This is a genomic window from Atlantibacter hermannii (assembly GCF_009907385.1).
In the GTDB taxonomy this organism is placed as follows: domain Bacteria; phylum Pseudomonadota; class Gammaproteobacteria; order Enterobacterales; family Enterobacteriaceae; genus Atlantibacter; species Atlantibacter hermannii_A.
The window spans coordinates 115,344-173,014 of record NZ_JAAATR010000042.1 but is presented as its reverse complement, the minus strand read 5'-3'; the positions used below and the strand labels follow the sequence as shown (position 1 = coordinate 173,014).

Here is a 57,671-nt window from a genome sequence, read left to right as displayed (position 1 = left end):
GCCACAGCCCGTGGCGCGGGCGGGCAAAATCCAACAGCTGCTGGATCACCCGGTTAATCGAGTCGATCTCTTTTAAGATCACCGCCAGATACTGCTGATGCGCTGGCTGTAAGTCATGCTGTTTCAGGATCTGCGCGTAGCCTTTAATCGCCGTCAGCGGATTGCGCACCTCATGGGCGACGCCGGCCATCAGTTCGCCCAGGGTGGCGAGGCGTTCCGTTTGGGCCAGCCGTCGTTGGGTCTCTTTCCGCGCGGTTAAGTCAGAAAATATCACCAGCGCGCCGATCAACGCCCCCCGCGCATTATGGATTTGGCTGGTGGTCACGCTGATTTCGATGGTGCGCTCGCGCGCCGGGAAGCTGATTTCCAGCGCCACATGGCCGGTGCCCTGTTGCAGGGTTTCCAGCACCGGGCTGTCAAAGCCGGTATCAATAAAAATGCTGGAGTAGGGTTTGCCGAGCAGTTCATGGAGGGAATAGCCGGTAATCTGCTCGGCCGCCGGATTCATGGTGGTGACCCGGCCCTGTTTATCCACCGCGATCACCCCGTCGGCGGCGTTTTCAATAATCAGATCGTTCAGGGTTTGGGTTTCACGCAGCGTCTGGGCCAGCATATTGACGCTGTGGCTGATTTTACCCATCTCGCCAGGCAGTTCCGGCAGACGGGTATGGTGATCCTGGGCAAGGTTGTCCAGGCCATGAGTAATGACGTCAATACTGGCGCTGAAGCGCCGCGAAGCCAGCACGATCAAGAGCAGGCTGAGCAGCAGTCCGATCGACAGCACCATCACGATATTCCAGTCCAGACGCTCCGCCTGAAGGCTGATATCTTCCGACAGCTCGTTGGCCCAGATATAGCCCTGTACCTCGCCGTGGCGGACGATGGGGATCATGGCGTTGAGGATATGGCCGCGTACCTGCTTGCCCGAATAGACGCGCGGTTCACGGCTGGCCATAACCGCCCGGCCCGGATGCTCCGGCGCAATGGTTACGCCAACATTACTTTTATACTGTGCCTGCGGAGCATAGGTAATAATGGCATCCAGCTTACGATGGTAATATCCCGCGCCGATGCCGGGAAACGCCTGGGCGATATGTTCGGTTGTTTCGCTGAGCTGCTGATTTAATGCGGTTATTTGCCGGGCGCGGGGCAACGTCATCGGCTGGCTAAAGGTGTCGCCCAACGCCTCGTCGAGCAGGCGCGTTACCGCCATTAGCTTCTTTTCTTTTTCGGCAATCAGCGCTGCCCGCCCTTCGTTATCCACCACGTATCCCATGGTCAGCACGGGGATGGAAACCATACAAACGGCCATCACGATAAGCTGATTACGGAGTTTACGGGGGATAAGCGGCTTGAGAATCTTCCGTAAGTGTGAAAAGCGCACGGCTAAAAATCCCTGTCCCTGAGAAGCAAAAAACGATTATCGCCGGAATTCTCCGTTGTTTCCCGGCTGGCGTTCAAAATACAGACAAACACTGAAGATTGCGGCTCTGGCGTTTTACGGCTACCTTAACGGCATTATTTCTTTTACTACCTGCCACAGCGACCGGAACCACTTTGAAATACTTCGTCTCCTTTCGCACCACGCTGAAAGTTTCTCGCTATCTGTTTCGCGCCCTGGCGTTATTGCTATGGCTCCTGATCATGCTGTTTTCCGTGTTTTATATTGTCAGCGCTCTGCATGACAAAGAGTCGGAAATCCGCCAGGAGTTTAACCTGAGCTTCGATCAGGCCCAGCGCTATATTCAGCGCACCTCGGATGTGATGAAGGAGCTGAAGTATATTGCCGAAAACCGGCTCAACACCCCGGACGGCGCGCTGTTAAGCGCGGGCAAGCGCGATGCCAGCGTGGAAATCCCGGCTTTTATGCCGCTGTGGTCGGATTCCGATTGCAACGCGATGAGCAACGCGTGGCGCGGATCGCTGCAATCCATGTCCTGGTTTTTACGCTACTGGCGGGATAACTTTTCGGCGGCTTACGATTTAAATCGCGTGTTTCTGATCGGGACCGAGGACATGTGTATGGCGAATTTCGGCCTGCGCGACCGCCCGGTGGAGCGCGACAGCATTCTGAAATCGTTCCACGATCGAATAGTCAAATACCGCAACCAGCCGCAGGAAGAGCGCATCAACGGGTTGTACTGGATAGGGCAGGGGCCGCGCCCCGGCGTAGGGAATTTTTACGCCATCACGCCGGTCTATCTCGCCAACCGCCTGCAGGCGCTGTTAGGCACCGAGCAGACCATCCGCGTGGAGAACTTTTTCACCCCCGGCAGCCTGCCGATGGGCGTGACCATTCTTGATGAAAACAGTCATCCGCTGATTTCGCTAACCGGTCCGGAAACCCGCATTGTCCCCGATGCGCGCTGGGTGCAGGATCGCGCCTGGTTTGGCTATACCGCGGGCTTTAAAGAACTAATCCTCAAAAAGAACCTGCCGCCGTCTTCCCTGAGCATCGTCTATTCGGTGCCGGTGGATATGGTGCTGGAGCGCATCCGGATGCTGATTCTGAACGCCGTGCTGCTCAACGTGCTGGTGGGGATTGTGCTGTTTACCCTGGCGCGCATGTATGAACGGCGGATTTTTATTCCGGCGGAAGTGGATGCCCAGCGCCTGGAAGAGCATGAGCAGTTTAACCGCAAAATCGTCGCCTCCGCGCCGGTGGGGATCTGCATTCTGCGCACCCAGGACGGCTCGAATATCCTCAGTAACGAGCTGGCGCATAACTATCTCAATATGCTGACCCACGAGGACCGACAGCGGTTGACGCAGATTATCTGCGGCCAGCAGGTTAACTTTGTCGACGTGTTGACCAGTAACAATACCAATCTGCAAATTAGCTTTGTCCATTCCCGTTATCGCAATGAAAACGTGGCGATTTGTGTGCTGGTGGACGTGTCGGCCCGCGTCAAAATGGAAGAGTCTCTGCAGGATATGGCGCAGGCGGCAGAGCAGGCCAGCCAGTCGAAATCGATGTTCCTCGCCACTGTCAGCCATGAGTTGCGCACGCCGTTGTACGGGATTATCGGCAACCTTGATTTGCTGCAGACCAAAGCGCTGCCGAAAGGGGTGGACCGCCTGGTTACCGCGATGAATAACTCCTCCAGCCTGCTGCTGAAGATCATCAGCGATATTCTCGACTTCTCGAAAATTGAATCCGAGCAGCTGAAAATTGAGCCGCGTGAATTCTCGCCGCGCGAGCTGATGAGCCATGTTACCGCCAACTATTTACCGCTGGTGGTGCGCAAGCAGCTCGGCCTGTACTGCTTTATCGAGCCGGATGTGCCGCTGACGCTACAGGGCGACCCGATCCGCATCCAGCAGGTGATTTCCAATTTGCTGAGCAACGCCATCAAATTTACCGACGTCGGCTGCATTGTGTTGCATGTCGATCGGGCCGATGGTTATCTGCGCTTCCGGGTGCGGGACACCGGCGTCGGCATTCCGGCGAAAGAGGTGGTGAAGCTTTTCGATCCGTTCTTCCAGGTGGGAACCGGCGTGCAGCGTAACTTCCAGGGCACCGGGCTGGGCCTCGCGATTTGTGAAAAGCTCACCACCATGATGGACGGCGATATCGCCATTGATACCGAACCGGGCCTCGGAAGCCAGTTCACGGTGCGTATCCCGCTGTATCAGGCGCAGGCCGCGCCGGGTGACGGCGTTGAAGGCCTGAGCGATAAGCGCTGCTTACTGGCGGTGCGCAATGCCTCTCTGCACAGCTATCTGGAGTCGCTGCTTGAACATAGCGGCATCCGTGCCCAGCGTTACGAAGGGCAGCGCGCCGATGTTGATGACGTGCTGATTACCGACGATGTGCTTGACGGCGAATGGGAAGGGCGGGCAACCATTGTCTTCAGCCGTCGCCATATTGGCGTACCCTTTGAACAACGCCCCGGCGTATGGCTGCAAAGCGTGGCGGCACCGCACGATCTGATTGCCCTGCTGGGCCGCATTTACAGTATTGATGTCGGCGCGACGGGGATGAACGGCGCGCTGCCCGCCCCGACCGGGACCAGCGAGCAGAACGATGACATGATGATTCTGGTGGTGGACGATCATCCAATCAACCGCCGCCTGCTGGCCGATCAACTGGGCTCGCTGGGCTACCAGTGTAAAACCGCCAATGACGGCGTCGACGCGCTAAGCGTGCTGGCGAAAAATCACATCGACATCGTGCTCAGCGACGTCAACATGCCGAATATGGACGGTTATCGCCTGACACAGCGTATTCGTCAGCTTGGGTTGACACTGCCGGTGGTGGGCGTGACGGCGAATGCGTTAGCGGAAGAGAAGCAGCGCTGTATTGAATCGGGGATGGACAGCTGTCTGTCGAAACCGGTGACGCTGGACGTGCTGAAACAGACACTGGCGCTGTATGCGGAAAGGGTGCGTGAAGCGCGCAGATAAAAATGCCCTCCATCGGAGGGCATTGTCAAAGGCCTTACTCTTTATCGGATGGCGCGAGCGTCACCGAGGAGAGGTAATTGAGCAGGGCGATGTCGTTATCTACGCCCAGTTTCATCATCGCCGACTTCTTCTGGCTGCTGATGGTTTTAATACTACGGTTAAGCTTTTTAGCAATCTCGGTCACCAGGAAGCCTTCAGCAAACAGACGCAGCACTTCGCTCTCTTTCGGTGACAGGCGTTTGTCGCCGTAGCCGCTGGCGCTGATTTTCTCCAGCAGGCGGGACACGCTTTCCGGGGTGAATTTCTTGCCTTTTTGCAGCGCGGCCAGCGCTTTCGGCAGATCCGTCGGCGCGCCTTGCTTCAGAACAATCCCTTCGATATCCAGCTCCAACACCGCGCTTAAAATGGCCGGGTTGTTATTCATCGTTAATACGATGATAGACAGATTCGGGAAATGGCGTTTGATGTACTTAATCAGCGTAATGCCGTCACCGTATTTATCGCCCGGCATAGAGAGATCGGTGATCAACACGTGCGCGTCAAGCTTCGGCAAATTGTTAATCAGTGCTGTGGAATCTTCAAACTCGCCGACAACATTCACCCATTCGATCTGTTCCAGAGACTTGCGAATACCGAACAGTACAATCGGATGATCATCGGCAATAATTACGTTCATATTGTTCATGTAATAGGCTACCTTGCTACAGCAAGCGATTGACGTAGGCGTCAATGTCACTGATATCTTTTTCAATACCTGGAGCATCCTTCTTGCGAATATTATGCTCCAGCGTTTCACATAACTGCTTGCCGGGGACAAGATTGAGCATGGCGAACACCCCTTTCAGGCGGTGCGCCGTCTGAGCCAGCGCAGCAAAATCGCTTGTCGCTGCCTCAGTATACAATCTCTTCACATCGTCCGGTACTGTGTCGACAAACAGAGAATAATAGCCGCTGGCGTGAAGTTGCGCGTTTTCATCGCCGCCCAGAGGCGATTCCGGGCAAGCTTCCTGCGCCAGTTGCTCTTCTATAAGTTGTAGCACTGCTTCCTGCAACGCAGCGCTGATATTAAAATTAACCCGCAGTTTTCCCGGCGCTAATTGGTGTACGCGGTCCTCATCATCGCTTAAAAGCAGGCCGGTTGCTGTAAGATTTGACGGATTATCAGTTAAGAAAATATCAAACTCTTGACTTATCAGCCGTTCGTCGGGGGTAATGCAGCTCGCCCCCCAGCTCTCCAGCAGACGGACCACTACCGCACGCACTTCATTTGAGGTGACGTCAACCATTGCGACGACCTCATCCAGCAAGCGTTCCTCGTCCTCTTCTTCCTTTGATTCCACCGCCATATTGAGATGCAGCGAATAACGCGTGCCAAGTTCATTACGGGATTTAATATTCAGATAACCGCCCAGCTGTTTCGCCAGTTGGTTACACAGATAAAAGGTGAGCCCATTGGCTTTACCGAAGCGATCGGCAGAGGTGTCGTTAAGGAACGGGAAATGCAGATTGTCGATTTCCTGCGCGGTCAGCCCCTGTCCGGTATTCAGAATGCGCAGGGTCAGGCGTTCGCTCGCCGACTCTTCCTGGCTGACTTCCAGCGTGATCTTGCCGATGTCGGTGGTCGTGACCGCGTACTGCAACAGCATCAGCAGGATTTTTTTCAGCGCGGCGCGATCGCCGTAGCGACTTTCATTCGCAGCCAGCTGATTTTTAACCAGCAGTTGCAGGCCCTTGCGCTTGGCGGCAGGCAGCACCTGCGGCACGACCTCATCAATCACTTCCTGGATGGAAAACTCGCTCGGCATGGTTTTCCAGCTTTCGGTTTCCAGCAGATTGAGCAGTTGGATTTCATCCACCAGCCGCACGATCTCGTCAGCCTGGTTAATCAGCGCGCGGTTGTCGGTGCCGGCTACCAGCCCGGCCTGTTCCGCCAGCTTGATCACCGGCGTTTTCAGGGCTTCGCCAATATGCTGCATAAAGGCCGCGCGGCCCTGCTGGTTTTTCTCATACAGGCGCTGCGCCTGTTTCAACTTCTTATTCACCAGAATTTCCCGATCCTGCTCGCGGATCACGAAGATCTGAGTACGAGGAACCACCTGGCTACGGAACTGGCGAATTTCATACAGCTCATTATTAATGGTCGCCTGAATCACCCCCTGGTGCTGATCGGCCATCGCGGTAATGTTTTGCAGGTTTAAATGCGGCAGCAGATGATCGGCGATGCCGTTGCTGATCAGCGTGCGGTTCGAGTCGAGATCGTGCACCAGCAGGCCAAGCGGGAGCAGCGAGACAATCTCTTCATTCAGCGCGCGCAGCTTTTTCATCTCTCCCTGCCAGGAGTTGGGCGCGCTGTTTTCCACCTGGCGGGTCGGCTGGTTGCGGAACGTGGTAAAGCCGAAGAGCGCCAGCGCCAGCAGGCCAATATTCAGCAGCAGCGGCAATAAGATATTTTGCAGCGTTTCCATCAGCAGCGTACCGAACGGCACTTCCCAGACCAGCTTCAGGTGGGTGGAGTTAAGCGGCGAGGTGATCTCGATACGCGAGCTGTTGAAGTTAATGGTCACGCTGTCCGGATCTTCACGGTCATTGCCGGTCTGGACGCTTTGGGTGTTGTCCTGGTCGAGACGGAAGCTGTCCAGCGCCATGCCAGGCGGGATCAGATCGTTAATCGGTAAATCAAACGCCACTACCGTCGCCAGATGGCCTGGCTGGTTAAAGGTGGTGCGCAGCGTAAAGTAGTGGCCGTTTTGCCAGGCGAGACGGCGCAGGGCGGAGAAACTTTCACGCTCGTCCAGCGCGTTCGCCTGTTGCAGCATCTCCGCGCGGCGCGAATCGACGACATTGCTGATCGACCCTTCTTTAAAGCCGGTTGAGAGATCTTTCAGCGGCAGCGTCGATACCAGGATCATGCTGTTATCCTGGCCGTTGAGATAATACATTGACCAGGGCACGTTCTCGGCGCCCCATAACGTATCCAGATAACTGGAAATCCGCTGGGACATCTCCAGCGTTGAGCTGTCGTGCGAGCCAAAAATCAGCGCTTCGGTTTTCCGGCGCGGTTTCTCAAGGTAGTAAACGTCCTGACGCAGGCGGGTCTCCTGCAACCCTTCGTTCGCAGGCGAGGTGGAAGGGGCGATGTTGTCGTAGATCTGCCAGGTGGCGTAGCGGTAGGTATCAATACGCTTGTGCAGCGCATGGGTGATATCCACAATCTGGTAGCTTTTATCTTTAAGCCAGGTGTTCACGGCGCTCTGAGTAATCACCCCCATAGTGACCAGCAGGACCACGATAAGCAGAAGAAAAAAGCGCGTGATACTGCCCGGCATCAAAGAAAACTTGTTGGGGATCATTGTGTCTGACTGACTCATTATCGTGTGTTGTCCGCTGGCTAAAGGCGCAATAAAAAAAGCACAGAGCGTCGATTCCGTGACGCGTTCGCAGTACCCGGCTGCAGGCGCGCAGAGATACCGACACCGCAGTATAAAGCGAACAGCGTGATTTTCCAGACCAGACAAGCGAAAGCTGGTTCGGTGAGCGGACCCGCAGTGGACAATTTCAGCGCCCCGTTAAAAAAATAACGCACTGGAATGAATACGAAAAAAAGAAGTGAAGCGAAGCGGTAATAGCACAAATAAGCAAATCGAAGCGGTGAATTTAATTATGTTGCTTTGTTCCCGCGTCGCTGGATAGAGCGTCAAGGAATAATGCCGTAGCACAAATTCATACAGGTAACGTAAAGAAGCGTAAAAAAAACCGGATGCAAGCATCCGGTTGAAATAGGGGTAAAACTGACATTCGGGATCGAATGACGGTAATAAATAAAGTTAATGATGATAGCGATATCTATTTTAGTGATGAAAAGAGAAAAGGTTTTATCATTCAGTGCGGTAAAGTAGGCTTTTCTTTAAATCATTGTTATTAATGAAGTATTGGTATTTTTTGATTATCAGTGCGATTATTTTTAGCTATTCGTGCTAAAAAAAGTTCCCTCATTTTTACATGTTGTTACACCTATAATGCAAAATGAAACACCTTAAAAGTTTTAGTATCATATTCGCATTGGATTAATCTGTATTTGTTTTGGACAATGGGGTCGCCGACTGATTAGAGGATTAATCAGTAAGCAGTGGTAATAAGAAAAAGGCATATATAAAGGCATATAACAGAGGGTTAATAACATGAAAGTTAAAGTCCTGTCCTTATTGGTACCCGCGCTGTTGATCGCAGGTACTGCAAATGCGGCTGAAGTTTATAACAAAGACGGCAACAAATTAGACCTGTACGGTAAAGTAGACGGTCTGCACTATTTCTCTGATGACGATGGTTCTGACGGCGATCAGACTTACATTCGTCTCGGCTTCAAAGGCGAAACCCAGGTTAACGACCAGATCACCGGTTACGGCCAGTGGGAATACCAGGTTCAGGGCAACACGACTGAAAGCGAAAACGACGCCTGGACTCGTCTGGCGTTCGCAGGCCTTAAAGTGGGCGACGCCGGTTCTTTCGACTACGGTCGTAACTACGGCGTTGTGTATGACGTAACTTCCTGGACTGACGTGCTGCCGGAATTCGGCGGCGACACTTACGGTTCTGATAACTTCCTGCAATCCCGTGCAAACGGTGTTGCTACCTATCGTAACACCGACTTCTTCGGTCTGGTTGACGGCCTGAACTTTGCTCTGCAATACCAGGGTAAAAATGGCAGCGTTAGCGGCGAAGACTTCGGCGGTCGTGGCGTGCTGAAACAGAACGGTGACGCGTACGGCGCATCTGTGACCTACGATCTGGGCGCTGGCTTCGGTATCGGCGGTGCGATGTCCTCTTCCAAACGTACTGCTGACCAGAACAACCTGGCGGGCATCTACGGCAACGGCGACCACGCAGAAACCTACTCTGGCGGCCTGAAATACGACGCCAACAACCTGTACCTGGCTGCACAGTACACCCAGACTTACAACGCGACCCGTTTCGGCGGCGACTCCAGCGCGGCTGCTTACGGTTTTGCTGACAAAGCGCAGAACTTCGAAGTGGTTGCTCAGTACCAGTTCGACTTCGGCCTGCGTCCGTCCGTGGCTTACCTGCAGTCCAAAGGTAAAGACATCTCCAACGGCGTGAACAACTACGGCGACCAGGATCTGCTGAAATATGTTGATGTAGGCGCGACTTACTACTTCAACAAAAACATGTCCACCTACGTTGATTACAAAATCAACCTGCTGGACGAAAACCAGTTCACCCGTGACGCGCGTATCGCTACCGATGATATCGTTGCGCTGGGCCTGGTTTACCAGTTCTAATTCCGTACTATTTGCATCAAGGGAGCCTGCGGGCTCCCTTTTTTTATCCCGCTTCCCGACAATGTTCGATTTTTGTTGTACCCTGCGGGCCTCAACAGAGGGGGAGTAATGAGACGTTTATCAGGACTTTGCATCGGAATGGTGGCCGCCGTTCTGCTGCTTTCAGGATGCGATAATTCGCAGCAACCGGTTGAACCTTCCCGGCGGGCCGTGGTGCTGGAAGGCAAAACCATGGGGACGTTCTGGCGGGTGAGTCTCGCGGGTGTTGAACCGTCTCGCGAAGCGGCGCTGCGCGATAAAATTCAGGCCCAGCTGGATGGCGACGATCGGCTGCTTTCCACCTGGAAAAACGATTCGGCGCTGATGCAGTTCAACCATTCCGCCAGCACCGATCCCTGGCCGGTGAGCGAGGCCATGAGCGATATCGTGACGCTGGCGCTGCGTATCGGCCATAAAACCCAGGGCGCAATGGACATCACTGTCGGGCCGCTGGTGAATTTATGGGGTTTCGGCCCGGAAAAACAGCCGGTAAAAACGCCGTCAGACGCCGATATCCAGCAGGCGAAGCACCGCTTGGGAATCGGGCATCTGAAGGTGATCCAGTCGGCGGGCGCGCAGTATCTGCAAAAAGCGATCCCCGATCTGTTTGTCGATCTCTCCACCGTAGGCGAAGGTTACGCCGCCGATCACCTGGCGCGCCTGATGGAGCAGGAGGGCATTAGCCGCTATTTAGTCTCCGTAGGCGGCGCGCTGGTCAGCCGGGGCACCAGTCCCGAAGGCCGCGCCTGGCGGGTGGCTATCCAGCAGCCCACGGATCGGGAAAACGCCGTGGCGGCGGTGGTGGATATTAACGGCCACGGCATCAGCACTGCCGGGAGCTATCGCAACTACTACGAGCTGGACGGCAAGCGCCTGTCGCACGTGATCGATCCGGCCACCGGGCGTCCGATTCAGCATACGCTGGTCTCTGCCACGGTGATCGCCCCCACGGCGCTGGAAGCCGACGGCTGGGACACCGGGCTGATGGTGCTGGGGCCGGAAAAAGCGAAAGCGCTGGCGCTGGAGCAAAAGCTGGCGGTGTATCTGATCGTCAAAGAGCCTAACGGCTTCTCGACCTGGATGTCGCCGCAGTTTGCCACCTTCCTGCAGTCGCAGAAAAATTAAAAAGCAAGAAACGGAGTTTTTTGGCGCAGCCCCGCTGGCAAAGTGGGGCTACCTTTAAAGAGGAGCGAGCCATGAAACAGTCTATCTATCACACCGAAGACGCACGCTGGCTGGCGGTGGAAACCCGCGATGCGAATGCCGATGAGCAGTTCGTGTTCGGGGTTATCACCACCGGCATTTTCTGCCGCCCGTCGTGCCGGGCGCGCCATCCTCTGCGCCAGAATGTCCGCTTTTACCAGAGCGCTGATGCGGCCCAGGCGGCGGGCTTTCGGCCCTGCAAGCGCTGCCAGCCTGATAAAGCGCCGCTGCATCAGCAGCGTGTCGAGCGTATCCGCAAAGCCTGCGCATTGCTGGACGCCAGCGAACAAACCCTTACGCTCGACGCGCTGGCGCAGGAAATGGCCCTCAGCACGTATCATTTTCATCGCCTGTTTAAATCGGTCACCGGGATGACGCCCAAAGCCTGGCAAACTGCCCGGCGCAATCAGCGGCTGCGCAGTGCCTTAACCCACGGCGAAGCGGTCACGCCTGCGCTGTATCAGGCGGGGTTTGGCTCGGGCAGCAGCTTTTATCGCGACGCCGACGCCGCGCTGGGCATGACGGCCAAACAGTTTCGCAGCGGCGGTAAACAGCTCAGCCTGCGCTATGCCATGGTGGATTGCCACGTTGGGCGCTGCCTGGTGGCGCAAAGCCCGCGCGGGATCTGCGCGGTGCTGTTAGGGGATGGCGACGCAGAGCTCGAAACCCAGCTGGCCGCGCTGTTTCCGCTGGCTGAACGCCGTCTGGCGCAGGACGATTTTAGCGATATCCTTGAAAAGGTGGTGGCCTGCATTCGCGCGCCGGATACCCGCCTCGATCTGCCGTTAGATTTTCAGGGAACCCTGTTCCAGCAGCAGGTGTGGGAAGCGCTGCGGACTATTCCGTCCGGTGAGACTGTCAGTTACCAGGCGCTGGCGGCGAAAGTGGGCAAACCTAACGCGGTGCGCGCCGTGGCCAGCGCCTGCGGGGCCAACCGGCTGGCGATTATTGTGCCCTGTCACCGGGTGATCCGCCGGGACGGGCAGCTTTCCGGCTACCGCTGGGGCGTGGCGCGCAAAGCCGCGCTGTTGCAACATGAAGCCAAAAAGGAGACCTGATGCTCGATCTGTTTGCCGAAGACGAACCCTGGCAGGAGCCCCTGGCACCGGGCGCGGTGATCCTGCGCCGCTTTGCCCGGCAGGACAGCCCGCAGCTGATGGCGGCGATCCACGCCGTCGCCGCCCAATCGCCGTTTCGCCATATGGTGACCCCCGGCGGCTACACCATGTCGGTGGCGATGACTAACTGCGGCGCGTTAGGCTGGACCACCGACCGGCGCGGCTATCTGTATGCGCTTGTCGATCCGCAAACCGGTAACCCATGGCCCGCCATGCCGGAAAGCTTTCAACGCCTGTGCGATGCGGCGTCTCACGCGGCGGGCTACCCCGATTTCGAGCCCGACGCCTGCCTGATTAACCGCTATCAGCCGGGGGCCAAACTGTCGCTGCATCAGGATAAAGACGAACCCAACCTGGCCGCGCCGATCGTTTCGGTTTCGCTGGGCTTGCCGGCGGTATTCCAGTTCGGCGGCCTGACCCGCAGCGCGCCGCTACAGCGGATAATGCTGGAGCACGGCGACGTGGTGGTGTGGGGCGGCCCGTCGCGTTTGTTTTACCACGGCATTCAGCCGCTCAAAGCCGGGGAACATCCTCTGACCGGCGGCTATCGCTACAACGTCACCTTCCGCGCCGCCGGGCATTACGAATAAAAATAAGAATTATTCTTGCCGTCGTCCGCCAGCCGTTTACACTGCATGCCTGATTGATTTTCTGCTGTGGATTGCTGCTATTTATGGAACTTCTGCTGGTCGTCTGGCGTCAGTATCGCTGGCCTTTTTTGTCGGTTATGGCGCTGAGCCTTGCCAGTGCTGCCCTGGGCATTGGCCTGATCGCCTTTATTAACCAACGCTTAATCGAAAACGTCGATATCTCCCTGGCGGTATTGCCTGAGTTTCTTGGCCTGCTGTTGCTGTTGATGGCGGTGACGCTGGCATCGCAGCTGGCGCTGACCACTCTCGGCCACCATTTTGTCTATCGCCTGCGCGGTGAATTTATCAAACGTATTCTTGATACCCCGGTGGAGCGGGTAGAGCAGCTCGGCAGCGCATCATTGCTGGCGGGGCTGACCAGCGATATCCGTAATATCACCATCGCCTTTGTGCGTTTGCCGGAACTGGTGCAGGGCATCATTCTGGCGATTGGCTGCGCCTGGTATCTGGCGGTGCTGTCGCCGAAAATGCTGGTCGTCACCACCGTCTGGGTGGCGATCACCATCTGGGGCGGCTTTGTGCTGGTGGCGCGGGTTTACCGCCATCTGGCGATCCTGCGTGAAACCGAAGATAAACTGTACAACAACTACCAGACCGTACTGGAAGGGCGCAAAGAGCTGGCCCTCAACCGCGAGCGGGCGGAGCACATCTTCGATAAGGTCTACCAGCCGGATGCCAAAGCGTATCGCCACCACATCGTGCGTGCCGATACTTTCCACCTGAGTGCGGTGAACTGGTCGAACATTATGATGCTGGGCGCGATTGGCCTGGTATTCTGGATGGCGAACAGCCTGGGTTGGGCGGATACCAACGTGGCGGCGACCTTCTCCCTGACGCTGCTGTTCTTGCGTACCCCGCTGCTGTCGGCGGTGGGCGCGCTGCCCACGTTACTCACCGCGCAGGTGGCGTTTAATAAACTTAATAAATTCCATCTCGCGCCATACCAGCCGGAATTTGCCCATCCGCAACCGCGCGCGCCGTGGCAGACCCTGGAACTGCGCAATGTGGCATTCCGCTACGGCGATAATTCGTTTGGCGTGGGGCCGATTAACCTGACGATTCATCGCGGCGAACTGCTGTTCCTGATCGGCGGCAACGGCAGCGGCAAATCCACCCTGGCGATGCTGCTTACCGGGCTGTATCAGCCGGTGTCCGGCGAGATTTTACTGGATGGCCAGGTCATCAGCGCCAACAACATGGACGAATACCGCAAGCACTTCTCGGCGGTGTTTACCGATGTGTGGCTGTTCGACCAGCTGCTCGGCCCGCAGGGCCAGGCGGCCAGGCCTGAACTGGTAGAGCAGTGGCTGGAGCGCCTGAAAATGTCCTCTAAGCTTGAGCTGGATAACGGCAAAATCCTTAACCTCAAGCTCTCCAAAGGCCAGAAAAAGCGCGTGGCGCTGCTACTGGCGCTGGCCGAAGAGCGTGACATTATCCTGCTGGACGAGTGGGCCGCCGACCAGGATCCGCACTTTCGCCGCGAATTTTACCAGGTGCTGCTGCCGCTGATGCAGCAAATGGGCAAAACCATTTTCGCCATCAGCCATGACGATCACTACTTTATCCACGCCGATCGGCTGCTGGAAATGCGCAACGGGCAGTTGAGCGAACTGACCGGCGACGAGCGCGACAGCGCCAGCCGCGACGCGGTCGCCCGTACCGGCAGCTAAGCCGCGCGCCTCGTTAAAAACCAGCATGGGTATCCGATGCTGGTTTTTTTTTATCCGCTTGCCCGCCTCGTTGAGTAAAATTTACAAAGCGCCCGCTATGCTTAACAGAACTTAAACAGACGAAGGGCGGGATAGCCCTGTTGAATTTTCTTTTCATGGAATGCGCGACTTATGGTTACCGTAACCCCCTATAACGTAAAACAGCGCGCCGAAGACCGGCTGCAAATCCTCAACCTGCTGGCGACGGACAAAGCGGTCACCCAGGGCATTCTCGGCAAACTCGCTCCGGGTCATCATGATGCCGAGCAGGTGCTCGAAGCCATTGATGATATCGCCCTGCGCGTGCAGCGCCTGCCCGCACCGGATCTCGCTGATACCCTGGAATCGCTGCCCCCGGAAGAGCGCCACGCCATCTGGCGGCTGGTGGGCGATGAAAAGCGCGGCCACGTGCTGCTTGAGGCCTCGGACAACGTCTGGGACGATCTCATTGACGAGATGAGCGACCAGGCGCTGATCGCCGCCATCAGCAAGCTGGATGTCGATGAACAGATTTATATCGCCCAACACCTGCCGCGTAATCTGACGGGCCGCCTGCTGGCCTCGCTCCCGGCGCGCGAACGCGCCCGGGCGCGGCAGATGCTGATGTACGAGAAAAACAGCGTCGGCGCGATCATGGAATTTGAGGTGATCACCGTGCGTCCCGAAATTACCCTGGCGACGGTGCAGCGCTACCTGCGTCGCCTGGGCAAAATGCCGCACAACACCGACAAGCTGTTTGTGGTGAATCGCGATAACACCCTGATGGGCGAACTGGAGCTGACCACCATTTTGCTTAACCCACAGCAGGCGGTGGTATGCGATGTGATGGACGCCAACCCGGTGATCCTGACGCCGGAATTTCACGACGAAGAGGCGGCGCGCATCTTCGAACGCGACAACCTGGTCAGCGCCGCCGTGGTGAACGAGCGGGGCAGGCTGATTGGCCGTCTGACCATCGATGAGATCGTCGATGTGGTGTACGAAGAGACCGATAACGATCTGCGCCGGATGGGTGGCCTAAGCACCGAAGAAGACGTGTTTGCGCCGGTGGCGAAGGCGGTAAAAAACCGCTGGGCGTGGCTGGCGATTAACCTGTGTACCGCGTTTATCGCCTCGCGGGTGATCGACGGGTTCGAACAGACCATCGCGCAACTGGTGGCGCTGGCGTCGCTGATGCCGATTGTGGCGGGCATCGGCGGCAACACCGGTAACCAGACCATCACCATGATTGTGCGCGCCCTGGCGCTGGGGCAAATCCAGCCGGGCAATATTCATTTCCTGATGCTGCGTGAAATCGGCGTGGCGCTGATAAACGGCCTGGTATGGGGCGGCATTATGGGCGGCGTGACCTGGTGGCTGTATGACGACCGGGCGCTGGGCGGGGTCATGACCCTGGCGATGATGCTCAATCTGCTGGTGGCGGCGATCATGGGCGTGCTGATCCCCATGCTCATGACCCGCTTAGGGCGCGATCCGGCAATTGGTTCCAGCGTGATGATCACCGCGATCACCGATACCGGCGGGTTTTTTATTTTCCTCGGGCTGGCGACGCTGTTTTTGCTGTAAAAAAAGGGCCGCATCGGCGGCCCTGGGCTTTATTCCGTTAACGACGGAACCGCCTGCTGCGCCAGCTTCGCGGCCAGCATGGCCTCCAGTTTTTCCTGATCCTCCGCGAACAGGCGAATGCCTTCCGCCAGTTTATCCACCGCCATGGCATCCTGATGATGCTGCCAGTAGAACTCGGACTCGCTTATCGGCGAAGGGCGGTTTTCTGCCGGCACATCGGCGCTCAGCTTCACGTCCACACTGCCTTCCCGCGACGCCAGTTCGCTTAACAGGGCAGGAGAGATAGTCAGGCGATCGCATCCGGCTAACGCCAGCACCTGCCCGGTTTTACGGAAGCTGGCACCCATGATCACCGTCGGGTAACGGTGGGCTTTGTAGTAATGGTAGATATCCCGCACCGACACCACGCCCGGATCGCTTTCCGCCTGATAATTTTCCTGCGGCTGATGCTGCTGATACCAGTCGTAAATGCGCCCGACGAACGGCGAAATCAAATACACCCCCGCTTCGGCGCAGGCGCGGGCCTGGGCGAAAGAGAACAGCAGCGTCAGGTTGCAGTTGATCCCTTCGCTTTCCAGCTCTTCGGCGGCGCGAATGCCCTGCCAGGTGGCGGCGAGCTTGATCAGAATCCGCGATTTATCCACGCCCTGCTGTTGATACAGGCGGATCAGCTTGCGCGCTTTGGCGACGCACAGCCCGCGATCGAACGAGAGGCGCGCATCCACTTCGGTCGAAACGCGCCCCGGCACGTGCTTAAGCAGCTCCAGACCGATATTCACCGCCAGTTTGTCGCTGGCGTTGATGATCTGCGTGTCACGGCTGCCGCCCTGTGCAACGGCGTATTGAATCGCCTCATCGATAAGCGACTGATAGTGAGGAATCGCCGCCGCTTTGAGGATCAGCGACGGATTGGTGGTAGCGTCCTGCGGTTTAAAACGGCGAACGGCTTCGATGTCGCCGCTGTCCGCCACCACGGTAGTGATGCGTTTGAGTTCATCTAACTGACTCATGATCTTGATCCTTTCAGAACACAGAGGTTAAGCGGCAGCCGGTGATCACGCAGACTTGCCCTGATTCTCGTAATACGTGATTTTGTCGACTTTCGGCGCGGAGCGCCCGCCTTCGAATTCCGAGGCCAGCCACACGTCAACAATGTTCTTCGCCAGCTCCGGGCCGATCACGCGTGCGCCAAGGGTCATCACCTGCGCATCGTTGCTCTTACGCGCGCGCTCGGCGGAATAGGTGTCATGGCACTGGGCGGCGCGCACGCCGGGGACTTTATTAGCGACAATCGCCATCCCGATGCCGGTGCCGCACAGCAGAATACCGCGCGGATAGGTGCCGTCGCCGATAGCGCTGGCCAGGTTAAAGGCGATATCCGGGTAGATTAACGGGTTGTCGCCGACGTCATGACTGAAGTCGACAACTTCAATGCCTTTCGACTGCAAATGGGACTTCACCAGATTCTTCAGCTCCGTCGCTGCATCATCAGCACCAATCGCAATAGTTAACATAGTGGTTTCCTCACATCAGGGTACAGGGGAAGTTTTGTTGTTCATCTGAACAGATTCTATTCATGTGAACAAATTCTGGCTGACTAAAAAGTAGCTTTTAATAAACATAAGTTCAATACATTTTCATATGAACAGTCAAAATTAACCTTTGCTACCTCTTTTTAGGGTGAAAAGGCCCGCGTATCGCTGATTAAAGACATTTTGAGGGCGATCACAATTTCACTGGATGCTCATATGCACAAATCTTATGAGCTGTTAATGTTCATTTGTCATGTAGCGAAAATGTGAATAGGAAACGACATTAGATATGGAACGGGGCTTATCCATAATCGCGGTTTATAGACAACACCCTTATTCCTCTGATCCCACCGGTAACCCGATTTGCCCGGAAGGAGAGACACTGTGACCAGCACTCATCAAAACGTCGCGACTGATGTAGAAAAGTCAGCCATTCGTAAGATCTCGATTCGTCTTGTGCCATTTGTTGCTCTGATGTTCTTTATTAACTTCCTCGACAGGACGGCCATCTCCTTTGCAGGCCCCAACGGCATGATGGACGACCTGGGCATCCAGGTCGCGCAGTTCGGCCTGGCTTCAGGGATCTTCTTTATTGGCTATATCCTGCTGGAAGTGCCCAGCAACCTGGCGCTGCACCGCTACGGCGCGCGTCGCTGGCTGGCGCGTATCATGGTTTCCTGGGGTATCGTTTCGCTGTTATTCACCTGGGTGAGTAATGTCGAAGGGCTGTATATCCTGCGCCTGCTGCTCGGCGTGGCGGAAGCGGGCTTCTTCCCCGGCGCGATCTTCTTCTTAAGCGCCTGGGTTCCGGCGCGTCATCGCAGCAAAATTCTGGCGCTGTTCTATCTGGCGCAGCCGCTGACCGTGGTATTCGGCGCGCCGCTGGCGGCCTGGTTTATCAATCAGCACGGCTTATTCGGGCTGGAAGGCTGGCGCGTGATGTTCCTCGGCGTGTCGGTGCCGGCTATCGTGGTGGGTATCATTGCCTGGTTCTATCTGATCGATAAGCCGAACGACGCCAAATGGCTGACGTCGCAGGAGAAAGAGTGGCTTAACAGCGAGCTGGCGCGTGAAGACGCCCAGAAATCCAGCGCCGCTAACCACAGCCTGCGCTCGGCGATGTCCAACGCCCGCGTCTGGGTGCTGTGCCTGATTTACTTCGGCTTTGTGTACGGCCTGTATGCCCTGGCGTTCTTCCTGCCGACCATCATCGGCGGCTTCCAGAGCCAGTTCAACGTCACCTTCGGCGTGATGCAGAAAGGGCTGATCACCGGCGCGCCGTACCTGGTCGCGGCCATTGTGATGTACTTCTGGTCGCGGGATGTCTCCCGCCGCGGCTGCAAAACCTGGCATATCGCCATTCCCGCCCTGGTCGGCGCGATCTCCGTGCCTACCGCGCTGTATATGGAAACGCCGTTTGCCACCATGGTGGTGATCTCATTAACCGCCAGCGCCATTTTTGCCGCACTGCCGAACTTCTGGACCTTACCGACCCAGTTCCTGTCGGGTGCCTCTGCGGCAGCGGCGGTGGCGTTAATCAATACCCTCGGCAACGTGGCCGGGTTCTCGGCGGGCTACATTACCGGCGCGCTGCATGATGCCACGCACAGTTACCTGGTGCCGATGATGGTGGTGGGCGGATTTATGCTGCTGTCGGCCATTATGATGCTGGTGTTAAGCCGCATTCCCCACACCAAACCCGCCGCTGATGTGAAGATGAAACGAGCAGGAGAGCACTGATATGACATGGCTATTTAATAATCCCTCCGAATTCGCCAAAGAGATGGTGGCTGGCTTTGTCAGCGCCAACGCTGAAATCGTGCGGCAGGTGCCGGGCGGGGTTATTCGTAATACCCAAAGTCAGCCAGGGACGGTGGCGATTGTCATCGGCGGCGGCTCGGGCCACTACCCGGCGTTCGCCGGGCTGGTGGGGCAGGGGCTGGCGCACGGCGCGGCGATGGGCAACCTGTTCGCCTCGCCCTCGGCCCAGCAGATTTGTTCGGTGGCGAAGGCCGCCAATAACGGCGCGGGCGTGCTGTTAGCGTTCGGCAACTATGCGGGCGACGTGCTGCACTTTGGCCTGGCCCGTGAACGGCTGATTGCCGAAGGCATTCCGTGCGAGCTGATTGCCGTAACCGATGACATCACCAGCGCAGCGCCAAACGAAAGTGAAAAACGCCGCGGCGTGGCGGGGGATTTGGTGGTGTTCAAAGCCGCCGCCGCCGCCGCTGAACAGGGCGCATCGTTGCAGGAGGTACTTGCCGTCGCCAGACGCGCTAACGATCGCACCCGCACCATCGGCGTGGCGTTTTCCGGCTGTACCTTGCCGGGGGCTGAACATCCGCTGTTTACCGTGCCGGAAGGGCAGATGGGCTTCGGGATGGGCATCCACGGCGAACCGGGCATCCGCGAAATGGCGGTGCCGGGGGCCAGCGAGCTGGCGGATATGCTGGTGGAGCAGTTGCTCAACGATTTACCGCCAGGCGTGAGCGTGAAGGGCGCGCGCGTCGGGGCGATCCTCAACGGTCTCGGCTCGGTGAAATATGAAGAGCTGTTCGTGGTGTGGCATGGCGTTCAGCAGCGCCTGATCGAGCAGGGCGTGGTGCTGGCCGATGTCCAGGTGGGCGAATTCGTCACCAGCTTCGATATGGCCGGGCTGTCGCTGACCCTCGCCTGGTTTACCGACGAGCTGGAAGCGCTGTGGCTGGCTCCGGCCTATAGCCCGGCCTTTAAACGCGGCTCGGTGCTGACCGCGCAGCCGCTCCAGACCAGCGACGGCGGCGAATGCCAGCAGGACACGGTGCCGGAAGCCTCTGACGCCTCGCGTGCCGCCGCCGTGCGCGTGGTCGCGATGGTGGATGCGCTGGCCGACGTGGTGATCCAGAACGTGGACGAGTTAGGCCGTATCGACGCCATCGCGGGCGATGGCGATCACGGCATCGGGATGGAGCGCGGCGTACGCGCGGCACGGGACAGCGCCCATCGCTGCCTGGCGCTGGGCGCTGGCGCAGGTACGGTATTGCAGCAGGCTGCCGACGCCTGGGCCGACCAGGCTGGCGGCACCTCCGGGGCAATCTGGGGCGTGATTTTAAACACCATCGGCACCGGCATTGGCAATCAACAGCGCCCGGATGCCAGAGTCGTAGCCCAGGCGGTCAGCGACGCCGCTCACGGCGTGATGCATTTCGGCAAAGCCAAACCCGGCGATAAAACCCTGGTGGATGTGCTGCTGCCGTTTAGCGAAGCGCTGCTTGAAGAAGTGAACAAAGGTTTACCGCTGGCCCAGGCCTGGCATAACGCCGCCCGCCACGCCGGGCAGTGCGCCGAACAGACCGCGCAGCTGCTGCCGAAAATGGGCCGCGCCCGCCCGCTGGCGGAACGCAGTCTGGGCACGCCCGACGCCGGTGCGGTTTCGCTGGCGATGATCGTCACGGCGGTGGGCAACTGCTTTACCGCCGTTCCGGACAACGCGAAAGAGGGGGCGGTATGTCAGTAAAACTGACGCTCGGCGTGAGCCTGAAGATGTATTTCGGGTATCAGCAAACCCTCGACTGGAGCCGCCAGGTGGCGGAAATCGTGCGCCAGCATCCGCTGCTGAGCGTCTGCCCGGATGCCACGCTGTTTACCTTCCCGTCAGCCCCGGCGCTTGAAGGCGCGCTGCGCGCGTTCAACGGCACCGCCATGCAGGTTGGGGCGCAAAATATCGCGCCTGCCGAACCCGGCGCGTGGACCGGCGAAACCAGCGCGGCCATGGTCAGCGAGATGGGCGGGAAGTTTGTTGAAATCGGTCATGCCGAACGTCGCCGTCATTTTCATGAGGACGAGGCGGTGATTTGCCGCAAAGTCCAGCTTGCGCTGGAGAATGGCTTAACGCCGGTGATCTGCATTGGCGAGCCGGAAAAAATGGCCATCGACAGCGCCACCGCGTTCGCGATTCAGGAAGCGGGCCAGATTATTCATTTTCTGCAACAACACGCCCTCACCGGGGATTTGATTTTTGCCTGGGAGCCGCAGTGGGCCATCGGCGCGCCGCAACCGGCTTCCCCCGAATATATTCAGACCGTGTGCGCAGGGCTGCGGGCGCATCTCCTGGCGCTGCCGGGCGACCACCGCGTCATCTACGGCGGCAGCGCCGGACCCGGGCTGCTGACCCAGCTGTGGCCGCACGTCGACGGGCTGTTTCTGGGCCGCTTTGCCCATCAGCCCGCCGCGATGCAGGCGATCCTTGATGAAGCCCACACCCTGTTAACCCACGCCGAAAATCAGGAGCGCGCATGAAACTCGGACTCAGTACTTACGCTTATTTCTGGCAGCTGTCAGAGAAAGCGCCCAAACCGATGAGCCTGTTTGAGGCCATCGACGACAGCGCGCGGCTTGGCGCGACGGTGTTCCAGATTTGCGATTACGCGCCAATCACCGACTGGCCATCCAGCGAACTGGCGCGCCTGGCCCAACATGCCGCGCGGGCGGGCGTCACGCTCGAACTGGGCACCAAAGGCGTGATGCCCGCGCATCTGCAACGCTACCTGGCGATTGCCGGCGAGCTGGAGTGCGCCCTGTTGCGCACCATGATCAACAGCCCGGAACATCGCCCGACGCTCAGCGAAGCCCAGCGCAGCGTGGAAAGCGTGCTGCCGGCCTTTGAAAATCAGGGCGTGGCGATTTGCCTGGAAACCTACGAACAGGTGCCTACTGACGACAACGTCGCGCTGGTAAAAGCGATTAACTCGGGGCTGGTGGGCATCTGCCTCGACCCGGCCAACTGCGTCGCCAGCCTGGAGTCGCCGATGGAGGTGGTGGCGAAAACCGCGCCATACGTCCTGAACTGGCACGTCAAAGATTTTGCCTTCTCGCGCCGCGACGGCTGGGTGGGCTTTACCCTTGCGGGCGCGAAGCTCGGCGAAGGCCTGCTGCGCTACGACGAGATTTATCAGCAAATCGAGCCGCAAACCCGCGGTATTAACCAGATTATTGAGCACTGGTTGCCCTGGCAGGGCGACGGTGAACGTTCCTGCCGCGTCGAAGCGGCCTGGACAGAACACAACATGAAGTATCTGCTTGATAAACAAACCTCTAATCATTCCTCAACGATATCCAGGGAGTCACATCATGTCTGCTGAATTGAAAACTATTACTGTCATCGGTGCGGGCGGCAAAATGGGGATGCGTATTTCGGCGAATTTCCAGAACAGCGATTATCAGGTGTTCTACTGTGAAAACTCACCGGCCGCGCAGCAACAGGTTACTGATAAGGGCCGTGAGCTTTCCGACGCGCAGTCCGTGGTGCCGGTGAGCGATGTGGTGATTCTGGCGGTGCCGGATATCGTGCTGGGCAAAGTGTCTGAAGCCGTGGTGCCGCAGATGAAACCCGGCGCGGTACTGCTGACCCTCGACCCGGCTGCGGCCTACGCCAATCTGATCGCCCAGCGCGACGGCATTGAGTACGCGGTGGCGCATCCGTGCCATCCGTCGGTGTTCCTCCAGCGTTACACCAAAGAAGAACACGCGGATGCCTTCGGCGGCGTGGCGGCGGTGCAGCATGTTGCGGCTTCTTATGAAACCGGCAGCGACGCGCAAAAAGCCGAGCTGAGCAAGGTAATCAGCTGCATGTACGGCCCGGTCGAGCAGTTGCACTGGGTAACGGTGAAACAGCTGGCCTACCTGGAGCCGACGCTGGTGGAAACCGTGGCCTGCATGGTCGGCGCGTTTATGAAAGAAGCGCTGGATGAAACCGTCAAGCACAGCGGCGTACCGGAAGAAGCGGCGAAAGCGATGCTGTATGGACATATCCAGATTGCCCTGGCCGTGGCGTTCCGCGCCACTAACCCGTTCTCCGATGCCTGTATGATCGCCATGGAGTATGGCCGCGAGAAAATCGTGAAGCCGGACTGGAAAGTGATTTTTGAAGAGCAGGAACTGGATAAAGTGATTGCCCGGATGCTGAAAATCGATAGCATCAAGCGTTAATCAACAGGCTCTGCCGCGACTTACGCGGCAGAGCATCGTTTTCGGCATAATGTTTAAAATTTGGTACAATTTGCGGCTATCGTAATAGAATTAATCACTTCCCCCTCAATGGAGAACGCGCCTCGCATGGACAAATCCAGCCAGAGCCAGGATTTTGAACTACTCACCGAGATCGCTATTGCGTACTACTGCGATGAGGTGACTCAGGAAGAGATCGCGAATCGTTTTGGTTTTTCCCGCATTAAAGTTGGACGCCTGCTTAAGCGCGCCAAAGAAGAGGGCATTGTTGAAATCAATGTTCGCTACCACCCGGTGTTCAGCACCCAGCTTGAAAAGCAAATGCAGGAGCGCTTCCCGATAAGCCGCGCGTTGATTGCCCTCGACCATAATGATGAAGACGAACAGCGTCGCCAGGTGGCTGCCCTGGTATCCGGCTATCTCGCGAATAATCTGCGCGACAATATGGTGGTGACCGTCGGTCAGGGCCGCAACGTGGCGGCGGTGGCGGAATACACCAGCCCGATTCAGGCCAAAGATTGCCGCTTTATCTGCGGGATCGGCGGCACGCACCGCACCGGCGACGTGATCAACGCCGACCACATCAGCCGCCTGCTGGCGAAAAAATACGGCGGCAGCAGCGAGTCGCTGTACGCGCCCGCCTATGTGGAAAACCCGGAACTGAAAGCCGCGCTGATGCGCAACGGCACCATCAAAGAGACCCTCGATCGCGCCCGCAAAGCGGACATCGCGCTGGTGGGTATCGGCGATATGAACGAGAACAGCTATATGGTGAAGCTGGGCTGGTTCACCCCGCAGGAAATTAACGACGCCAGTCTGCACCAGGGCGTGACCGGGGATATCGCGGGGTATGACTTCTTCAACGCCCAGGGCAAACACGTTAATACCGTCATGGACGACCGGGTTATTGGACTGAGCGTGGAAGAACTGCGCCAGATCCCCTGTGTGATAGCTATTGCCTCGGAGAACACCAAAGCGATGTCGATTATGGGCGCGTTACGCACCGGGGCGATTGATATTATCGCCACCAGCGCGCGCAATATCCGCACGATTTTGAGTATGACGCAGTAAGCGTTGCGGATAGCAAAAGGGAGCCTTCGCGGCTCCCTTTTGTTTTAGAACAGTACCGAGTAGTTCACGCCAAAGGTCCGTCCACGGCCTTTATAGGTATACAGATCGGCGGCACCGTATGTCGGGCTATACAGCCCCGGCGCGCGCTGCCCCCAGGTGGTGGTGTAGTCTTCATCCAGCAGGTTCTCGACGCTGAAGCTTACTTTACCCACCGGCAGGTTATAGCTGCTCAGCACATCAATGGTGTTATAACCCTCGATTTTCTTCCCGGTACTGTCGGTCAGGTCAAAGGTTTGCTGGGTCTGCACGCGCAGGCTCCAGTCGCCCGGCGCCCAGCCCACATACGCGGTGGCTTTCGACGGGCTGGCGGCGTCAACGGTGAGTTTTTCCCACTTGCCGTCCTGTTTGGTTTCCGACTTGATCACGTTAAAGGTCGCGCCGGTGCTCCAGTCGCTGTCGGCAAAGAAGTAATCCACCGCGCCTTCAAGACCGTAAATGCGACGTTTGTCATCGTCGAGATTGATGGTCATATCGGTTTTGTTGATGGAAATCGTTTTGTCGGACAGGGAATAGTAGGCCGCCAGTTGGGTACGCAGATTGTCTCCGGTATAACGCCAGCCGAGCTCATAGGCATTCACTTTGATGCCGTCCAGCGTCGAGTCGTTTACGTTAACGCTGTTCAGCAGCTGGTAATGACCGTTATTGAGACGGTAAGTGCCGGAACCGTAATATTTGGCCAGATCCGGGATTTCAAAACCCTGGGAGAAGTTAAACCAGGTTTGCTGGCGTTCGGTCAGGTGCGCCAGCAGACCGGCGTTAAACAGGAAGTTGTTATAGTCGGTTTTGCCGCCCGGCACCGCGTCTGCGGACGTGGCCGCGCCGGTGGCGATCGCCTGCTGCTGGGCGTAGCCGACAAAATCATCCACTTTGTTTTCCGTGTGCTGGTAGCGCACGCCGCCGCTCAGGGTGAAGATGTCGTTGATGTCATAGCTGGTTTGCAGGAACGGCGCGAGGTTGGTGATGCTGTAGCCCGGATAACGCCCCACGTTGTAGCTGTTATCCAGCGTCATCCCGCCGGACTGCTGGGCTTTCGCCAGGTCGAAGAACTGCTGGTTGGCGTCGAAAGTTTCATGCTCGGCATCCACGCCGTAGGTCAGGTTCAGGCTATCGAACAGCGTGCTGTTAAGCGTCAGCTTGCCGCCGTAAAAATCGGTTTTCTGCTGGGAAGCGCCAATGCTGGTGACGCCGGTACGGCCCAGCGTCGGGAACGGATAAAAGGTCAGCGATTCGTCACGATAATAAATCTGCGCCACCAAATCCTGGCCCCAGAAATCAGTATTGGAATATTGCAGATTGATTAAGTGACGTTCGGTGGCCGGGATTCGATCGGAATCGAGATTGCTGGCGTTATACGCGTTGCCCTGGCCGGTAACGGCGGAGAAGTTGCGGCCCAGATACAGACCGTGATCGCCATCCGCCTGGCTTTTGTAGTACTGGGTGGTGAGCTGGAGCTGCTGGGTGTCATTGATATTGATCGTCCCGGTGCCCATCACGTCCAGACGGTCGGAATACTGTAAGCCGGTCTGGGTATTATCGATAATGACTTCATCGCCGTTACCGTCATACCAGCCGCCAAAACGCTGGTACGAAACGGACATGCGGCCCGATGCGTTATCGTTACCGCCGCTCACCGCCGCCGCAACGTTTTCATCATGATCGTTATGGCTGTTAAAGCCGCTTTTGCCGCCCAGCTGTAGCTCGACTTCCTGCTCCGGCTGGCCTTTTTTGGTGACGATATTAATCAATCCGCCGGTACTGCCGCCGCCGTAGAGTGACGTCGCGCCGGAAATGACCTCGATGCGATCGATATTAAACGGATCGATGGCATCCAGCTGGCGGCTGTCGGTACGCGATGAATTGAGACGCACGCCGTCCACCATCACCATCATCGAACGTCCGCGCATATTCATGCCGTAGTTGGTGCGGCCCTGGCTGCTGACGTCCATCCCCGGAATGAGCTGGGCGAGGATCTCTTTGATCTCTTTGCCGCCCTGCAACTGTTGTTCGATTTCCTGCTTTTCAATGACCCAGGTGGTTTGCGCCATATCGGTGGCGCTGCGATGCGCGCGGTTGGCGGACACCACCAGGGTATCGTCTGTGGTCTCAGCAGCGAAAGCAGGAGTAGAAAGCAGGGCAAGCAGCACGGGGTTCAGCACCCAGCGGTTACGGCGGTTGGCTATCATCAGTTGTTATTCCATTACGTTACGTGCCTTGCCCCGATAAAAGACGCAGCACAAGCAGTTGCAGATTTTTTGTATTGGTAATTATTCTCATAATGATATTTATTACATTTACAAAGACAAGCGTTTTTGCAATATTTGCTTGCAAATATTTATCAGTATCTCCTTATTTATTGAGGGGTTATCAGCCCACTCATCCATTCTGCAAGGATCCATCGCTATGGCCGCCAGCTATCGACTCTTTGACCTCACGCTGAAATCTCGTCATCAGATCACGCCATCGCTGCTGCGCTGCGTGTTTACCGGCGAGCAGGTCACGCAGATGAAGCACGAAGCGCCGGACCAGCGCATCAAACTGCTGTTCAGCGAGAATGGCGTGTTTCCGCAGGGATTAGGGGAGGGGGATAACGGGTATCAGGATTATCTGGCTCTGCCGAAAGAAATCCGGCCAGTAATGCGCACCTATACGCTGCGGGCGTTGCGCCGCGACGCGCGGGAAATGGACGTTGAATTTGTTTTGCACGGGGAAAACGGTCCGGCATCTCGCTGGGCCACTCACGCCTGCCCTGGCGAGCGGCTGCTGGTGGTTGCGCCTGATGCGGCGTTTGACGGCGACAGCGGCGGCTACGAGTGGGTGCCGCCTGACAATATCAATCAGGTGTTGCTGATCGCCGACGAAACCGCGCTGCCTGCCGCCCTGGGCATTCTTGAACAACTGGCGAAATCCGCGCATCCGCCTGCGGTGCAGGCGTTTATCGAAGTGCCGCATAAAGAAGACATTCACGATGTCAGCGCGTTTGGTTTTGCTCGCGTACACTGGATTGCGCGCGAGTCCGATCGCTATGGCGACGCACTGCTGGACGAGGTAAAAGCGACAGTAGATATTCCGGCATGGGCGCAGTGTCAGTCGCAGTCGCTGGCCTCGAGCAGTCTGCTGGAGGACGAAATCTGGGAGCGTGCCGAAGGTAAAAAACCGTTCTACGCCTGGGTTGCCGGGGAGTCGTCCACCGTAAAAAATCTGCGCCGCTATCTCACCGGCGAACGTCATCTCGACCGGGCCTGCGTGAACTTTATGGCGTACTGGAGCCATAAATAGCGCTATTCCTCCAGCGGCGCGATCAACTCCGCTCCCTGATTTCTGATATTCCCGACGCTGCGCGTCACCGGATGCCAGCTAAAATCGCCGGCCGGAACCGCGCCGTCTTTGGCAATCTCCCCGGCTTCTTTGCCGCCGATATCCTGGCTCATCCAGGCCAGCGCCGCGTCGGGCGTCAGCACCAGCGGGCGTCGGTCGTGAATATCAATCAGGCCCTTGTCCGCGGCGGCGGTAACGATGAGAAAACCTTCGTTTTCATCGCCGCGCTCAAACGGGGTACTGCCAATGGCGGCGAAAAACAGCGGTTTCCCGTCCTGGCGATAAATAAAATACGGCTGCTTTTTATCGCCTGCTTTTTTCCATTCAAACCAGCCGTCGGCAAAAACAATCGCCCGACCATGCTGCCACAGCGGTTTGAACATGCGGCTGGAGGCGGCAGTTTCCACGCGCGCATTGATCAGCGGCGCTTTATTCCACCAGCCCGGCGCGTAGCCCCAGTGGACGGGATCAAGATGCAGTTGCGCCTCGCGCTCGTTAAGCAGCAGCACTTTAGTGCCGGGCGCGACGTTGTAGCGGCCTATGGGTTCAGGATCGTAAGGAATATCGCGTTCTAACGCTTCAGCAAGCTGGCTGAGATAAGCTTCACGCGTTTGTGCCTGGGCGAAACGTCCACACATCGTCACCTCCCGTGTTTAAGGGAAGTATAATTGCCAAATCGCAGGCAAAAAAAAACCAACCGCAATGGGTTGGTTTTTTAGGGAATTTTGGTCGGCACGAGAGGATTTGAACCTCCGACCCCTGACACCCCATGACAGTGCGCTACCAGGCTGCGCTACGTGCCGATTTGTGGTCGCTAATACTACCTGTTTCCACGCTGATTGCAAGGGCAGGTTTACCGAGTGATTTATAATTAATCAATCAGTTAGCGATAAACCGTTTTTCGTCGGTCAATACCTGCAGCAGCAGCCCTAACTGCGGTTTGGTTTCCTTCACTTTTTCGCCGGCTGGATTATAAATCTGATACTTACCGCTGTTTTCCAGCACCACCGTCTGTTCTGGCGTAGTAATCGCCAGCGTCAGGGGATCCGCGCTGACCACCCAGTTATTTTTACGCGCTGGCGCAAACAGATCCTCCCCCTGAGAATACTCATTGGCGCTGGTGCGTACATGCAGCAGACGCTGCATCAGGGTCGTCATCACGTCCTGATGATCGGTGAGCTTGCCGACGCGCTGGGCAGGCGTACCCGGCCAGTGAACCACCAGCGGCACCTGCAGATGCGAACGCGACCAGTCAAAGCTGTCGCGTTCTTCATCCAGCGGCACACCGTGTCCTGCTGTGACGATCACGACGGTATTTTCCAGCTTGCCCTTGCTTTGCAGCGAGGCCAGGATCCGCTGAATTTGCGTATCCACGCCGCCAGCAGCGCGGCTATATCGACGCGCGAAATCGTTTTGCTGCGTCTCTGCAGGCAGGTTTGTGCCGTTCAGCGCCACCCAGGAGAACCAGCGGTTATCCTCGGAAGCATATTGATTCAGCCAGTTGATCCAGCGCGAGGCGGTTTGTTCATCTGTCTGGTTCTGCGCCGCGGGCAGCGAGAAATCAGACAGCAGCGCCTGGCGGTACAGCGAGCTATTGAACCCGTCAGAGGCGAACAGGCCCAACTGGTAGCCTTGCTGGTTCAGCGCCGTGATCAGCGCCGCAGGAATACGTGCTGACAAGACCCCATCCATATACGCCGGCGAGATGCCGTAGAACAGGCCAAAAATGCCGTTGTCGGTGGCGTTGCCGGAACTCATATGCTGGGTAAAGTTAATGTTCTGCGCGGCGAACTGCGCCAGCGCAGGCATCTGCTGCTCAAAGCGCGAATAATTCAGGCCATCGACGGTGATCAACAGAACGTTGTGGCCCGCGCCTAAATCGCGGTAACGCAGTTCGCTAAGCGGATACTGCACCGACACCGCTTCCGGATTGCCTTGCTCCACCAGGCGGCGCTGATATTCCGCCGCATCCAGCAGGCCATGCTTCTCAAGAAAGCGTCGTGCGGTCATCGGATACGAGAGCGGCAGGTTGGCACGCTGCATGGTGATCGGACGGTAGAAATTGGCATCGGCCCAGATGTACGCCACGTGGGTGACGATAAACGACACGAAGAAGAAAATCGCCACCGGACGCGCATAATGCCGACGACGCGAGAGGCTGCGCAATTTCTGCCAGCTCCAGGTCGCAAACAGCATTTCAATCAGTAAAATCACCGGCACGCTGATAAACATCAGTTGCCAGTCGCGGGCCATTTCGCTCTGGTCAGGGTTGATCACCAGCTCCCACACCACCGGATTGAGGTGCAGGTGGAAGCGCGTAAACACTTCGCTGTCGATCAGCAGTAGCGTCAGGCCGGTGGTCGCCAGAATGGCGGAGATAAAGCGCATTAGCCGCTGCGACATCACAATGAAGGTCAGCGGGAACAGGATCAGCAGGTAGCTGGCGAACACCAGAAAACTAAAGTGTCCGACCAGGCTGACATAGGAGTAAACGCGTCCCACCAGAGTGGTGGGCCAGTCGGCGACAAACAGATAGCGGCTACCGACGACCATGGCCATCAGAATATTAAACAGGGCAAACCAGTGTCCCCAGCTGATCATCTGGGAGACTTTTTCACGGTAGCGCTGACGGTTAGTCACCATAACGTATTAACTGTGTTCCTTAGTGCGCGTCGTCTTCACGAACCGAAGACTTTAGCGCCTCGGCAAACGAGTGAGCAAGCGCCTGGCGCTGGGACGGGCTGATGCTGGTATTGATAAGGTTGGTCACCATATTGCCGAGCACCATCAAAGACAGGTCGGTCGGCGCCTTATGCTTTTCCAGCACGTTCACCATTTCTGTAAGCAGCGCTTCTACGCGTTCATCACTATAGCGGGAGAGTTGTGGCATAAATCTACGTCAGTTAAGTTCGAGAAAGTCCGATATATTACCGTAGCAACGGCAATATTTCCCCATTTTTATCAGAGTTGCAGCGGACGTCGGTCAGTGGTTGAATACCGCCCGGTCTAAAAGGAGAGTTTATCATGAGTCTGGATATCGACCAGATTGCAATACACCAGTTAATTAAGCGCGATGAGCAGAACCTGGAGCTGGTGCTTCGGGATTCGCTACTGGAGCCGAACGCTGCCGTGGAAGAGATGATGGCGGAGCTGCATCGCGTATACAGCGCGAAAAACAAAGCCTACGGTTTGTTTACCGAAGAGAGCGAGCTGGCGCAGTCGCTGCGCCTGTGCCGTCAGGGCGAAGAGGATTTCCTGGGCTTTAGCCGCGCCGCTACCGGGCGTCTGCGCGATGAACTGGCGAAATACCCGTTTGCCGACGGCGGTATTGTACTGTTTTGCCACTACCGCTACCTGGCGGTGGAATATCTGCTGGTGGCGGTGCTGAACAATCTCAGCAGCATGCGGGTTAATGAAAATCTGGATATCAGCTCAACCCACTATCTGGATATCAATCACGCCGACATCGTGGCGCGCATCGATCTGACCGAGTGGGAAACCAACCCGGAATCGACCCGCTACCTGACGTTTCTGAAAGGGCGGGTAGGGCGCAAGGTTGCCGATTTCTTTATGGATTTCCTTGGCGCCAGCGAAGGTCTCAACGCCAAAGCGCAAAACCGCGGGCTATTGCAGGCGGTGGATGACTATACGGCAGAGGCGCAGCTGGATAAAGCCGAGCGCCAGAACGTGCGTCAGCAGGTTTACAGCTACTGTAACGAGCAGCTACAGGCGGGGGAAGAAATTGAGCTGGCCTCGCTGTCGAAAGAGCTGTCCGGCGTCAGCGAAGTGAGCTTCGAGGCCTTTACCGCCGAACAGGGCTACGAGCTGGAAGAGAGTTTTCCGGCGGATCGCAGTACGCTGCGCCAGTTAACCAAATATGCCGGTAGCGGCGGTGGGCTGACGATTAATTTCGACGCCATGCTGCTGGGCGAGCGTATTTTCTGGGATCCGGCCACCGACACGCTGACCATCAAGGGCACTCCGCCAAATCTGCGCGACCAGCTTCAGCGCCGTACGTCCGGTAAATAAGGCGTTATTAAAGCCAAAAAAAACGCCGCATTACGCGGCGTTTTTTCAGACCAGGTCGGCAATTACGCGCGAACGAAGTCGATGTGTTGCAGTTTCGGCTTGTAAGCGTGACGCTGTACAGCCTGCACTTTAACTTTTACTTCTTTACCGTCAACAGCGATAGTCAGCACTTCGCTGTAGAACTCAGGCTTAGCCTGCATGTTCATAACCTGGTCGTGATCCAGTTCGACGGAAATAGCAGCTTCATTACCGCCATAAATGATGGCCGGGAATTTGTTAGCTGTGCGCAGGCGGCGGCTCGCACCCTTACCCTGCTCTTTACGTACTTCTGCGTTGATAGTAAACATTAACTTTTCTCTTCTTTAAATCCTGTCGCAGGCGACCCAGCGACAGGCAGATTATCTGCTTTGCGGATGCAAAAGCGGGCGGGATTATAGCCATAACCGCCCCCGGCTTCAATGAAAACCGCCGTTAACCCCGTAATTCGTTGGCGCGGCGGTAGCGCCCCTGATAGTCGAATACCTTCTCCCGCACCTGCCAGAAGCGATCTTTCATCCGCGCGACCACAAAATCCGGATGGCGCAGCAGCGCGTGCTGGGCCGCGATATCCGCCGCGGTGATCCAGCGCAGCGGTACGCCGGGAGTACGAGTATGGGGGCGTAAAAACAGATGCTCAAAGGCGGTGCGCTGGGCGGGCGTATGCAGTCTGAAGCGCTCACTCACGTCCGCACCGTCTTCATCGTAATAGGTAACCCTGAGCCATTCGCCCTTCGCGTCGCTGCCGCTTTGCAACTGCATTCCGCTACAGCGCAGCACCAGCGCGTCTTTCAGCTTCAACGCCGCTTTCAGCATATCGTCCGGGTCGACCAGCACGGTATCGCATTCATGGCAGCGGCGGGCGGCGATATCATTTTCCGCATTGCACTGCGGGCAGTTTTTAAAGCGGAATCGATAATCGCACTGCTCGCGATTGCCCTCGTCATCCTCCAGCACGCCCTGGCAGCGGCGACCAAAATGTTCGACCAGCGTGCCGTCAGCGGTGGTTTTCCCCCAGAAGGTGTTGGCGAAGCCGCAGGCCGGGCAGAACACCTGCACCGGCACGTTATCCGAGCCTTTTTTTGCCGCGCCCACTTCCGGAGTAAACAGATCGTGAGGGTTCCCGGCGTAATCGAGAATTAAGCAGTCGGTTTTGCCCTCGTACAGCCGTAGCCCGCGTCCGACGATCTGCTGATACAAACTCACCGACTCGGTAGGGCGCAGAATGGCGATCGCGTCCACATGAGGCGCATCGAAACCGGTAGTAAGTACCGACACATTCACCAGATAGCGAAAGCGGCGCGCTTTGAAATCATTAATCAGCGCATCGCGCTCCGGGCCGGGCGTTTCGCCGGTGATCAGCGCCGCCTCGCCAGCAGGCAGCAGGCCGGTGATTTCTCTGGCATGTTCAACCGTGGCGGCGAAAATCATTACCCCCATGCGGGCGGCGGCGAAATCGACAATCTGGCTGATGATATGCGGAGTGATGCGGCGCTGTTTTTTCAGTTCGAGGTTGAGGTCCGCCTCGTTGAAAATGCCGTTCGACTGCGGCTGAAGGCGGCTGAAGTCATACTGCACCACCGGCATATCCAGCCGCTCCGGCGGGGTAAGGTAGCCATGCTTAATCATGTAGCGCAACGGCAGCTCATAGATGCAGTCGCGAAACAGCGCGTTCTGGTCGCCGCGCACCATGCCATGATAGTGGTACTGATAAATCCAGCCTTTGCCGAGCCGGAACGGCGTGGCGGTAAGTCCCAGCAGGCACAGGCGCGGATTGCTCTGGCGCAGATGACGCAAAATCTGCTGATACTGGCTGTCGTCATCGTCGCTGATGCGGTGGCATTCATCAACAATCAACAACGAGAACGCCCCCTGAAACGCATCGAGATTACGCGCCACCGACTGTACGCTGCCGAACACCACTTTGGCCTGGCTCTGCTTACGCTTCAGCCCGGCGGAGTAAATATCCGCCTCCAGGCCGAGGGCGCAATATTTGGCGTGGTTCTGCTCCACCAGCTCTTTGACGTGGGCCAGCACCAGCACGCGCCCGCGCGCCACCCGCGCCAGCTCGGCGATAACGATGCTTTTTCCCGCGCCGGTCGGCAGGACGATCGCTGCGGGTTCAGCGGATTTGCGAAAGTGGGCGAGGGTGGCGTCTACCGCCTCGCGCTGATAGGGACGTAGCGTTAGCATTCAGTGCTTTTCAAATTCATTAGCGTGCGAAACATCATTTTAATCTTGAGCAGGCCCATTAGCCCGCTATACTGACCGGTCTTAATGATTTCTTCCTTACCAGCCAACGCTGGACCGCGTTAAACAGGCAAAATATTTCAATGCGACTTGATAAATTTATCGCCCAGCAGCTCGGCATCAGCCGCGCGATTGCCGGGCGTGAGATCCGCGCCAGCCGGGTGACCGTTGATGGCGAACCGGTCAGAGACAGCGCGTTCAAACTGAAACCCGAACATGATGTGGCCTATGAGGGCAACTCCCTCGTGCAGCAGACCGGCCCGCGCTATTTTATGCTCAACAAGCCCCAGGGCTACGTTTGCTCAACCGACGATCCGGATCATCCCACTATTCTTTATTTCCTGGATGAACCGCTGGCGCACAAACTGCACGCCGCCGGGCGTCTGGATATCGATACCACCGGCCTGGTGCTGCTGACCGATGACGGCCAGTGGTCCCATCGTATCACGTCGCCACGCCATCATTGCGAGAAAACCTATCGGGTGACGCTGGAATCGCCGCTAGCCGACGATACCGCTGACCAGTTCGCCAGGGGCGTTCAACTGCATAACGAAAAAGACCTCACCAAACCGGCGGTGCTGGAAGTGATCACCCCTACCGACGTGCGTCTGACCATCAGTGAAGGCCGCTACCACCAGGTGAAGCGCATGTTCGCGGCGGTGGGCAACCATGTGGTCGAGCTGCACCGCGAGCGCATTGGCGCGATTGCGTTGGATGACGATCTCGCGCCAGGCGAATACCGCCCGCTAACTGACGAAGAAATTGCCAGTGTCGGCTTGCCGTCACGCTAAATGCAGGAGAGAGGAGTGACCACCCGACAAAATTCCTCGATGGGGATCGTTGTTATTCTTGGCTTGTTAGCCATGCTGATGCCGCTGTCTATCGATATGTATTTGCCGGCGCTACCGGTAATTTCCCAGCAGTTCGGCGTGCCCGCCGGCAGCGCCCAGATGACGCTCAGCACCTATATTCTGGGCTTTGCGGTGGGGCAGCTGTTTTACGGCCCGATGGCAGATAGCCTGGGCCGCAAGCCGGTGATCCTCGGCGGTACGCTGGTGTTTGCGGTGGCGGCGATCGCCTGCGCGCTCTCGCAGACTATCGATCAACTGATCGCCATGCGCTTTCTGCATGGTCTGGCCGCTGCGGCGGCAAGCGTGGTGATTAACGCCCTGATGCGCGATATCTATCCTAAAGAGGAGTTCTCGCGCATGATGTCGTTTGTCATGCTGGTCACTACCATTGCGCCGCTGGTGGCGCCAATGGTAGGCGGGGCGGTGCTGGTATGGTTCAGCTGGCATACTATCTTCTGGCTCCTGGCGGTGGCGGCGCTGATCGCTTCGGCGATGATATTCTTTCTGATTTCGGAAACGCTTCCAGCAGAGCGGCGGCAGAAGTTCCATTTCCGTACCACGGTGGGCAACTTTGCCTCGCTGTTTCGCCATAAGCGCGTGCTTAGCTATATGCTCGCCAGCGGCTTCAGCTTCGCCGGGATGTTCTCATTCCTGAGCGCCGGGCCGTTCGTCTACATTGAGATCAACCATGTTTCGCCGCAGGATTTCGGTTATTACTTCGCCCTGAATATCGTGTTCCTGTTTGTGATGACGATAGTTAACAGCCGCTTTGTGCGTCGTATTGGGGCGCTGCGCATGTTCCGCACCGGATTATTCATTCAGTTTGCGATGGCAGTGTGGATGGTGATCAGCGCGCAGTTTAACTTCGGTTTCTGGGCGCTGGTACTGGGCGTGGCGGCGTTTGTTGGCTGTATTTCCATGGTGGCCTCTAACGCCATGGCGGTGATTCTGGATGAGTTCCCGCATATGGCGGGTACGGCATCGTCACTGGCGGGGACGTTCCGCTTCGGCATTGGCGCGATTACCGGCGCGCTGCTTTCAATGTTCACCTTTAATTCCGCCTGGCCGATGATTGGCTCTATCGCGTTTTGCGCAACCTGTTCCATTCTCTTCTACCTCTACGCCAGCCGTCCAAAAAGACACCGTTAGCTGCCTCTCAGGGGGTAGGAAAACTACCCCTTTCTTAATCCATATCAACGAATAAATTCCCCGGCTCCGTACAATTTGTTTCGCGAATGTAAATGTAAAGGTCTTAAAAAGTCATTTTTTTGTAGTCAAAAAAGGTTGAGTTAGATCGCGTTACAGGTTACATATAGCGCCGAAATGAGAAGTACCGCACAAAAATAAACGGTTGCCGATGAATGAGTAACCGAAATGCTTGCAACAGTGTAACCGTTTTCTATGTTGATCATGTTACGTTTCATCAACATTGTGTTAACCTGTATGTAAAGTGATTGTGATTTTTTGCTCTTGCTGGGGAAGTATTATGAATACGTTACAACTTTCCATCGTCCACCGCTTGCCCAATAGCTATCGTTGGCTGACGGGTTTCGCAGGTTCAAAAGTTGAACCGATTCCGCAGTGCGCGCAAAGCGAAGACGATTGCCTGGTGGGCCTGAAGCTGCTCAGCCCGGTGGATAACGCATGGCAGGTGATGAACAAGCTAAGCCAGGCGTTAACGGATATCGAAGTGGATTGCGCGGTGCTGGAGTGCGAAGGCGAGCCTTGCCTGTTCGTCGACCGGCAGGATGAATTCGCGGCCACCTGCCGTCTGAAAAACTTTGGCGTTGCCATTGCCGAGACTTTTTCCGGCCAGAATCCCTTCTGAGGATCAGCGCAGCGTAAGCAGCTGGCGGGTATATTCCGCCGCCGGCGAGGTAAACACCTGCCCGCACGGCCCTTGTTCGACCACTTCTCCCTGCTTCAACACCACCACCTGATGACACAGCGAACGCACCACTTCCAGATCGTGGCTGATAAACAGCCAGGCCAGGCGGTGCTTCGCCTGCAGTGACTTCAGCAGCGCCAGAATTTGCGCCTGAACCGTTCTGTCGAGCGACGAAGTCGGTTCATCCAGCACCATCAGGTCGGGTTTCAGGATCAGGGCGCGGGCAATGGCGATGCGCTGACGCTGGCCCCCGGAAAACTCTGCCGGATAACGATGACGCGTTTCCGGGTCGAGCCCCACTTCCTGCATCACAGCCATCACCCGGGCTTCGCGCTGCCGGGCGGTCAATTCGGGATGATGGACCCGCAAGCCCTCTTCAATAATTTGCAGCACATCCAGACGGGGATTGAGCGACGAGTTCGGATCCTGAAACACCACCTGGATGCGATGGCGCACCGGCAACATTTGCTTGCGGTTCCACTGATGCAGCGGCTGCCCATCAAACCAGATTTCGCCCTGAGAAGCGATCAGCCGCAGCAGCGCCAGGCCGGTGGTGCTTTTACCGGAGCCGGATTCGCCCACCAGACCCAGGCTTTCACCGGCCCGCAGTTCAAAATTCAGGTTACGCAGCGCGTAGTGGTGCCCCACGGTACGGCGGAAAATCCCGCGCCGCAGTGGAAACGCGACCTGTAAATCCGCGACCCGCAGCAGCACCGGGCTGTCGGCGGGAAGGGCGACCGGATCGCCTTCCGGCTCAGACGCCAGCAGCTTTTGGGTGTAAGGGTGACGCGGCTCGCTGAACAGCGGACGCGTCGCGTTTTGCTCCACGCACTGGCCGTTCTGCATCACCGCCACATTATCCGCCAGTCTTTTGACGATATTCAGGTTGTGGGTGATAAACAGCAGACCCATATTCAGCTCGCGCTTCAGTTCATCCAGCAGTTGCAGGATTTGCGCCTGCACGGTGACATCCAGCGCCGTGGTGGGTTCGTCGGCAATCAGTAACTGCGGACGGGTCAGCAGCGCCATGGCGATCATCACCCGCTGGCGCTCGCCGCCGGAAAGCTGGTGCGGGTAATCATTTAACCGGCTGGCAGGCTGGCGAATACCCACCCTTTCCAGGCAGGTGAGTATTTCTGCCCGCGCCGGCTCGCGGCGCATCCCACGATGCAGCGACAGCACTTCGTACAGCTGTTTTTCGAGAGTGTGCAACGGGTTCAGCGAGACCATGGGTTCCTGAAAAATCATGGCGATTTTATTGCCGCGCACTTTGCGCAGTTGCGCTTCGCTGGCGTGCAGCAGGGTTTGCCCCTGAAACAGAATATCGCCCTGGGGATAGACCGCAGGCGGCGTCGGCAGCAGGCGCAGAATCGACAGCGCGGTCACGCTTTTGCCGGAACCGGATTCACCCACCAGCGCCAGGGTTTCGCCCGCGTTGATGCTGAGCGACAGATTGTCCACCACCCGGCGTTCAACGTTGTTCTGACGAAAGGCGATGGAGAGCCCGTCGATGGAGAGCAGGGGAGACGTCATACTTACGCTACCTTACTGGGGTCGAAGGCGTCGCGCACCGCTTCGCCGATAAAAATAAGCAGTGACAGCAAAATTGCCAGCGAGAAAAAAGCGGTCATGCCAAGCCACGGGGCCTGTAAGTTATTCTTGCCCTGCAACAGCAGTTCGCCGAGCGACGGCGATCCCAGCGGCAGACCGAAGCCAAGAAAATCCAGCGAGGTCAATGTGGTGATCGAGCCGCAGAGAATAAACGGCAAAAAGGTCAGGGTGGCCACCATGGCGTTGGGCAACATATGCCGCCACATGATGGCCCGATCGTTGACGCCCAGCGCCTGGGCCGCACGGATATAGTCAAAGTTGCGGGTGCGCAGAAACTCAGCGCGCACCACGCCCACCAGACTCATCCAGCCGAAAATCACGGTGATCGCCAGCAGCCACCAGAAGTTGGGTTGCACCACGCTGGACAGCAAAATGATCAGAAACAGCGTCGGCATTCCCGACCAGACTTCGATAAACCGCTGCCCCCAGAGATCGACTTTACCGCCGTAATAGCCCTGGATCGCGCCTGCCGTCACGCCAATCACGCTGGAGCACAGCGTCAGCATCAGGCCGAATAAAATCGAAATACGGGTACCGTAGAGAATACGCGCCAGCACATCGCCGCCGTTGGCGTCGGTGCCCAGCCAGTTTTGCGCCGAGGGCGGCGAAGGGAAGGGGAGATCGGTCGCGTAATTGATCGTGTTCGCGCCGAAGCGGATTGGCGCCCACAGTATCCAGCCATGCTGTTCGATGCGCTGTGCCAGCCACGGATCCTGATAGTTTGCCCGGGTAGCCAGCGGGCCGCCAAAATCGCTTTCGCTGTAGTTAACCAGCGCCGGGAAAAACCAGCGATCCTGATAATGCACCACTAACGGGCGATCGTTGGCGATCAGTTCAGAGGCCAGGCTCAATACAAAAATCACCGCGAAAATCCACAGCGACCAGAATCCCCGACGGTTGCGGCGAAATCGCGCCCAGCGCGCCTGGTTTACGGGGCTTAAGCGACTCATCCGCGTCCCTCAAAATCGATGCGCGGATCGACCAGCGTATAGGTGATATCGCTAAGGATATTCAGCAGCAGGCCGATCAGCGTAAAAATATACAACGTGCCGAACATCACCGGATAATCCCGCGACACGGTGGCTTCATAACCCAACAGCCCCAGCCCGTTGAGGGAAAACATCACTTCAATCAGCAGCGAGCCGGTAAAAAACATGCTGATAAACGCCGCCGGAAAACCGGCGATCACCAGCAGCATGGCGTTGCGGAACACGTGGCCACGCAGGATCTGTTTCTCGCCCAACCCTTTAGCCCGGGCCGTGACCACATACTGCTTGCGGATCTCATCGAGAAACGAGTTTTTGGTCAGCATGGTTAACGCCGCAAACCCGCCAATCACCGTCGCCAGCACCGGCAGTGTGATATGCCACAGATAATCGGTTATTTGCTTATACCAGGGCAAGCTGTCGAAGTTAGCCGATACCAGGCCGCGCAGTGGGAACAGATCGAACCAGGTGCCGCCCGCGAACAGCACAATCAGCAGGATGGCGAACAGAAAGGCGGGAATGGCGTAGCCGACGATGATCAGCGCGCTGCTCCAGACGTCAAACGCGCTGCCGTTACGCACCGCCTTGCGGATGCCCAAAGGTATCGACACCAGGTAAATAATTAACGTGCTCCAGAGCCCAAGAGTGATGGAGACCGGCAGGCTGTCGCGGATCAGCGTCAGTACCGAGGCGCTGCGAAACAGGCTATTGCCGAAATCGAAGCGCACATAATCTTTCAGCATGGTGAAATAGCGCTCATGCAGCGGTTTATCAAAACCGTAGCGTTTGGTGATCTCGTCGATAATTTCCGGATCTAACCCACGCGCGCCGCGATACTGGCTGTCGCCGGGATTGCGCACACCCGCCTGGGCATGGCTCAGGCCGCTCCCTTCGCCGCTGACGCCGGGTATTCCGCCGCCGCGGCCAAACTGAATAGCGGAAATCGCCTGATCTACCGGTCCGCCGGGGGCGATCTGGACGATAAAAAAGTTAATCGTGATGATCGCCCACAGGGTCGGGATAATCAGCAGCAGACGACGAATCAGATAAGCGCCCATCGTCGCTCCTCAACGCCGCGCGGCGGGCAGTTTTTCCGCCCGGTTAACGTCATACCACCAGGTATCAAAACCCAGGGAATAGACGGGCGCTACCGCCGGATGGGAAAACTTATCCCAGTAAGCGTAACGGTCGGAGGACATATACCACATGGGTAGCATATAGAAATTCCAGGTGAGGACCCGGTCCAGCGCGCGGCCCAGCGGCAGCAGCTTTTGTTTATCGCCCTGACTGGCCATAATCTGCGCGATCAGCTTATCCACCACCGGGCTTTTCACGCCGGGCGCGTTATAGGTGGAATCGATGTATTCCGAGGCCCAGGAGATTTGCAGGTCGGAACTCGGCCACGGCATCGCGCGCCACAGCGACGGCATCATGTCGTAATCCCGGGTGCGCAGCCGGTTAGTGATCTGTGAGTTATCCACCTGGCGAATATTCAGCGTGATGCCCAGGCGTTCCAGATTATGCTGGAACGGCAGCACCCACTGGTTATTGCCGCCGGAGGAGAGCAGCAGTTCAGAACTGAACGGCTGGCCGGTTTTCACGTTCACCAGCTTCTGGTTTTTCAGCTCCCAGCCCGCCTGTTTCAACAGGTCGATGGCTTTCAGCAGATTGTCCCGGTCGAAACCGTCGCCCCTGGAAACCGGCGGCTGATAAATTGAGGTGAACACCTCCGGCGGCAGGTCGGCTTTCATCGGGGCTAACAGCACCAGCTCATCGGCTTTGGGATAATCGCGCGCGGCGTATTCGGTGTTCTGGAAATAACTGTTGGCGCGGCTATAAGCGTTATAGAACAGCGCTTTGTTCATCCATTCAAAATCAAACGCCAGGGTGATCGCCTCTCGCACCCGGCGGTCGGCAAACTGGGGACGTTGGATGTTGAATGCCAGCCAGCGGGTATCGGTGGCCGCCTCGCTTTTCTTCTCATCTTTGACGATGTAGTTATTGTCGAAGTTTTTGCCGATGTAACGGGTAGCCCAGTTTTTTGCGCTGACTTCGCTGCGGAAATCAAACGCGCCCGCCTTAAACGCCTCGAACGCCACGTTATCGTCGAGGTAGTAATCGTAGCGGATAGTGTCGAAGTTCCAGCGCCCGCGGTTTACCGGCAGATTTGCGCCCCAGTAATCTTTTACCCGCGAATACGTCACGTACTGGCCCATTTTCCAGGCGGTAATTTTATACGGGCCGCTTGCCAGTGGCGGGGTGGAGAGCGGATCGCTCAGCTTATGATCTTTCCAGAACGCTTTCGGCATCACCGGCAGGGAAAACAGCCCGAGCAAATTCTCTTTGCCCGGCGTGGCGAGTTCGATACGCACCGTCAGCGGCGCGATGGCTTTGACCGTCGCGCCTTTGTAATAAATCCGGAACTGGGGCACGCCTTCGGTCATAAATTTTGAGAACGTGAACGCGACATCCTCGGCGGTGATCGGGCTGCCGTCGTGAAAGCGGGCACGAGGGTTCATTTCGACTTCCGCCCAGGCGTAGTTATCCGGATAGCGTACCCGCTCGGCAATCAGCGGATAGTAACTGGCCGGTTCGTCGTCGGAAGTGGTAAACAGCGCGTCGTAAAGGCTTTCCGTGCGTACCGCCGCATTGCCGCGCAGGGCGTAGCGGTTAAAATTATCGAAGGTGCCGATACTGGAAAGCGTGATATTGCCGCCCTTGGGCGCGGCGGGGTCGACGTAGTCAAAGTGGGTGAAATCCACGGCGTATTTCGGTTCGCCCAGCACCGCCAGCGAATAGCTCTCTTTGATATCTTGTGTGTATCCCACGCTGCTTATCAGGCTAAGCAGTAAAATCAGTGCGCGCGCAAGCATACGATGGCGTGATCCTGTAGTTATCCCGACGCTGCCGCCGGGCTAAGCTGTTGTCTGTGAATAATAAGTGAGGGGCGCGAGATTGTGAAATAAATGTCCCGACAATCTTGCGGTGTCGGTTATTTATCTGAACGCTGGCGCTGCCAGTCGATAAGCTGGGCAACGCGTACCGGACGGGAAAAGAAAAATCCTTGCAGGTAATTCACCCCGCGATCGCGCAGCCATTTGGCCTGTTCCCAGGTTTCTACCCCCTCGGCCACGGTCGTCATGTTTAACCGGCGGGCGAGGGTGATCACCGCATCCAGCACCGGCGAGGTCACCGTTTCGGTGCCAATGGCGTTAACGAAACCGCGATCGATTTTCAGGTAATCCAGGGTAAAGCGCTCCAGGTAGATTAGCGCGCTGTGGCCGGTGCCGAAATCGTCCACGGCGATCTCAAATCCCTGCTGGTGCAGCCACGCAAACAGCGATACCGCTTCTTTTTCCTGGATCATATCCCGTTCGGTAATTTCAAAAACCACCTGGAAGTGGCCGTCGGGCAGCGAAGCGGCGAACTGGCGTATATCCTCTTTAAACCCCGGCGAATGTAAATGCCCCGGCGCGATATTAACGCCGAGTTTCGCGCCCTTGGGCAGGCTATTCATCAAAAGCGGCGCCTCTCTGGCGATCAGCTTAAACAGATGGCGGGTCAGCGGGACAATAAGCTGTTGGGCTTCGGCAAAATTGATAAACGCATCAGGTGGGATAGCGCCCGCCGTAGGGTGTTCCCAGCGCATCAGCACTTCTGCGCCGGTCATGGTGAGATTTTGCGATTCCACCACCGGTTGCCAGACAATATAAAACTGATTGCGGCGTATGCCTTGCAGGATCTCCTTACCGGAGCGCTGACGGGCATACAGCAGGTAGCCGCACAGGCATCCGCCGAGCGCGCCAGTCAGAATCCCTGACAGGGCCGACAGCGCAATATCCTCCCGTGACCAGGTTTTACCGTAAATAAAGAGCTTAATGGGATAATCTGGCAGGGTGGCGATACGCAAGGGCATAGAGGCCAGGCTGGCGACGTTATAAACCCCGGGCGACGCCGTGCTAATGGCTTTATTGCCAATCACCAGCGCCACGCTTGCCGCATCGCGATGGCGCGACGTGAACAGCAAATAGGGCGCCAGATTGACATTCAACGTCGTGAATATCCCGCGCTGCGCGTCAGCAGGGTTCTGATACCAGATAGCGATAGTCGGTTTGCCTGGCATCATCGGCGTACCGGGCATGATGTCTAAATCGACCTTTTGATGGGTATCGATGGCCGGGGCCAGTTTGGCCATCGATTCCGACATACTGCCGGTGGCCGATGAACAGTAGGCCGTATCGTTATTGACCAGCACGAAGGCGCGAACGTTGATATTAAACGCCGCGCGGGACGTAAGTTTAGCGGAGACGAGATTACATCCTGACTGGGTGAGCGGCTGGAGCGTATCGGCAACCGCTTCGAGATCGTTAAAATAATCGCGCACGTAGCGTTGTACGCCTTGAGTCAGTATGTCATAGCCTTGTTCGCGCTTGTGGTGTAGCCACAAGGCGTAAAGCGCGGAAGTCATTATCGCCAGGACGACGCCAACCATGATGCTCGTCATGATCACTTTCCGTGGCGTCGTCAGATAGCGCTCAAAGATATTGACTGCTCTCATCCCGGGAGGCTCTCTGTGATCGTCGCAAGTGGAGGGTGTTTCCTGAAAATATAACCTGGTTAGTGAAAGGTGTGATCGCCGTGTTTGCGGCAAACAAAAACGCTGCCGAAGCAGCGTTTTGTTGAATGATATCTGTTGGGACAGCCAAGGGAAGCTGGCAACAAGATTATGTGCGGGTCAGTACGCGCCGCGCTTCATTGTAGCGCTTGTTCCAGTAGGGCTCATCCATGCTGGAAATCACAACGCCGCTGCTGGTAGACGCATGAACGAACTGGTTGTTGCCGATATAGATACCGACGTGGCGGCCAGTGGAGCCTGCGCGGAACAGCACCAGATCGCCGGTGCGTAAGCCGTTGCGGGAAATATGTTTACCCATTTCCTGCTGTTCGTAAGTTGAACGCGGCAGTTCTAAACCAAATTGTTCACGGAAGGTACGCTGCACAAAACCGGAGCAATCAATGCCGCTACGGGTGCTGCCGCCGAGGCGATAGCGCACGCCTTTCCAGCTTGCGTACTGGTCCATTAAGCGCGATTTGATATCGACTGTACGGACCATCTGTTCAAATTCATCCTGAGAGGCTTGCAGTAAAAAACTATCGTTACTGCCAACTGCATGCGTCTCAGAATGCACGTTCTTTGCGGTGTTGGTGGAGCTACAAGCTGAAAGCAGTACCGCAACTGCAATCGCAGGGATTACCCGCAAGAAATATCTCACAATTGGTTGAGATGTGACCATGTTGTTTATTTTCCCTTGAAGTCCTTAACGACAAATATCGTTATAAAAAATGCCAAACGTGACGAGACTAATTAGCGAGGCGGGATGAGACAATTCCGGATGTGCAAAAATGTGGATTAACGCACACTAAGATTACTCATGAGCCACTATTTAACCGTTTGCCAACAAAGCGAAATCGAGAGTACCCGATCGAAACACGCATGGCGAGAGCTTTTATCCGATTTTTTATAAGAAATTGTGATGTTAAAAAACAAAATTTATATTTAAACAATTACGTAACATTTATGCGTTAAAAATAAGCAACCTTTTCATTTTGATGACAAATTGGGTGTTTAGTATTTAAGCTAAATTCGGTTATGCAATAAAAAACCGCCACAGGCTGAAGCAGCACATGGCGGTTTATATTGTGAACAATTACTGAATATTCGGACTCTGTTTATTCTTACCGGGTAAATAATAGTTCAGCAGCGTGATTATTTTGTCGCTTAGCGGCGTTAATAGCACCCATGGAAGCCCTACTAAAATTACGGATAACGACCCGACGAATATATCGGTAAACCAGTGCGCGCCAATCATCATTCGCGGCAGGGAAAAAACCACAAAAATAACCAGGGAAATAGCAAAGGCCCGCGCGCCGAAATAGCGCAGCATAAATCCGCAAAAGATCATTAGCATCATCCCATGATCCCCCGGGAAACTGTCTTTCGAAGCGTCTTTGGTGGGGATGTTGAGCAACTCGCTCACCCGATGGATATCGGTGAAAAACAGCGTCGGGCTGTGACGCTGCACCGGCAGCCGTTGGCCAATCTGATTCAGCACGACCGCCGTCAGCAACATCACCACGCCCATAATGACAATCTGGCGGCGGCCATACGGCGTCTGCTTCAGCCAGTACGACAGTATCAGCAACCCCATCGCCACCAGCGAAAACCCGTCAAAGGCGCGGTTGTTGGTGATCGCCACCAGCCACAAAAACGCGCGACTCTCTACCAGCAGATTGTTGAAATAATGGAATATTCTGGAATCGATGGGGAACCAGAATCCGTGGTTTGCCGGCAGCATCCACGAAAAAAACAGCGCAAGGCCGGCGATGTTCAACAGCACGATAAGAGGGAGACGCGTTTTCATGATCTTCATCACAGTCTGAGATTACACCCAGGCAACGTTAGTCGGACTAACTTAAACGAATCTTCAACAAACTGGATTGCAGGGCGTTCCAGTCGGCCAGATCGTTGTGAATAAGCTCAATGCGACTGTCCGGCGGCGCGACGTTCTGGGTTTCGATATGTAAATCCAGACCCTGGCGGTTAATTCGCACCAGCCCTTCCGGAATGCGCATTACGCCCTTGACCCGATCCACCGGCGCCAGCCGCGCCCATTCCAGCAGGCCGATAGTGTCGAATACCGTTTCGCTGTCAAAAATCCAGCCGCAGGCATGATAGCCCTGGCCCTGGTTCAGGTTGCGCCGCCAGCGCTGGTGACTGGCTAAATTTAGCGCCGCCAAACCGCGCGATGAGGGATGCGAATGGCTGTGTTCCGGGCTGGAGGGCAGCTCGCGGGTGTTATGGCGTGGCGCATCAAGCAGCGCGTTGTCAATCTGCCCCTGGGTAGCGACCACGATCTGGCGGTTATCGCCGTGCTTTTCCTGCCACTGGTTCAGCGCCTCCAGCGCGCTGTCGTCGGCGCGGTCCTGCTTATTGGCAATAATAATGTCGGCGGAAGCCAGCTGATCGCGGAAGTTATCATTATTGACGTATTGCGGATCCAGCAGCTGACGGGCATCCAGCAGGCACAGCGTGGCGCGCAGGTCAATCCACGGCTCGTAAACCGGCGCGGTCAGGATATCGAGGATCTGTTTAGGGTGCCCCAGCCCGGTGGGCTCAATCAACAGCCGGTCGGGTTTACCCTGGCGCAGCAGGGTATTCAGGCCGACCTGCATCGGCAACCCGTTTACGCAGCACATGCAGCCGCCGGGGATCTCTTTCAGCAACGCGCCGCTATCGGCCAGCAGCGCGCCGTCAATGCCCACTTCGCCAAATTCATTCACCAGCACCGCCCATTTCTCGGCGGGGTCTTTATGGGCTAACAGGTGAAGAATAGTGGTGGTTTTACCGCTGCCGAGAAAGCCGGTAATGAGGTTGGTTTTGGTCACGAAAGGCTCCTGCCGAATCTTTACCGCTCAACGCGATAACAAAGTGTAGCCGGTAATCCTGGCGAAAAAAGACGGCAAAGAGAAGAGGGGGAGCAGATTTGCTCCCCGGATGAAAGGCAATTAACGACGTGCCAGGCGCGCTACCGCGTCGCGCGCGCCGGTGCGGCACAGGCTCTGCCAGGCCGCTTTCAGGGTATGGATAAACACCGGGTTGGCCGGAAGATCCTGACCGAAAATCTCTTTCAGGTTCAACAGCGCTTCCACGCGCTCGTCCTCGCTGCTTTTCCCGACCTGCGCACGGATTTTGTCCAGCAGCGGATCGCGGATATCAATCGGCTCGCCGCGATCATCCACGCCGCTGACGTAGCGCATCCAGCCCGCCACGCCCAGCGCCAGTAATGACCAGTCACCGCCGTTGGCCAGATGCCAGCGAATACCGTCGAGCATACGCTGCGGCAGTTTCTGGCTACCGTCCATCGCGATTTGCCAGGTCTGATGCTTCAGCGCCGGATTGCTGAAGCGCTCGATCAGGCTGTCGGCATAGGCGGTTAAATCCACGCCAGTAATGCGCAGCGTCGGGGCCTGCTCGTTGAGCATCAGCCTGCGGGCGGCGGTTTTGAAATTTTCGTCTCGCATGCAGTCCGAGATATGTTTATAGCCCGCCAGATAGCCCAGCCAGGCCAGGAACGAATGGCTGCCGTTGAGCATTCTCAGCTTCATCTGTTCCCAGGGCAGCACGTCATCGACCAGTTGAACGCCAACGGCATCCCATTCCGGACGGCCTGCGACGAAATTATCTTCCACCACCCACTGGATAAACGGCTCGGCGCTGATGGCGCACGGATCCTCAACGCCCAGAATATCGCTGATTTCCCGCAGGGATTCCGGCGTGGCGGCGGGGACAATGCGGTCCACCATGGTAGCCGGGAAGGAAACGTGTTCCGCAATCCACTTCGCCAGCGCTGGCGAGCGCTTTTGCGCCATGCCGATCACCGCCTGGCGCACCACGTTGCCGTTTTCAGGAATGTTATCGCATGACAGCACGGTAAAGGGGTTAAGCCCGCGCGCCTGGCGTCGCGCCAGCGCTTCAACCAGCAGGCCGGGTGCGGAGTGCGGGGCGTGCGGGTTTTCCAGGTCGTGGATAATGCGTTCATTGGTCGCATCAAGCTGCCCGCTGGCCGGGTCAATGCAATAGCCTTTCTCGGTAATGGTCAGGGAAACGATCGCCACCTGCGGTTCGCAAAACTTTTCAATAATGGCCTCAAGACCGTCCAGCCTGGCATTCAGGCATTCGTTTACCGCGCCGACCATAATGGCGGTATTTCCCTGCGCGCCTTTTTCCAGCACGGTAAACAGATGATCCTGCTCGCGCAGCGCACTCATCAGCTTATCGCCGCTGAACAGGCTGATTTCGCAAATCCCCCAGTCGCCGCCGTTTTTGCGCAGCACCCGGTCCGTCAGTAACGCCTGGTGCGCGCGGTGAAACGCGCCGAAGCCGAGATGCACAATGCGGCTTTTCAGCGCGCGGCGGTCATAATCCGGCGTCTGTACGTCGGGCGGAAGCGTTGCGGTAGCGAGGTTTTTCATTGTTTGCTTTACCTGATTAACCATTAATTAACATCATCAGTGTAAAGTTATACGACAGCAATGTGAATTGGTATGCCGGGATATTCTGTAGAGTGTGAAGGGGATCATGCAATGATGGCGGGTGGCGGTAAAATAAGTCGACTTGTGCTTGATAATTGGTATAACAGCTTTCAGCAAAAAATGCCGGCTACATCGATTTAATCACGGGGTATTAACAAACAGGGGCATCGCTGCCCCTGAAGACATACTTAGTCGGCGCGGCCCATATAGCGGCGCTCCGGGATGTGGACGCGGATTTTATCGCCGTTGCTCAGGTATTCCGGCACCTGAATGACCAGGCCGGTAGACAGCGTGGCTGGCTTGGTACGGGCGCTGGCGGAGGCACCTTTAATGCCCGGAGAGGTTTCCACGATTTCCAGATCCACCGTCTGCGGCAGTTCCAGCGCAAGCAACTGTTCGTCCCAGGTCAGCACCTGCATATCCGGCATACCGCCTTCCGGAATGAACAGCAGCTCGTCTTCAATTTGCTCTTTGTTGAAGATAAACGGCGTGTAGTCTTCCGCATCCATGAACACATATTCGTTGCCGTCAACGTAGGAGAAATTCACAAAGCGGCGGGTCAGGCTGACAGTATCCACGATATCATCGCCCTTGAAGCGTTCTTCCACTTTCAGGCCGGTGCGCACATCGGAGAAGCGCATTTTGTACAGCGTGGCGGCGCCACGGGCGCTCGGCGCCTGGATATCGATATCTTTCACCAACAGCAACTTGCCGTTGTAATTGAGAACCATACCTTTCTTTATTTCGTTTGCTCTTGGCATTGGGAAAATCCTGTTAATAGGGTCTTATAAAAGATCGCGTCAAACTACTCGTGGCTTGCGGTTGTGGCAAGCGGATTTGTATTTGCTGTAAAAGTCATAGTGCCAGGGACGGTGGCCTGTTAAAGTCGCCGCTCGATACCGATCCGGAGTCCAGAATGGAATGCCGTCCAGATTGCGGCGCATGCTGTACCGCGCCCTCTATCTCCACCCCCATTCCGGGTATGCCGCAGGGCAAACCGGCGAATACCCCTTGCGTGCAGCTTGATGAACATCAGCGCTGCAAAATCTTCCTGTCGCCGCTGCGCCCGGCGGTATGCGCGGGGCTGAAGCCGTCGCGGGAGATGTGCGGCGACGCGCGCCCTCAGGCGATGCAGTACCTTATCTGGCTGGAGGCGCAGACCGCGCCCTAAACGTCCTTAATGCGCAGCAGGCACCACAGCGTCAGCACAATCATCGCCAGCCCAACGTAAAACACGCTGTGGTAATTCCAGATTTCAGCAATGATCCCGGCCATCGACCCGGCAATAATCCAGCCGACGCGGGTGGTATTAGTATAAAGCGTGGTGGCGGACCCCGCCTGACCGGGCATTAAATCCTGAAAATAGAGCATCCCGATACCCGCCAGAATCCCAATATAGATGGCGTTCAGCAATTGCAGACCCAGCAGGACGATTGGATGGTGGAAGGTCAGCATACCGATATAGAACAGCAGCCCGGCGACGGTGGCGATACGCATCAGGAAGCGCTTGCCGCAGCGTCTGGCGTAGTAACCGGCGATCAGCATGGTCGGGATTTCCAGCCCGGCCGCCGTGCCCATCATGATGCCCGCCAGTTTTTCAGGATAATGCAGCTCGTTAATGATGTAGAGCGGCATATTGATGATATACAGGCTGTTGGTGCCCCACATCAGAGTACAGGCGGCGAACAGCAGCAGGGCGTCCCGGCGGTTGCTGCGCGGCGCTTCGAGTTTGGCGCTCACCGGCACCGGCGTTTTGCGCATCGACGGCAGTAAAAACCAGACTATCGCCCCGCACAGCACATAGGCGAACGCCGCGCTGACGTACATCACGTCAAAACCGAATCCCATTGCCAGCGCATAGGCGATCGGCGGGCCAATCACCCAGGCCAGTGACACCTGGGCGCGTAGAATCGAACTGAACATCACCGCTTCGCGCCCTGTCTTATCGGCGTGCTCCCGTGCGAGGGCAAACATCTGTGGGTTGGCCGTTGAGCCAAAGCTGCTCAGGAATACCCCGATAAACAGCAGCACAAAATAGTTGCGGTTCCAGGCGAACAGCAGGCTGGCGAGCGCGCCCAGCAGGCAGCAGGCGAAGATCAGCGACTTGCGGTCGCCTTTTTTATCGGAACGCCCCGCCAGGAACTGGCTCACCATGATGCCGATGATGGCGCTGCCGCTAAAGAAGAACCCCACCATCGCCGGGCGCGCATGGACTTCGGTGGTGAGAAACAGGCTCAGCGTCGGCGTTTGCAATGCGCCAGCAATTCCGGTCAAAAAGGCCACAATTAAGAAAGACGCGGACGTGATATCAAACGTGCGTGGGGGAAGGGCGGTGGTGTTGTTAGACATGTTGGAGGTTCAGGTTTGAAGAAGGTGCGCAGTTTACGCTCAGCGGCAGCAAATAAACAGGGTGTCAGGTCAATTCACTGGTTATTTTGAACCTCAGTTTCAGTGCTGAACGGTGGCTGAAGGCCTGCTGAAATAACCCAACTAATTTCAGCTAATGTCGGTTTTTAGCCGCTGAAATGTGCGGAAACTCAAAAATCTGTCATTCAGTTAACAACAAAACTTGCCAGTTTTGCCGGTTGCCTCCACACTCGCGAAACGTTTCAGCGTCGTCTTATTGGCTTGCCACATTGAGAGGGCGCATTTTTTCTCATGATGGCTGAAACGATTCAATTTCAGCGAGCGAGGAGAGTTATGTTCCAGTTATCTGTGCAAGATATACACCCTGGCGCCAGCGCCGGGAGCAAAGACGAGGCGATCCGGCAGGTTGCGGCGGCGCTGGCTCAGGCCGGCAATGTGGCCGACGGTTACGTCAACGGCATGTTGGCCCGCGAACTGCAAACGTCCACGTATTTAGGCAATGGCATTGCCATTCCTCACGGCACCACCGAGACCCGCGATCAGGTGCTGAAAACCGGCGTCAAAGTGTTTCAGTTCCCGCAGGGTATCGCGTGGGGCGAGGGGCAGACCGCGTATGTCGCCATCGGCATCGCTGCCAGCTCTGATGAACACCTTGGCCTGCTGCGCCAGCTTACCCACGTGTTAAGCGATGACGACGTCGCTGAACAGTTAAAAAATGCCGCCAGCGCGGAAGAACTGCGCGCGCTGCTGATGGGTGAAAAGCAGCAGGCCTCGTTGAAACTGGATAACGACACGGTGCAACTGGACGTCGCCGCTGCGGATTTGACCACGCTTCAGGCGCTGAACGCGGGCCGTCTGAAAGCGGTCGGCGCGGTAGACAGCCGCTTCGTCAGCAACGTCATCAACGATACCCCGCTCAATCTCGGTCACGGCATCTGGCTGAACGACAGCGCGGAAGGCAACCTGGCGAGCGCAATCGCCGTCAGCCGCAGCGCGACGCCGTTTGAGCATGACGGGCAGCCTGTGGCGATGCTGTTGACCGTCGCAATGGCAGACAGCCAGCCGGTGAATGTGCTGAAGCGTGTAAGCGATTTGATTATCAATCAGAAAGCCGACCGCCTGGTGAACGCTGATGGCGCAACCCTGCTGGCGTTGCTGACCAGCGACGACGCGCCGCTGGACGACGTGCTGAGCGCGGAGTTCGTGGTGCGTAACGAACACGGTCTGCATGCCCGTCCGGGCACCGTGCTGGTGAACACCGTCAAGCAATTCAACAGCGATATTACCGTTACCAACCTCGACGGCAGCGGTAAACCGGCTAATGGCCGTAGCCTGATGAAAGTCGTCGCGCTGGGGGTGAAGCAGGGCCACCGCCTGCGCTTCACTGCGCAGGGCGAAGATGCTGAACAGGCGCTGAAAGCGATTGGCGATGCCATCGCCGCCGGTCTTGGGGAGGGCGCAGCATGAGCAGACGCGTCGCCACCATTACCCTCAACCCGGCCTATGACCTTGTCGGCTACTGCGCAGACATCGAGCGCGGCGAAGTAAACCTGGTTCGCACCACCGGCCTGCATGCGGCGGGCAAAGGCATTAACGTCGCCAAAGTGCTCAAGGATCTGGGTATCGACGTCACCGTGGGCGGGTTCCTCGGCAAAGACAACCAGGACGGCTTTCAGCAGTTGTTCAGCGAACTGGGCATCGCCAACCGTTTCCAGGTGGTTCAGGGCCGCACCCGTATTAACGTTAAGCTCACCGAGAAAGACGGCGAAGTCACTGACTTCAATTTCTCAGGCTTTGAAGTGACCCCCGCCGACTGGGAGCGTTTTGTGAATGATTCCCTGAGCTGGCTGGGCCAGTTCGATATGGTGTGCGTCAGCGGCAGTTTGCCGTCCGGCGTCAGCCCGGAAGCGTTCACCGACTGGATGACCAAACTGCGCAGTCAGTGCCCGTGCATTATTTTCGACAGCAGCCGCGAAGCGCTGGTGGCCGGGCTGAAGGCCTCGCCGTGGCTGGTTAAACCCAACCGCCGCGAGCTGGAAATCTGGGCCGGTAAAAAGCTGCCGGAACTGAAAGACGTCATCGAAGCCGCACACGCGCTGCGCGAGCAGGGCATCGCCCACGTGGTGATTTCGCTGGGTGCGGAAGGGGCGCTGTGGGTTAACGCCTCGGGCGAATGGATCGCCAGACCGCCGTCCTGCGAAGTCGTCAGCACGGTAGGCGCCGGGGATTCGATGGTTGGCGGCCTGATTTACGGACTGCTGATGCGCGAATCCAGCGAACACACATTACGTCTGGCGACCGCCGTGGCGGCGCTGGCCGTAAGCCAGAGCAACGTCGGCATTACCGACAGACCCCAGTTGGCCGCAATGATGGCGCGCGTCGACCTCCAACCCTTTAACTGACAGCAGGAGAGACATAATGAAAACGCTGCTGATAATTGATCCGAGCCTCGGGCAGGCCCGTGCATACATGGCGAAAACCCTGCTTGGCACGGCGGCTCACAAAGCGCACCTGGATATTATCGATAACCCGAACGACGCGGAACTGGCTATTGTGGTCGGCACCGCCATCCCTGCTGACACCGCGCTGAACGGTAAAAAGGTGTATCTGGGCGATATCGATCGCGCCGTGCTGCATCCGGAACTGTTCCTGAGCGAAGCCAAAGGCAAAGCCGCGCCGTACAGCGCGCCGGCGGCGGCGGCTGCGCCAGCCCAGGCCAGCCTGGCGAAAGGCCCGAAACGCATCGTTGCCGTCACCGCTTGCCCGACCGGCGTGGCGCACACCTTTATGGCGGCTGAAGCCATTGAAACCGAAGCCAAAAAACGCGGCTGGTGGGTGAAGGTTGAAACCCGCGGCTCCGTTGGCGCGGGCAATGCCATCACCCCGGAAGAGATCGCCCAGGCGGATCTGGTGATTGTAGCGGCGGATATCGAAGTGGATCTGGCGAAATTCGCCGGGCTGCCGATGTACCGCACTTCTACCGGTCTGGCACTGAAGAAAACCGCCCAGGAGCTGGATAAAGCGGTGGTGGAAGCCAAACCCTATGAAGCCCAAAAGGCGGCTTCGGCCTCCTCTCAGGAAGGCAAAAAACAGAGCGCGGGCGCGTATCGTCACCTGCTGACCGGTGTTTCTTATATGCTGCCGATGGTGGTGGCGGGCGGCTTGTGTATCGCGCTCTCCTTCGCGTTCGGTATCGAGGCTTTCAAAACGCCGGATACCCTGGCGGCGGCGCTGATGCAGATCGGCGGCGGTTCAGCCTTTGCGCTGATGGTGCCGGTGCTGGCGGGGTACATCGCCTTTTCCATCGCGGATCGTCCGGGCCTGACGCCGGGTCTGATTGGCGGCATGCTGGCGGTGAGCACCGGTTCCGGTTTCATCGGCGGTATTCTGGCGGGTTTCCTGGCGGGCTACGTGGCAAAAGCCATCAGCACGAAGCTGAAGCTGCCGCCGAGCATGGAAGCGCTGAAGCCGATCCTGATTATTCCGCTGCTTTCCAGCCTGGTGGTTGGTCTGGCGATGATCTACCTGATCGGCAAACCGGTTGCCGGCATCCTGGCGGGCCTGACTCACTGGCTGCAAACCATGGGTACGGCGAACGCGGTTCTGCTGGGCGCTATCCTCGGCGGTATGATGTGTACCGATATGGGCGGTCCGGTGAACAAAGCGGCCTATGCGTTCGGCGTCGGTCTGTTGAGTACCCAAACCTATGCGCCGATGGCGGCGATTATGGCGGCCGGTATGGTGCCACCGCTGGCAATGGGTCTGGCGACGATTGTTGCCCGTCGTAAATTCGACAAAGGCCAGCAGGAAGGCGGTAAAGCGGCGCTGGTTCTGGGCCTGTGCTTTATCTCGGAAGGGGCGATTCCGTTCGCGGCCCGCGACCCGATGCGCGTTCTGCCTTGCTGTATCATCGGCGGCGCGGTAACGGGCGCCCTCTCTATGGCGATTGGCGCGAAACTGATGGCACCGCACGGCGGCCTGTTCGTCCTGCTGATCCCTGGCGCGATTACCCCGGTGCTGGGTTATCTGCTGGCGATTGTGGCCGGTACGCTGCTGGCGGGTCTGGCGTATGCCTTCCTGAAGCGTCCGGAAGCAGAGCTGAACACCAAAACCGCGTAATTTACGCAGTAAGCAATAAAAAAGGGCAGGTGAGAACCTGCCCTTTTTGCGTTTGATAGTGGTTCAGACGGTCACGGTTTCGTGCTGCTGCGCCCGCAGCCAGGCGATCTCTTCCGCCCAGATATCCGGGTTAATGGTTTCCAGAATCAGCGGGATACCGTCGAAACGCGCATCGCGCATCAGCCAGCTAAACGGCGTATGGCCAATGTTGCCCTCGCCGAGGCTGTTATGGCGGTCAACCCGGCTGGCAAAGGCGCTCTTTGCGTCGTTGAGGTGCATGCCGCGCAGGTACTGAAACCCGACGATGCGGTCGAATTCAGCAAAGGTATTTTCGCAATCTTCTTCGGTCCGCAAATCGTAGCCGGCGGCGAAAGCGTGACAGGTATCAATGCACACCCCGACGCGCGTTTTATCCTCTACGCCGTCAATAATCGCTGCCAGATGCTCAAAGCGGAAACCCAGGTTGCTGCCCTGTCCGGCGGTGTTCTCAATCACCGCCGTCACGCCTTCGGTTTTCGCCAGGGCGATATTAATGGATTCGGCAATGCGCGCCAGGCAGGCCTCTTCGCTAATTTGCTTGAGATGGCTGCCGGGATGGAAGTTCAGCAGGGATAAACCCAGTTGCTGGCAGCGCGCCATCTCGTCGATGAACGCGTCGCGGGATTTTTCCAGCGCCTCATCCACCGGGTGGCCGAGGTTAATCAGGTAACTGTCGTGCGGCAGGATCTGGCCCGGCTTAAAGTGATGCTGCTCGCAGGCGGCCCTGAAATTATCAATGGTTTCGCTGCTGAGCGGTGCCGCGCGCCACTGGCGTTGGTTCTTGGTAAACAGGGCGAAGGCGTTTGCGCCAATCTCTACCGCGCGGGTCACGGCCTGCTCCACGCCGCCGGATGCGCTGACATGTGCGCCAATGTATTTCATCTCTTTCTCCTGACTTACCTGCAAAGCACGCTTTTTATCATAGCCGCTGCGGTGTGGAAAGCGCCGGTTACAGCAGATGATGTACCGCCAGATTAATCGCGCCGCCGCCGATTATCAGCCAGCCGAACAATATCAGCGCCATCACCAGCGGCCTGGCTCCGGCCTTTTTCAGCGCGCTGACGTGGGTCGTCAGCCCCAGCGCCGCCATCGCCATCGCCAGCAGCACCGTATCCAGGGTAATCAACGCCCGCACCAGCGCATCCGGCAACAGGTGGAACGAGTTGAAAATCGCCACCAGAATAAACAGCACCGCAAACCATGGAACGGTGATTTTGCCGGTCCGGGCGCTGCCCGCCGGAGCCAGCTGTTTGACGCGCGCCGCCAGAAAAATCAGGAACGGAGCCAGCATCATCACGCGCAGCATCTTGGCGATCACCGCGCTGTTTTCCGCATCCGGGCTGATAGCGTGCCCGGCGGCCACCACCTGGGCCACTTCATGCATCGTCGAGCCGATAAAAATCCCGTAGTTTTCCGGGCTAAACCAGTGGGCCAGCAGCGGGTACATCAGCGGATAGATAAAAATCGCCAGGGTGCCGAAAATCACCACCGTCGCCACCGCCACCGTGACTTTACTCGGCTCGGCTTTGATCACCGGCTCGGTCGCCAGGATTGCCGCCGCGCCGCATATGCTGCTGCCTGCGCCGATCAGCCAGCTGGTCTGGCGATCCAGCCCAAAGATTTTCTGCCCCAGAAAGCAGGCCAGCAAAAAAGTGCTGCTCAGAGTCAGAATATCAATCGCGATGCCGCTGACGCCCACTTCAGCAATTTGCGAAAACGTCAGGCGGAAGCCATAAAGAATAATGCCCAAACGCAGTAAATGCTGTTTGGCGAACAAGACGCCGCCGTCGCACTGTTGCCAGATCTTCGGATACAGGGTGTTTCCGACCACCATCCCCGCGAGAATGGCCAGCGTCAGGGCGCTAAAGCCCGCCCCGGCAACAGCGGGAATCGAGCCCGCCCACAGGGCGAAGCCGGTAAGGCCCGCGCACAGCGCCAGGCCGGGAAGAAAATGCCATATCGTGCGGCGATGAGTCTGTAGGGTAATTTCTGCCATAACCTTCTCCTTTGTCCGGGAAAAGCTTACGGCGCGGTAGCTTAAAAATAAAATTGATTATATATTTATAATCAATCTTTATAAGTGGTAAGCAGGCGCACTGCTGCCGAAAAGGAAACATTATGCATATCACGTTGCGTCAGTTAGAAGTCTTTGCTGAAGTGCTGAAAAGCGGTTCAACGACCCAGGCCTCGCAAATGCTGGCGCTGTCGCAATCCGCCGTCAGCGCGGCGCTAACCGATCTGGAAGGCCAGCTTGGCGTGCAGTTTTTCGACCGCGTCGGCAAGCGGCTGGTGGTTAATGAGCATGGCCGGCTGCTCTATCCGCGGGTGGTGGCGCTGCTGGAACAGGCAGGGGAGATCGAACAGCTGTTCCGCAACGACAACGGCGCGATCCGTATTTACGCCAGCAGCACCATCGGTAACTACATCCTGCCGGAAATTATTGCCCGCTA

Annotated in this window: 47 protein-coding genes and 1 tRNA gene (2 of these 48 cut by a window edge); 23 read left to right on the top strand and 25 right to left on the bottom strand. The window is 57.1% G+C overall.

Annotated elements, in window-relative coordinates; translation table 11 throughout:
• Positions 1 to 1,360: the 5' portion of a two-component system sensor histidine kinase AtoS gene (gene atoS / locus GV764_RS12580; RefSeq protein WP_161660594.1), read on the bottom strand. It extends 461 nt beyond the left edge of the window; only the first 1,360 of its 1,821 coding nucleotides appear in the window; it begins with the start codon at positions 1,358 to 1,360; its stop codon lies off the left edge, out of view.
• A 197-nt stretch (positions 1,361 to 1,557) separates the two neighbouring features.
• On the opposite strand from atoS, the gene rcsC reads away from it, so the two are divergent.
• Positions 1,558 to 4,407, top strand: coding sequence for a two-component system sensor histidine kinase RcsC (gene rcsC / locus GV764_RS12575; RefSeq protein ID WP_161660448.1), 2,850 nt, complete (start codon positions 1,558 to 1,560; stop codon positions 4,405 to 4,407).
• 34 nt (positions 4,408 to 4,441) lie between these two features.
• On the opposite strand, the gene rcsB is transcribed toward rcsC, so the two are convergent.
• Together rcsB and rcsD are read right to left on the bottom strand one after the other, a co-directional pair.
• Positions 4,442 to 5,092, bottom strand: coding sequence for a response regulator transcription factor RcsB (rcsB, locus tag GV764_RS12570; protein ID WP_125291583.1), 651 nt, complete (start codon positions 5,090 to 5,092; stop codon positions 4,442 to 4,444).
• A gap of 16 nt (positions 5,093 to 5,108) precedes the next feature.
• The gene (rcsD, locus tag GV764_RS12565; RefSeq protein ID WP_161660447.1) at positions 5,109 to 7,775 is read right to left on the bottom strand and encodes a phosphotransferase RcsD; all 2,667 of its coding nucleotides are present in this window, start codon (positions 7,773 to 7,775) and stop codon (positions 5,109 to 5,111) included.
• An 810-nt stretch (positions 7,776 to 8,585) separates the two neighbouring features.
• Between rcsD and GV764_RS12560 the strand changes: the two genes are divergently transcribed.
• The 6 genes from GV764_RS12560 to mgtE all read left to right on the top strand — a co-directional run bounded on the left by GV764_RS12560 (position 8,586) and on the right by mgtE (position 15,989).
• Entirely contained in the window at positions 8,586 to 9,704 is a 1,119-nt protein-coding gene (locus GV764_RS12560; RefSeq protein ID WP_125291585.1) for a porin OmpC, read from the top strand.
• Between the two features lie 138 nt (positions 9,705 to 9,842).
• Positions 9,843 to 10,868: an FAD:protein FMN transferase ApbE gene (gene apbE, locus GV764_RS12555; protein WP_161660593.1), complete on the top strand. Its 1,026-nt coding sequence runs from the start codon at positions 9,843 to 9,845 to the stop codon at positions 10,866 to 10,868.
• A gap of 71 nt (positions 10,869 to 10,939) precedes the next feature.
• Entirely contained in the window at positions 10,940 to 12,004 is a 1,065-nt protein-coding gene (gene ada / locus GV764_RS12550; protein WP_161660446.1) for a bifunctional DNA-binding transcriptional regulator/O6-methylguanine-DNA methyltransferase Ada, read from the top strand.
• Positions 12,004 to 12,654, top strand: a complete 651-nt coding sequence (gene alkB / locus GV764_RS12545; RefSeq protein WP_161660445.1) for a DNA oxidative demethylase AlkB — start codon at positions 12,004 to 12,006, stop codon at positions 12,652 to 12,654. The genes ada and alkB overlap by 1 nt, the downstream gene beginning before the upstream one ends.
• A gap of 83 nt (positions 12,655 to 12,737) precedes the next feature.
• The gene (locus GV764_RS12540; RefSeq protein ID WP_161660444.1) at positions 12,738 to 14,384 is read left to right on the top strand and encodes a multidrug ABC transporter permease/ATP-binding protein; all 1,647 of its coding nucleotides are present in this window, start codon (positions 12,738 to 12,740) and stop codon (positions 14,382 to 14,384) included.
• Positions 14,385 to 14,555: 171 nt separating this feature from the next.
• Positions 14,556 to 15,989 carry a magnesium transporter gene (mgtE, locus tag GV764_RS12535; protein ID WP_161660443.1) on the top strand — a complete coding sequence of 478 codons (1,434 nt, stop codon included), beginning with the start codon at positions 14,556 to 14,558 and terminating at the stop codon, positions 15,987 to 15,989.
• Between the two features lie 29 nt (positions 15,990 to 16,018).
• Here mgtE and tal read toward each other — a convergent pair whose 3' ends face one another.
• Positions 16,019 to 16,999 (bottom strand): transaldolase, encoded by a 981-nt coding sequence (gene tal, locus GV764_RS12530; RefSeq protein WP_161660442.1) that lies wholly within the window; start codon positions 16,997 to 16,999, stop codon positions 16,019 to 16,021.
• A 45-nt stretch (positions 17,000 to 17,044) separates the two neighbouring features.
• A complete protein-coding gene (gene rpiB, locus GV764_RS12525) occupies positions 17,045 to 17,503 on the bottom strand; it encodes a ribose 5-phosphate isomerase B (protein WP_161660441.1) in 459 nt (152 codons plus the stop codon).
• Between the two features lie 402 nt (positions 17,504 to 17,905).
• Between rpiB and GV764_RS12520 the strand changes: the two genes are divergently transcribed.
• The 6 genes from GV764_RS12520 (at position 17,906) to GV764_RS12495 (ending at position 24,577) form a co-directional block, all read left to right on the top strand.
• Positions 17,906 to 19,261, top strand: a complete 1,356-nt coding sequence (locus GV764_RS12520; RefSeq protein WP_161660440.1) for an MFS transporter — start codon at positions 17,906 to 17,908, stop codon at positions 19,259 to 19,261.
• A 1-nt stretch (position 19,262) separates the two neighbouring features.
• Positions 19,263 to 21,017 (top strand): dihydroxyacetone kinase family protein, encoded by a 1,755-nt coding sequence (locus GV764_RS12515; protein ID WP_161660439.1) that lies wholly within the window; start codon positions 19,263 to 19,265, stop codon positions 21,015 to 21,017.
• Positions 21,008 to 21,799, top strand: a complete 792-nt coding sequence (locus tag GV764_RS12510) for a triose-phosphate isomerase family protein (RefSeq protein ID WP_161660438.1) — start codon at positions 21,008 to 21,010, stop codon at positions 21,797 to 21,799. Before GV764_RS12515 ends, GV764_RS12510 begins: the two co-directional genes overlap by 10 nt.
• On the top strand, positions 21,796 to 22,641 hold the full coding sequence (locus tag GV764_RS12505; RefSeq protein WP_161660437.1) for a sugar phosphate isomerase/epimerase family protein: 846 nt from the start codon (positions 21,796 to 21,798) through the stop codon (positions 22,639 to 22,641). The genes GV764_RS12510 and GV764_RS12505 overlap by 4 nt, the downstream gene beginning before the upstream one ends.
• On the top strand, positions 22,631 to 23,488 hold the full coding sequence (locus GV764_RS12500; protein WP_161660436.1) for a phosphogluconate dehydrogenase C-terminal domain-containing protein: 858 nt from the start codon (positions 22,631 to 22,633) through the stop codon (positions 23,486 to 23,488). The genes GV764_RS12505 and GV764_RS12500 overlap by 11 nt, the downstream gene beginning before the upstream one ends.
• A gap of 126 nt (positions 23,489 to 23,614) precedes the next feature.
• Entirely contained in the window at positions 23,615 to 24,577 is a 963-nt protein-coding gene (locus GV764_RS12495) for a sugar-binding transcriptional regulator (protein WP_125291598.1), read from the top strand.
• Between the two features lie 44 nt (positions 24,578 to 24,621).
• On the opposite strand, the gene GV764_RS12490 is transcribed toward GV764_RS12495, so the two are convergent.
• Positions 24,622 to 26,820, bottom strand: a complete 2,199-nt coding sequence (locus GV764_RS12490; RefSeq protein ID WP_161660435.1) for a TonB-dependent siderophore receptor — start codon at positions 26,818 to 26,820, stop codon at positions 24,622 to 24,624.
• A 217-nt stretch (positions 26,821 to 27,037) separates the two neighbouring features.
• Between GV764_RS12490 and GV764_RS12485 the strand changes: the two genes are divergently transcribed.
• Positions 27,038 to 27,913, top strand: a complete 876-nt coding sequence (locus GV764_RS12485; protein ID WP_161660434.1) for a siderophore-interacting protein — start codon at positions 27,038 to 27,040, stop codon at positions 27,911 to 27,913.
• Positions 27,914 to 27,915: 2 nt separating this feature from the next.
• Here the strand turns inward: GV764_RS12485 and GV764_RS12480 are convergent, their stop codons facing one another.
• The 4 genes from GV764_RS12480 to GV764_RS12465 form a co-directional block, all read right to left on the bottom strand.
• Positions 27,916 to 28,590 (bottom strand): SOS response-associated peptidase, encoded by a 675-nt coding sequence (locus GV764_RS12480; RefSeq protein WP_161660433.1) that lies wholly within the window; start codon positions 28,588 to 28,590, stop codon positions 27,916 to 27,918.
• Positions 28,591 to 28,678: 88 nt separating this feature from the next.
• Positions 28,679 to 28,755, bottom strand: a tRNA-Pro gene (locus tag GV764_RS12475).
• Between the two features lie 76 nt (positions 28,756 to 28,831).
• Positions 28,832 to 30,595 carry an LPS biosynthesis-modulating metalloenzyme YejM gene (gene yejM / locus GV764_RS12470; RefSeq protein WP_161660432.1) on the bottom strand — a complete coding sequence of 588 codons (1,764 nt, stop codon included), beginning with the start codon at positions 30,593 to 30,595 and terminating at the stop codon, positions 28,832 to 28,834.
• 19 nt (positions 30,596 to 30,614) lie between these two features.
• The gene (locus tag GV764_RS12465) at positions 30,615 to 30,842 is read right to left on the bottom strand and encodes a YejL family protein (protein ID WP_125291603.1); all 228 of its coding nucleotides are present in this window, start codon (positions 30,840 to 30,842) and stop codon (positions 30,615 to 30,617) included.
• 134 nt (positions 30,843 to 30,976) lie between these two features.
• On the opposite strand from GV764_RS12465, the gene yejK reads away from it, so the two are divergent.
• Positions 30,977 to 31,981, top strand: a complete 1,005-nt coding sequence (gene yejK / locus GV764_RS12460; protein ID WP_161660431.1) for a nucleoid-associated protein YejK — start codon at positions 30,977 to 30,979, stop codon at positions 31,979 to 31,981.
• A 62-nt stretch (positions 31,982 to 32,043) separates the two neighbouring features.
• On the opposite strand, the gene rplY is transcribed toward yejK, so the two are convergent.
• Positions 32,044 to 32,328, bottom strand: coding sequence for a 50S ribosomal protein L25 (gene rplY / locus GV764_RS12455; protein WP_161660430.1), 285 nt, complete (start codon positions 32,326 to 32,328; stop codon positions 32,044 to 32,046).
• Positions 32,329 to 32,452: 124 nt separating this feature from the next.
• Positions 32,453 to 34,210 (bottom strand): DNA repair helicase RadD, encoded by a 1,758-nt coding sequence (gene radD, locus GV764_RS12450; RefSeq protein ID WP_161660429.1) that lies wholly within the window; start codon positions 34,208 to 34,210, stop codon positions 32,453 to 32,455.
• A gap of 140 nt (positions 34,211 to 34,350) precedes the next feature.
• Here radD and rsuA point away from each other — a divergent pair, with 140 nt between their 5' ends.
• The 3 genes from rsuA (at position 34,351) to GV764_RS12435 (ending at position 36,946) form a co-directional block, all read left to right on the top strand.
• Positions 34,351 to 35,058: a 16S rRNA pseudouridine(516) synthase RsuA gene (gene rsuA, locus GV764_RS12445; protein WP_161660428.1), complete on the top strand. Its 708-nt coding sequence runs from the start codon at positions 34,351 to 34,353 to the stop codon at positions 35,056 to 35,058.
• Between the two features lie 15 nt (positions 35,059 to 35,073).
• Complete coding sequence (locus GV764_RS12440) at positions 35,074 to 36,267, top strand: Bcr/CflA family multidrug efflux MFS transporter (RefSeq protein ID WP_161660427.1); 1,194 nt, start codon at positions 35,074 to 35,076, stop codon at positions 36,265 to 36,267.
• Between the two features lie 337 nt (positions 36,268 to 36,604).
• Entirely contained in the window at positions 36,605 to 36,946 is a 342-nt protein-coding gene (locus GV764_RS12435) for a YejG family protein (protein WP_125291609.1), read from the top strand.
• A 3-nt stretch (positions 36,947 to 36,949) separates the two neighbouring features.
• Here GV764_RS12435 and yejF read toward each other — a convergent pair whose 3' ends face one another.
• The 10 genes from yejF to yeiP form a co-directional block, all read right to left on the bottom strand.
• On the bottom strand, positions 36,950 to 38,539 hold the full coding sequence (yejF, locus tag GV764_RS12430) for a microcin C ABC transporter ATP-binding protein YejF (protein WP_161660426.1): 1,590 nt from the start codon (positions 38,537 to 38,539) through the stop codon (positions 36,950 to 36,952).
• A 2-nt stretch (positions 38,540 to 38,541) separates the two neighbouring features.
• Positions 38,542 to 39,567 carry a microcin C ABC transporter permease gene (locus GV764_RS12425; RefSeq protein WP_161660425.1) on the bottom strand — a complete coding sequence of 342 codons (1,026 nt, stop codon included), beginning with the start codon at positions 39,565 to 39,567 and terminating at the stop codon, positions 38,542 to 38,544.
• Positions 39,564 to 40,661 carry a microcin C ABC transporter permease YejB gene (locus tag GV764_RS12420; protein ID WP_161660424.1) on the bottom strand — a complete coding sequence of 366 codons (1,098 nt, stop codon included), beginning with the start codon at positions 40,659 to 40,661 and terminating at the stop codon, positions 39,564 to 39,566. Before GV764_RS12420 ends, GV764_RS12425 begins: the two co-directional genes overlap by 4 nt.
• A 9-nt stretch (positions 40,662 to 40,670) precedes the next feature.
• Positions 40,671 to 42,476 (bottom strand): extracellular solute-binding protein, encoded by a 1,806-nt coding sequence (locus tag GV764_RS12415; protein WP_161660423.1) that lies wholly within the window; start codon positions 42,474 to 42,476, stop codon positions 40,671 to 40,673.
• Between the two features lie 119 nt (positions 42,477 to 42,595).
• A complete protein-coding gene (locus GV764_RS12410) occupies positions 42,596 to 44,161 on the bottom strand; it encodes a cyclic di-GMP phosphodiesterase (protein WP_161660422.1) in 1,566 nt (521 codons plus the stop codon).
• 166 nt (positions 44,162 to 44,327) lie between these two features.
• A complete protein-coding gene (gene mepS, locus GV764_RS12405) occupies positions 44,328 to 44,897 on the bottom strand; it encodes a bifunctional murein DD-endopeptidase/murein LD-carboxypeptidase (protein WP_161660421.1) in 570 nt (189 codons plus the stop codon).
• A gap of 414 nt (positions 44,898 to 45,311) precedes the next feature.
• On the bottom strand, positions 45,312 to 46,025 hold the full coding sequence (locus GV764_RS12400) for a phosphatase PAP2 family protein (protein WP_161660420.1): 714 nt from the start codon (positions 46,023 to 46,025) through the stop codon (positions 45,312 to 45,314).
• Between the two features lie 46 nt (positions 46,026 to 46,071).
• Positions 46,072 to 47,049 carry a CobW family GTP-binding protein gene (locus tag GV764_RS12395; RefSeq protein ID WP_161660419.1) on the bottom strand — a complete coding sequence of 326 codons (978 nt, stop codon included), beginning with the start codon at positions 47,047 to 47,049 and terminating at the stop codon, positions 46,072 to 46,074.
• A gap of 120 nt (positions 47,050 to 47,169) precedes the next feature.
• Positions 47,170 to 48,636 carry a mannitol dehydrogenase family protein gene (locus tag GV764_RS12390; protein WP_161660418.1) on the bottom strand — a complete coding sequence of 489 codons (1,467 nt, stop codon included), beginning with the start codon at positions 48,634 to 48,636 and terminating at the stop codon, positions 47,170 to 47,172.
• Positions 48,637 to 48,884: 248 nt separating this feature from the next.
• Positions 48,885 to 49,457 carry an elongation factor P-like protein YeiP gene (yeiP, locus tag GV764_RS12385; protein WP_161660417.1) on the bottom strand — a complete coding sequence of 191 codons (573 nt, stop codon included), beginning with the start codon at positions 49,455 to 49,457 and terminating at the stop codon, positions 48,885 to 48,887.
• 155 nt (positions 49,458 to 49,612) lie between these two features.
• On the opposite strand from yeiP, the gene GV764_RS12380 reads away from it, so the two are divergent.
• Positions 49,613 to 49,867, top strand: a complete 255-nt coding sequence (locus GV764_RS12380; protein WP_125291620.1) for a YkgJ family cysteine cluster protein — start codon at positions 49,613 to 49,615, stop codon at positions 49,865 to 49,867.
• On the opposite strand, the gene setB is transcribed toward GV764_RS12380, so the two are convergent.
• Positions 49,864 to 51,045, bottom strand: coding sequence for a sugar efflux transporter SetB (gene setB / locus GV764_RS12375; RefSeq protein ID WP_161660416.1), 1,182 nt, complete (start codon positions 51,043 to 51,045; stop codon positions 49,864 to 49,866). The genes GV764_RS12380 and setB overlap by 4 nt on opposite strands.
• Positions 51,046 to 51,396: 351 nt before the next feature.
• On the opposite strand from setB, the gene fruB reads away from it, so the two are divergent.
• Genes fruB through fruA form a run of 3 tightly spaced genes read left to right on the top strand, consistent with a single transcriptional unit; the run spans position 51,397 to position 55,182 of the window.
• Positions 51,397 to 52,530, top strand: a complete 1,134-nt coding sequence (gene fruB / locus GV764_RS12370) for a fused PTS fructose transporter subunit IIA/HPr protein (RefSeq protein ID WP_161660415.1) — start codon at positions 51,397 to 51,399, stop codon at positions 52,528 to 52,530.
• A complete protein-coding gene (gene fruK / locus GV764_RS12365) occupies positions 52,527 to 53,465 on the top strand; it encodes a 1-phosphofructokinase (protein ID WP_125291623.1) in 939 nt (312 codons plus the stop codon). The genes fruB and fruK overlap by 4 nt, the downstream gene beginning before the upstream one ends.
• A gap of 16 nt (positions 53,466 to 53,481) precedes the next feature.
• Entirely contained in the window at positions 53,482 to 55,182 is a 1,701-nt protein-coding gene (gene fruA, locus GV764_RS12360; RefSeq protein ID WP_161660414.1) for a PTS fructose transporter subunit IIBC, read from the top strand.
• 63 nt (positions 55,183 to 55,245) lie between these two features.
• Here the strand turns inward: fruA and nfo are convergent, their stop codons facing one another.
• Positions 55,246 to 56,103 carry a deoxyribonuclease IV gene (gene nfo, locus GV764_RS12355; RefSeq protein WP_161660413.1) on the bottom strand — a complete coding sequence of 286 codons (858 nt, stop codon included), beginning with the start codon at positions 56,101 to 56,103 and terminating at the stop codon, positions 55,246 to 55,248.
• Positions 56,104 to 56,170: 67 nt separating this feature from the next.
• Positions 56,171 to 57,217 (bottom strand): YeiH family protein, encoded by a 1,047-nt coding sequence (locus GV764_RS12350; RefSeq protein ID WP_161660412.1) that lies wholly within the window; start codon positions 57,215 to 57,217, stop codon positions 56,171 to 56,173.
• Between the two features lie 122 nt (positions 57,218 to 57,339).
• Here GV764_RS12350 and yieE point away from each other — a divergent pair, with 122 nt between their 5' ends.
• A protein-coding gene (gene yieE / locus GV764_RS12345; RefSeq protein WP_161660411.1) for a DNA-binding transcriptional regulator YeiE crosses the window boundary here: on the top strand, positions 57,340 to 57,671 show its beginning. 535 nt of this gene lie beyond the right edge of the window; only the first 332 of its 867 coding nucleotides appear in the window; it begins with the start codon at positions 57,340 to 57,342; its stop codon lies beyond the right edge, outside the window.

What these genes read in the sequence shown, in the direction of transcription:
- rcsB (WP_125291583.1), bottom strand. Translation starts at nt 5,092, where the DNA reads ATGAACAATATGAACGTAATTATTGCCGATGATCATCCGATTGTACTG.
- rcsD (WP_161660447.1), bottom strand. Translation starts at nt 7,775, where the DNA reads ATGAGTCAGTCAGACACAATGATCCCCAACAAGTTTTCTTTGATGCCG.
- GV764_RS12560 (WP_125291585.1), top strand. Translation starts at nt 8,586, where the DNA reads ATGAAAGTTAAAGTCCTGTCCTTATTGGTACCCGCGCTGTTGATCGCA.
- apbE (WP_161660593.1), top strand. Translation starts at nt 9,843, where the DNA reads ATGGTGGCCGCCGTTCTGCTGCTTTCAGGATGCGATAATTCGCAGCAA.
- ada (WP_161660446.1), top strand. Translation starts at nt 10,940, where the DNA reads ATGAAACAGTCTATCTATCACACCGAAGACGCACGCTGGCTGGCGGTG.
- alkB (WP_161660445.1), top strand. Translation starts at nt 12,004, where the DNA reads ATGCTCGATCTGTTTGCCGAAGACGAACCCTGGCAGGAGCCCCTGGCA.
- GV764_RS12540 (WP_161660444.1), top strand. Translation starts at nt 12,738, where the DNA reads ATGGAACTTCTGCTGGTCGTCTGGCGTCAGTATCGCTGGCCTTTTTTG.
- mgtE (WP_161660443.1), top strand. Translation starts at nt 14,556, where the DNA reads ATGGTTACCGTAACCCCCTATAACGTAAAACAGCGCGCCGAAGACCGG.
- tal (WP_161660442.1), bottom strand. Translation starts at nt 16,999, where the DNA reads ATGAGTCAGTTAGATGAACTCAAACGCATCACTACCGTGGTGGCGGAC.
- rpiB (WP_161660441.1), bottom strand. Translation starts at nt 17,503, where the DNA reads ATGTTAACTATTGCGATTGGTGCTGATGATGCAGCGACGGAGCTGAAG.
- GV764_RS12515 (WP_161660439.1), top strand. Translation starts at nt 19,263, where the DNA reads ATGACATGGCTATTTAATAATCCCTCCGAATTCGCCAAAGAGATGGTG.
- GV764_RS12510 (WP_161660438.1), top strand. Translation starts at nt 21,008, where the DNA reads ATGTCAGTAAAACTGACGCTCGGCGTGAGCCTGAAGATGTATTTCGGG.
- GV764_RS12505 (WP_161660437.1), top strand. Translation starts at nt 21,796, where the DNA reads ATGAAACTCGGACTCAGTACTTACGCTTATTTCTGGCAGCTGTCAGAG.
- GV764_RS12500 (WP_161660436.1), top strand. Translation starts at nt 22,631, where the DNA reads ATGTCTGCTGAATTGAAAACTATTACTGTCATCGGTGCGGGCGGCAAA.
- GV764_RS12495 (WP_125291598.1), top strand. Translation starts at nt 23,615, where the DNA reads ATGGACAAATCCAGCCAGAGCCAGGATTTTGAACTACTCACCGAGATC.
- GV764_RS12490 (WP_161660435.1), bottom strand. Translation starts at nt 26,820, where the DNA reads ATGATAGCCAACCGCCGTAACCGCTGGGTGCTGAACCCCGTGCTGCTT.
- GV764_RS12485 (WP_161660434.1), top strand. Translation starts at nt 27,038, where the DNA reads ATGGCCGCCAGCTATCGACTCTTTGACCTCACGCTGAAATCTCGTCAT.
- GV764_RS12480 (WP_161660433.1), bottom strand. Translation starts at nt 28,590, where the DNA reads ATGTGTGGACGTTTCGCCCAGGCACAAACGCGTGAAGCTTATCTCAGC.
- yejM (WP_161660432.1), bottom strand. Translation starts at nt 30,595, where the DNA reads ATGGTGACTAACCGTCAGCGCTACCGTGAAAAAGTCTCCCAGATGATC.
- GV764_RS12465 (WP_125291603.1), bottom strand. Translation starts at nt 30,842, where the DNA reads ATGCCACAACTCTCCCGCTATAGTGATGAACGCGTAGAAGCGCTGCTT.
- yejK (WP_161660431.1), top strand. Translation starts at nt 30,977, where the DNA reads ATGAGTCTGGATATCGACCAGATTGCAATACACCAGTTAATTAAGCGC.
- rplY (WP_161660430.1), bottom strand. Translation starts at nt 32,328, where the DNA reads ATGTTTACTATCAACGCAGAAGTACGTAAAGAGCAGGGTAAGGGTGCG.
- radD (WP_161660429.1), bottom strand. Translation starts at nt 34,210, where the DNA reads ATGCTAACGCTACGTCCCTATCAGCGCGAGGCGGTAGACGCCACCCTC.
- rsuA (WP_161660428.1), top strand. Translation starts at nt 34,351, where the DNA reads ATGCGACTTGATAAATTTATCGCCCAGCAGCTCGGCATCAGCCGCGCG.
- GV764_RS12435 (WP_125291609.1), top strand. Translation starts at nt 36,605, where the DNA reads ATGAATACGTTACAACTTTCCATCGTCCACCGCTTGCCCAATAGCTAT.
- yejF (WP_161660426.1), bottom strand. Translation starts at nt 38,539, where the DNA reads ATGACGTCTCCCCTGCTCTCCATCGACGGGCTCTCCATCGCCTTTCGT.
- GV764_RS12425 (WP_161660425.1), bottom strand. Translation starts at nt 39,567, where the DNA reads ATGAGTCGCTTAAGCCCCGTAAACCAGGCGCGCTGGGCGCGATTTCGC.
- GV764_RS12420 (WP_161660424.1), bottom strand. Translation starts at nt 40,661, where the DNA reads ATGGGCGCTTATCTGATTCGTCGTCTGCTGCTGATTATCCCGACCCTG.
- GV764_RS12415 (WP_161660423.1), bottom strand. Translation starts at nt 42,476, where the DNA reads ATGCTTGCGCGCGCACTGATTTTACTGCTTAGCCTGATAAGCAGCGTG.
- GV764_RS12410 (WP_161660422.1), bottom strand. Translation starts at nt 44,161, where the DNA reads ATGAGAGCAGTCAATATCTTTGAGCGCTATCTGACGACGCCACGGAAA.
- mepS (WP_161660421.1), bottom strand. Translation starts at nt 44,897, where the DNA reads ATGGTCACATCTCAACCAATTGTGAGATATTTCTTGCGGGTAATCCCT.
- GV764_RS12400 (WP_161660420.1), bottom strand. Translation starts at nt 46,025, where the DNA reads ATGAAAACGCGTCTCCCTCTTATCGTGCTGTTGAACATCGCCGGCCTT.
- GV764_RS12390 (WP_161660418.1), bottom strand. Translation starts at nt 48,636, where the DNA reads ATGAAAAACCTCGCTACCGCAACGCTTCCGCCCGACGTACAGACGCCG.
- yeiP (WP_161660417.1), bottom strand. Translation starts at nt 49,457, where the DNA reads ATGCCAAGAGCAAACGAAATAAAGAAAGGTATGGTTCTCAATTACAAC.
- GV764_RS12380 (WP_125291620.1), top strand. Translation starts at nt 49,613, where the DNA reads ATGGAATGCCGTCCAGATTGCGGCGCATGCTGTACCGCGCCCTCTATC.
- setB (WP_161660416.1), bottom strand. Translation starts at nt 51,045, where the DNA reads ATGTCTAACAACACCACCGCCCTTCCCCCACGCACGTTTGATATCACG.
- fruB (WP_161660415.1), top strand. Translation starts at nt 51,397, where the DNA reads ATGTTCCAGTTATCTGTGCAAGATATACACCCTGGCGCCAGCGCCGGG.
- fruK (WP_125291623.1), top strand. Translation starts at nt 52,527, where the DNA reads ATGAGCAGACGCGTCGCCACCATTACCCTCAACCCGGCCTATGACCTT.
- fruA (WP_161660414.1), top strand. Translation starts at nt 53,482, where the DNA reads ATGAAAACGCTGCTGATAATTGATCCGAGCCTCGGGCAGGCCCGTGCA.
- nfo (WP_161660413.1), bottom strand. Translation starts at nt 56,103, where the DNA reads ATGAAATACATTGGCGCACATGTCAGCGCATCCGGCGGCGTGGAGCAG.
- GV764_RS12350 (WP_161660412.1), bottom strand. Translation starts at nt 57,217, where the DNA reads ATGGCAGAAATTACCCTACAGACTCATCGCCGCACGATATGGCATTTT.